Origin of the sequence: Providencia sp. PROV255, from assembly GCF_028478065.1 — a bacterium.
Lineage (GTDB): Bacteria > Pseudomonadota > Gammaproteobacteria > Enterobacterales > Enterobacteriaceae > Providencia > Providencia rettgeri.
In genome coordinates this window covers 1-57671 of the sequence record NZ_JAMPMI010000021.1, presented here as the reverse complement: position 1 = coordinate 57671, position 57671 = coordinate 1, and the positions used below count along the sequence as shown (strand labels likewise).

Annotated in this window: 36 protein-coding genes and 2 pseudogenes (1 of these 38 running past the window's edge); 24 read left to right on the top strand and 14 right to left on the bottom strand. The window is 42.3% G+C overall.

Annotated features, from left to right (window positions below; genetic code table 11):
* Positions 1-815: the 5' portion of an efflux RND transporter periplasmic adaptor subunit gene (locus tag PR725_RS18340; RefSeq protein WP_109912611.1), read on the bottom strand. 295 nt of this gene lie to the left of the window's left edge; 815 of the gene's 1110 nt are visible here — the first part of the coding sequence; the start codon lies at positions 813-815; the stop codon falls past the left edge of the window.
* Between the two features lie 12 nt (positions 816-827).
* Positions 828-1256, bottom strand: coding sequence for a DoxX family protein (locus PR725_RS18335; protein ID WP_109912610.1), 429 nt, complete (start codon positions 1254-1256; stop codon positions 828-830).
* A gap of 99 nt (positions 1257-1355) precedes the next feature.
* Here PR725_RS18335 and soxR point away from each other — a divergent pair, with 99 nt between their 5' ends.
* The 4 genes and pseudogenes from soxR to PR725_RS18315 all read left to right on the top strand — a co-directional run.
* The gene (gene soxR, locus PR725_RS18330; protein WP_226537987.1) at positions 1356-1853 is read left to right on the top strand and encodes a redox-sensitive transcriptional activator SoxR; all 498 of its coding nucleotides are present in this window, start codon (positions 1356-1358) and stop codon (positions 1851-1853) included.
* 342 nt (positions 1854-2195) lie between these two features.
* Complete coding sequence (locus PR725_RS18325) at positions 2196-3842, top strand: Na+/H+ antiporter (protein ID WP_004915075.1); 1647 nt, start codon at positions 2196-2198, stop codon at positions 3840-3842.
* A 312-nt stretch (positions 3843-4154) separates the two neighbouring features.
* Positions 4155-4479 (top strand): annotated as a pseudogene (locus PR725_RS18320) (fimbria/pilus outer membrane usher protein); the annotation flags it as partial.
* Positions 4480-4539: 60 nt separating this feature from the next.
* Positions 4540-4875 (top strand): annotated as a pseudogene (locus tag PR725_RS18315) (adhesin); the annotation flags it as partial.
* A 24-nt stretch (positions 4876-4899) separates the two neighbouring features.
* Here PR725_RS18315 and PR725_RS18310 read toward each other — a convergent pair.
* Entirely contained in the window at positions 4900-5673 is a 774-nt protein-coding gene (locus PR725_RS18310; protein WP_004915063.1) for an AraC family transcriptional regulator, read from the bottom strand.
* Between the two features lie 192 nt (positions 5674-5865).
* On the opposite strand from PR725_RS18310, the gene PR725_RS18305 reads away from it, so the two are divergent.
* From PR725_RS18305 to PR725_RS18285, 5 genes are all read left to right on the top strand, one after another.
* Positions 5866-8283 (top strand): DMSO/selenate family reductase complex A subunit, encoded by a 2418-nt coding sequence (locus tag PR725_RS18305; RefSeq protein WP_110731434.1) that lies wholly within the window; start codon positions 5866-5868, stop codon positions 8281-8283.
* The gene (locus tag PR725_RS18300) at positions 8280-8918 is read left to right on the top strand and encodes a DMSO/selenate family reductase complex B subunit (RefSeq protein ID WP_164528339.1); all 639 of its coding nucleotides are present in this window, start codon (positions 8280-8282) and stop codon (positions 8916-8918) included. The genes PR725_RS18305 and PR725_RS18300 overlap by 4 nt, the downstream gene beginning before the upstream one ends.
* The gene (locus PR725_RS18295; RefSeq protein ID WP_272517837.1) at positions 8915-9814 is read left to right on the top strand and encodes a dimethyl sulfoxide reductase anchor subunit family protein; all 900 of its coding nucleotides are present in this window, start codon (positions 8915-8917) and stop codon (positions 9812-9814) included. The genes PR725_RS18300 and PR725_RS18295 overlap by 4 nt, the downstream gene beginning before the upstream one ends.
* Positions 9815-9848: 34 nt before the next feature.
* Complete coding sequence (locus tag PR725_RS18290; protein WP_117163017.1) at positions 9849-10415, top strand: molecular chaperone TorD family protein; 567 nt, start codon at positions 9849-9851, stop codon at positions 10413-10415.
* A 205-nt stretch (positions 10416-10620) separates the two neighbouring features.
* Complete coding sequence (locus tag PR725_RS18285; protein ID WP_272569941.1) at positions 10621-11043, top strand: DoxX family protein; 423 nt, start codon at positions 10621-10623, stop codon at positions 11041-11043.
* An 86-nt stretch (positions 11044-11129) separates the two neighbouring features.
* On the opposite strand, the gene PR725_RS18280 is transcribed toward PR725_RS18285, so the two are convergent.
* Genes PR725_RS18280 through PR725_RS18270 form a run of 3 tightly spaced genes read right to left on the bottom strand, consistent with a single transcriptional unit; the run spans position 11130 to position 14299 of the window.
* Entirely contained in the window at positions 11130-11924 is a 795-nt protein-coding gene (locus tag PR725_RS18280; RefSeq protein WP_164528341.1) for a nucleotidyltransferase domain-containing protein, read from the bottom strand.
* Between the two features lie 26 nt (positions 11925-11950).
* A complete protein-coding gene (locus PR725_RS18275; protein WP_117163018.1) occupies positions 11951-13177 on the bottom strand; it encodes an RtcB family protein in 1227 nt (408 codons plus the stop codon).
* Between the two features lie 3 nt (positions 13178-13180).
* Positions 13181-14299, bottom strand: coding sequence for a slipin family protein (locus PR725_RS18270; RefSeq protein ID WP_272538071.1), 1119 nt, complete (start codon positions 14297-14299; stop codon positions 13181-13183).
* 486 nt (positions 14300-14785) lie between these two features.
* Between PR725_RS18270 and rtcR the strand changes: the two genes are divergently transcribed.
* Positions 14786-16369 (top strand): RNA repair transcriptional activator RtcR, encoded by a 1584-nt coding sequence (gene rtcR, locus PR725_RS18265; RefSeq protein WP_196724031.1) that lies wholly within the window; start codon positions 14786-14788, stop codon positions 16367-16369.
* Positions 16370-16429: 60 nt separating this feature from the next.
* Here rtcR and PR725_RS18260 read toward each other — a convergent pair whose 3' ends face one another.
* From PR725_RS18260 to PR725_RS18250, 3 genes are all read right to left on the bottom strand, one after another.
* On the bottom strand, positions 16430-29971 hold the full coding sequence (locus PR725_RS18260) for an invasin domain 3-containing protein (protein WP_272569938.1): 13542 nt from the start codon (positions 29969-29971) through the stop codon (positions 16430-16432).
* A gap of 363 nt (positions 29972-30334) precedes the next feature.
* The gene (locus PR725_RS18255; protein ID WP_196724028.1) at positions 30335-32503 is read right to left on the bottom strand and encodes an inverse autotransporter beta domain-containing protein; all 2169 of its coding nucleotides are present in this window, start codon (positions 32501-32503) and stop codon (positions 30335-30337) included.
* 194 nt (positions 32504-32697) lie between these two features.
* Positions 32698-34980 (bottom strand): inverse autotransporter beta domain-containing protein, encoded by a 2283-nt coding sequence (locus PR725_RS18250; protein ID WP_272569935.1) that lies wholly within the window; start codon positions 34978-34980, stop codon positions 32698-32700.
* 235 nt (positions 34981-35215) lie between these two features.
* Between PR725_RS18250 and rnz the strand changes: the two genes are divergently transcribed.
* Complete coding sequence (rnz, locus tag PR725_RS18245) at positions 35216-36130, top strand: ribonuclease Z (RefSeq protein WP_123382769.1); 915 nt, start codon at positions 35216-35218, stop codon at positions 36128-36130.
* Positions 36131-36172: 42 nt separating this feature from the next.
* On the opposite strand, the gene deoR is transcribed toward rnz, so the two are convergent.
* Positions 36173-36952, bottom strand: coding sequence for a DNA-binding transcriptional repressor DeoR (deoR, locus tag PR725_RS18240; RefSeq protein WP_004915016.1), 780 nt, complete (start codon positions 36950-36952; stop codon positions 36173-36175).
* 55 nt (positions 36953-37007) lie between these two features.
* A complete protein-coding gene (gene deoC / locus PR725_RS18235; protein ID WP_109912599.1) occupies positions 37008-37676 on the bottom strand; it encodes a deoxyribose-phosphate aldolase in 669 nt (222 codons plus the stop codon).
* Between the two features lie 168 nt (positions 37677-37844).
* Between deoC and rbsK the strand changes: the two genes are divergently transcribed.
* The 3 genes from rbsK to PR725_RS18220 all read left to right on the top strand — a co-directional run bounded on the left by rbsK (position 37845) and on the right by PR725_RS18220 (position 41271).
* Positions 37845-38774 carry a ribokinase gene (gene rbsK, locus PR725_RS18230; RefSeq protein ID WP_004915011.1) on the top strand — a complete coding sequence of 310 codons (930 nt, stop codon included), beginning with the start codon at positions 37845-37847 and terminating at the stop codon, positions 38772-38774.
* A gap of 108 nt (positions 38775-38882) precedes the next feature.
* Entirely contained in the window at positions 38883-40190 is a 1308-nt protein-coding gene (fucP, locus tag PR725_RS18225; protein ID WP_004915008.1) for an L-fucose:H+ symporter permease, read from the top strand.
* Between the two features lie 64 nt (positions 40191-40254).
* A complete protein-coding gene (locus PR725_RS18220; protein WP_164528349.1) occupies positions 40255-41271 on the top strand; it encodes an aldose 1-epimerase family protein in 1017 nt (338 codons plus the stop codon).
* 35 nt (positions 41272-41306) lie between these two features.
* Here the strand turns inward: PR725_RS18220 and PR725_RS18215 are convergent, their stop codons facing one another.
* On the bottom strand, positions 41307-41714 hold the full coding sequence (locus PR725_RS18215; protein ID WP_117163026.1) for a DUF2750 domain-containing protein: 408 nt from the start codon (positions 41712-41714) through the stop codon (positions 41307-41309).
* A 143-nt stretch (positions 41715-41857) separates the two neighbouring features.
* Between PR725_RS18215 and PR725_RS18210 the strand changes: the two genes are divergently transcribed.
* From PR725_RS18210 to dusA, 7 genes are all read left to right on the top strand, one after another.
* Positions 41858-42877 (top strand): mechanosensitive ion channel family protein, encoded by a 1020-nt coding sequence (locus PR725_RS18210; RefSeq protein WP_109912597.1) that lies wholly within the window; start codon positions 41858-41860, stop codon positions 42875-42877.
* Positions 42878-43149: 272 nt separating this feature from the next.
* A complete protein-coding gene (locus PR725_RS18205) occupies positions 43150-45309 on the top strand; it encodes an ornithine decarboxylase (RefSeq protein ID WP_109912596.1) in 2160 nt (719 codons plus the stop codon).
* A 98-nt stretch (positions 45310-45407) separates the two neighbouring features.
* Positions 45408-46343 (top strand): uridine-preferring nucleoside hydrolase UriH, encoded by a 936-nt coding sequence (gene uriH / locus PR725_RS18200; protein WP_272569934.1) that lies wholly within the window; start codon positions 45408-45410, stop codon positions 46341-46343.
* A gap of 3 nt (positions 46344-46346) precedes the next feature.
* Positions 46347-46820, top strand: a complete 474-nt coding sequence (locus PR725_RS18195) for a DUF6882 domain-containing protein (RefSeq protein WP_004914988.1) — start codon at positions 46347-46349, stop codon at positions 46818-46820.
* A 362-nt stretch (positions 46821-47182) separates the two neighbouring features.
* Entirely contained in the window at positions 47183-47392 is a 210-nt protein-coding gene (locus tag PR725_RS18190; RefSeq protein WP_117163027.1) for a YdgH/BhsA/McbA-like domain containing protein, read from the top strand.
* 137 nt (positions 47393-47529) lie between these two features.
* Positions 47530-48156 (top strand): isochorismate family cysteine hydrolase YcaC, encoded by a 627-nt coding sequence (gene ycaC, locus PR725_RS18185; protein ID WP_004914979.1) that lies wholly within the window; start codon positions 47530-47532, stop codon positions 48154-48156.
* 212 nt (positions 48157-48368) lie between these two features.
* Positions 48369-49370, top strand: a complete 1002-nt coding sequence (gene dusA / locus PR725_RS18180) for a tRNA dihydrouridine(20/20a) synthase DusA (RefSeq protein WP_117163028.1) — start codon at positions 48369-48371, stop codon at positions 49368-49370.
* Between the two features lie 55 nt (positions 49371-49425).
* On the opposite strand, the gene PR725_RS18175 is transcribed toward dusA, so the two are convergent.
* Entirely contained in the window at positions 49426-50409 is a 984-nt protein-coding gene (locus PR725_RS18175) for a quinone oxidoreductase (RefSeq protein ID WP_267751384.1), read from the bottom strand.
* Positions 50410-50620: 211 nt separating this feature from the next.
* On the opposite strand from PR725_RS18175, the gene dnaB reads away from it, so the two are divergent.
* From dnaB to PR725_RS18160, 3 genes are all read left to right on the top strand, one after another.
* A complete protein-coding gene (gene dnaB, locus PR725_RS18170; protein WP_272569933.1) occupies positions 50621-52033 on the top strand; it encodes a replicative DNA helicase in 1413 nt (470 codons plus the stop codon).
* Between the two features lie 252 nt (positions 52034-52285).
* Positions 52286-53368, top strand: a complete 1083-nt coding sequence (alr, locus tag PR725_RS18165; protein ID WP_004914965.1) for an alanine racemase — start codon at positions 52286-52288, stop codon at positions 53366-53368.
* A 104-nt stretch (positions 53369-53472) separates the two neighbouring features.
* A complete protein-coding gene (locus PR725_RS18160; protein WP_115166560.1) occupies positions 53473-54669 on the top strand; it encodes an amino acid aminotransferase in 1197 nt (398 codons plus the stop codon).
* A 79-nt stretch (positions 54670-54748) separates the two neighbouring features.
* Here PR725_RS18160 and uvrA read toward each other — a convergent pair whose 3' ends face one another.
* The gene (uvrA, locus tag PR725_RS18155; RefSeq protein ID WP_109912590.1) at positions 54749-57583 is read right to left on the bottom strand and encodes an excinuclease ABC subunit UvrA; all 2835 of its coding nucleotides are present in this window, start codon (positions 57581-57583) and stop codon (positions 54749-54751) included.
* Between the last annotated feature and the right edge of the window lie 88 nt (positions 57584-57671).

Below are 57671 nucleotides of genomic sequence, written 5' to 3'. Positions count from 1 at the left end.
ACATTCACGTTGGCGTACATTCCTGCTTTTAGGGTGCCATCACTATTTTCCAGTGTGGCTTGCAGGGCGATAGTGCGTGATTTTCCAATGAGTGGGTCAATGGCAGTAATACGGGCTGGAAATGTTTTATTGGGATAAGCATCAACTGTAATATCAACAATTTGGCCTTGATGCAGTTCCGGTGAGGCTTGTTCATCTAAAGAGAAATTGAGCTTTAAGGTTTGGGTATCCACCAAGCTGGCAATGGCTTCGCCGGGGTTTAAATATTGTCCTTCATGGACTTGGCGAATACCTATCGTTCCGTCGAATGGCGCTCGGATCGTTTTTTGTGCAATTAATGCTTGGGTTTGACGGATTAGGCCTTGGGCAATATCACGTTCAGCACGAGTGCTATCTACTTGAGCCTCTGCCACTAAATGTTGCGCAGATAATGAACGGGTTCTTTCGTATAAGCGAGCCGCATTGCGCAACTGTGCTTGGTAACGTGATAAATCCGCTTGTTCAACGGCATCATTGAGCTGCACTAATAATTGGCCTTTTTTGACTTGCTGGCCAGATTCAAATGCAATTTTCGTAATACGACCATTGGTTTCTGCCGCGACCAACACTTGGCTGCCAGCTTCTAACTCACCCACACCGTAAAAGGTACGAGGCGCAGTATCTAAGCTAACAGGAGCCAATGCCACTTTTACTGGTGGATATTGGTAAGCTGCTTGTTCGTCTTCCTCGTTTTGGGCATAGGTCGAATAAATCGCGCTACCCGCCCCAACAGCGATTAAAACGGAACAAAGTGTCATTATTGTTTTTTTATTCATTAAATTTTCCTTCTATTTCTGCGCTTTTAACGCGAAATAAAGACCTCGAAAATGCCCTGCAATGGCGATAGCAATTAAGCCCCCAATAACAGCGATATGCTCAATTGCCCAAAACATTGCAATTTGAGCTTGTTCCCCCGTGTAGCTCCAAAAGGTGTGGACAACCACAATTGTGAGGAACAAAAACACGGCTAGCGCCCCAGTTCCAAGCCATAAAAGACGGTTAAATAGCACAAGAACTGAGCCAATTAACATGACAGCAGCAGAAGCAATGTTGAAAAACCAATCTGGGTGAAGACCCGCGGCACGCATTTCGGCCAGACTATTTTCATAATCAAAAACTTTGGCTAAACCAGATGAAATAAATAAAACCAAGATGAGTAAGCGAGCAATAATCCATAAGCTATTGCTTTCTAACATTTTGGTAATCACCGATGGCATAAACCTATCCCCTTTTAAAAAGTAACCTCAATTGACAAACTAGCAGGGTGGCACTATAAAACCTTAAGTTAAGTTGAGGTCAAGCAAAGGTGAGATAAAATGGCGGACAAAGACACAAAAACGATAAAACCTCATAAAAGCGAGGGAAAAAAAATTGATTTTACGCGGGCACTAACGGTGGGCGAAGTGGCAAAACGCTCGGGAGTACCTGTTTCTACAGTCCATTTTTATGAATCAAAGGGACTCATTCAAAGTACTCGAACTCAAGGGAATCAGCGACGATTTCACTCTGTTGTACTGCGTTATATTGCCATTATTAAAGTCGCACAAAGTACAGGGATCCCATTACATGAAATTCAAGAGGCATTAGGGCGTTTTCCTGCAAATAGTGCGCTAACTTCAGAACAATGGCAGGAGATGTCGACACAATGGCGTAAATCTTTAGATAAGCGTATTCGGCAACTGACGCGTTTACGTAATGAATTGGATAACTGTATTGGTTGCGGCTGCTTATCATTAAGTGATTGCCCACTGCGTAACCCTGATGATGTCCTTGGTCGGAAAGGTCCTGGTGCCCGTATTTTAGAACGTCCATAAGCTCTTTTATTAAAACCCGCACTTTTCATTATTTGGATGGCCACTGTTTAACGTGGCTATTTATCTAGATATATCATTAAGTAATGATGGTTTAATTCTATTTTTAACGGTAAGGCATAACTTATTGTTGAGATGGAGTTTTAATCGTTATTTACCAAATTGATAAATAAATTTTTTATTGACAACTCAAGTAGATAGTATTTTTGTAACTTAATGATAGATAGGCTATTTCTTAAATTTATTGTTTTTGTATCAGATGATTAATTGCCACTTTACATTGATTCAATTTATCTATTTACTGCATAACTGGTAATTAATGATTAGCTAAATATGGAGCAATCAATGTCAGTAGTGACACTTGTACTCGTTTTTTTATTAGCCGTTGTTGTGAGCGTTTTTGTTTCACGACTGCTCAAAGATATTATTCCATTACCCCTAATACAGATAGCACTGGGGGCTGGCTTGTCTTTATACGGTTTTACGGTTGAATTTGAACCTCATTTATTTCTGTTTTTATTTATTCCACCTTTATTGTTTCTTGATGGCTGGCGTATTCCTAAAGAAGCCTTATTTCAAGAAATTAAACCAATCATGTCGTTAGCCATAGGTTTAGTGGTGGTTACGGTTATTGGTATGGGGTTCTTTATACATTGGTTAATTCCGGCCATTTCTTTAGCTGTTGCTTTTGCCTTGGCTGCTATTTTGTCGCCAACAGACCCTGTTTCGGTGTCTGCAATGACCGTCAATTCCCCATTACCATCGCGAATGGCGCATATTCTAGAAGGGGAGTCATTGCTGAATGATGCAACGGGTCTGGTGTGTTTCAGTTTTGCGGTGGTCGCTGCGCTAACAGGCACATTTTCCCTTGCTTCAGCGGCGGGGCAGTTTGTATTAGTGGCTTTTGGCGGAATTTTAATTGGTTTGCTGGTGGCTTGGGCAATTGGCTGGTTAAACCAATTGCTAGTTAAGCGCACTGGGGAAGAACCTGCTATTCAAATTATGATCAGTTTATTGATGCCATTTACGGCTTACTTATTAGCTGAACATTTACATGTTTCCGGTATTTTAGCCGCAGTGGTTGCCGGTATTGCCATGCACTATGAAAAAATTGCAGGGCGTATGCAAGCCGCAACACGTATGCAAAGTAAAGCGGTGTGGGATACTGTACAAACTGCGTTGAACGGGATGATTTTCATCTTGTTAGGCGAGCAGTTACCCGGTATGTGGACAAATATGCCTGCTGTAGCAGAGGCCGCGGGTGCAAGCCATCCTTGGATGCTATTTGTTTATGTGGCAATCATTACTGTGGCCTTGGCGGTTTTACGGTTTAGCTGGGTGTGGATCTCGATGACTCTAACGGTCTTCCATAAACGCCGTCGTGGTAAAGAAGCCGATGTTATGCATATTCGTATGATGGCAGTGATGGCGACAGCGGGAGTGCGTGGAGCGATTACGTTAGCGGGTATTTTAACATTACCTTTATTGATGCCAGATGGTTCATTATTTCCGAATCGTGACGTGGCTATTTTCTTAGCAATGGGGGTGATTTTATGTTCATTACTGATTGCCAGTATTGCACTGCCTATTTTAACTAAAGGACTGGTACAAGACTTACCTTATGATAATGACGAAATTCGAGCGCGTTTAGCCTTAAATGAAGCCGCAATGGCACATTTACGTGAATTGATGAACCACCCATCGGATGATATGGATGAAATTGCCATGCGTACTGAGGTTGGGGCACAATTGTTAGAAATTTATGGTAGACGACTCGATAACTCAGATGAAACTGAGTCAGATGTGTATGATTTACATAAGATGATTGATATGGAACGCGAGATGTCCAAATCAGCATTAAAAGCAAAACGGGACGCGTTATATCAAATGCGTAAAAGTAAAAATATCAATGAAAGGGTGTATCACCGTTTACGTGATGAGCTTGATTTAAAAGAAGAAACACTTAATCATCATAAAAATGGTAAACATTAATTAGTGAAATAAAAGGCCTGAATTTTATTCATGCCTTTTATTTATGCCCATAATTCAACTAAGTTTGACAATTTGTATTGACCACTGATAGGTTGGTTATAATTCCATTTGGGAAATTTATATGTCACAGGGTGTCGTTAGCTTAAACATTATTATTACCATCACTTAGTGGTGGGGATATGCGACATCCTAAACCCGCCAGATAAGGCGGGTTTTTTGTTCTTATCTGGTTAACACTTCAGTAAGGAAAAATCTATACGATTAACCAAATTAAATATTGCACCTCAATTATCAAAATCAACTCGGTTATTTATTTTTACCGTGGGAGAAAATTATTTTTATTCGGATATTTTTGAATCTTGGCAATATATTGGTTTTTCTTTAGAAAGTGATGACCGCATGCTACCGCCTAAATTAGCGGGGGTATGCACCTGAAATTATTGGTATGGCAAACACTAATGCAATTGTGATTGTTCGCAGTCAAGAATGTATTATTTCTGAAACAGCCGTTCCTCCAGAGCCATTTCGCATTCAAACACTCGATAGCGGCATCCGTGGTGTATTGGATGTGACGGTACGCGAAGAAAATGGCGAAGAGAGTAAATTTAGTATTAGTACCGCCTCGTTACCTCAGTTAAATGTAAAAGCGATGTGTTCCACGCAAACGAGCTCTGGATAGGCTAGCACGGTCAATTTACGGCATGGCCAATTAAGTCGTATTCATTATGATAGCTTGGTGAGTGAAAGCATCAGGTATACATGCAAATTTGCAACCTTAACGAAGGTAAGATTGCGGTTAGACTATGCCACCGATAGCGACCCGCAAAAGCGGTTGCCGATGAAAGATGCTTCAAATAAAACGATTTACAGTCAGTTAGAAATTGTGGATGAGCAAACTGGGGCGGCAGGCACAGACATTCGTGTGGGAATTCAGTCAGAGCATACGATTCAGATACGTAGTCGTATTCAAGGAGCTAATGCAGACGCAGGAAGCTATCAAGGGTCTGCATGGTTAATCGCCACATTTGATTAAATTGGGTTTTTGAATGGTTAGATATCATCCACCAATTTTCTGAATAAAACTGGATGGACTTTGCCCTAACCATTTTTTAAACATAGTCGAAAAAGACCCAACACTGCTGTAGCCTAAATCAAATGCAACCTCGGTAATGGATTTACCCGCAGAAATGTGGGTAATAGCACTTAATAAGCAAGCTTGCTGCCGCCAGTCTGAGAAAGATAGCCCCGTTTGAGCGCCAAAAAAACGGCTAAATGAACGCTCACTTTTATGTAATTTAGCGGCCCATTCCTGTGGTAATGAGGTGATTTGTGGGGCTTTTAGGAATTCCCGGCACAACTGGGCTAAATGTTCATCCCGTGGGATGGGCGCGTAGAAAGGCAGGGGTTCTGCTTGTGCAATTTCATGCAAAATCAATTGGTACATTACCCCATCACGGCCATTTAAATCATATTCAATCGGGGTATCAACCGCTTCAAGCAATAATTGACGAAGTAAGGGAGAAACCCTGAGTACTTCGCACTTATTTCCTCTACGAGGAGCCGCTTTGGGCTCAATGTATAAACTACGTGTACTGACATTCAACATGCGGGTTTCATGAGGGGTATTACAGGGGATCCAAACCCCGCTATCAGGCGGGATGACCCATTCACCATCTGCAGTACTGACTTCAATCAATCCTGTTGCGCCATATAAAAACTGGGCACGGCGGTGGACGTGAGAATCGAGTAACACGTTTGGTAGGTAATCAGTACCGATAGCTAACACATCACGTGGAGTGGCATCGACAGTTTTTAGAGGAATATTTCGCATAGGAATTTATCTTGGCTGAGATTCAAAAATTATTATCTATCTTCTGAATATAGGCAATTTTTATTGACATAACCACATGTTTTATATGGTTGGCTGAAATTCCAATGTGTTTGGCGGCTTTTCGAAAGTTGGCAAACCGGGAAATGATTACTCTAGCGCGGCAACCTAATGTATGCCAGAGGTAGAGTTATCATGGAAAATTATCACGATCGGGCAGATAGCAAGAGTCTGATTAAACCCTTAACCCGTCGTCGGTTTATTCAAGGCAGCTCTGCGCTCATGGCTGTCCCCTTTATTGCCACAAACACGGTCGCATCGACACCAGAAAACCCGAATATCATCCCAACGACAACGCTGCAAGATGAAGGTGAGAGAGTGGTCTCCACCTGTAGTAGTTTTGATTGTGGTGGCAAATGTGATATTCGAGCACACGTTAAAGAAGGGGTAGTAACACGAATAAGCACTCGTCCAGATGCTGATTTAGATGAAGAAATGCCCATCATGCGTGCTTGCGTGCGCGGCCGCAGCTATCGGAAATTTGTTTATCACCCAAATCGACTGAAATACCCAATGAAACGAGTGGGCAAACGTGGAGAAGGGCGCTTCGAGCGAATTAGCTGGGAAGAAGCGACGACATTGATTGCCGACAATATGCAGCGTATCAACGAGCAATATGGCCCTGCATCACGCTTTGTTAGCCTCAGTACTGGAGTGACTGGAGGCATTTTCTCTGGTGCGAATATGCTACGCCGTCTATTTAATATCACGGGGGGCTTTCTGGAGAATTACCATTCAGTGAGTAACGGCAATACCATGGCGGTCACACCTTATACCTATGGCACATCAGCCAGTGGTAGCACCTTAGACACGCTCGAAGATACGCCATTGGTGATTCTGTGGGGGCATAATCCTAACGAAACCATTTTTGGTCATACGAATCATTATTTTCAAAAAATGAAGAAAAATGGCACTAAATTCATTGTTGTCGATCCGCGTTATTCAGATACCGCATCGTCATTAGCGGATCAGTGGATCCCTATTTTACCGACTACAGACAATGCGATGATGGATGCCATGATGTATGTGATCATCAGTGAGGGCCTGCATGATCAAACCTTTATCGATAAATTCACTGTTGGTTTTGATGAGCACCAGATGCCCGAAGGCATACCCGAAAATGAGTCATTGATGGCGTATTTGATGGGGAAAAAAGATGGAATAGTGAAAACTCCTGAATGGGCGGAACCCATTACCAAAGTACCCGCCGATACCATACGTCAATTGGCACGTGAATATGCCAACACCAAACCAGCGGTATTAATGCAAGGCTGGGGGCCTCAGCGTCATATCTGTGGTGAACGTTCCGCCCGAGGCGCGACCTTGTTGGCAACAATCACAGGTAATGTGGGCGTAAAAGGGGGATGGGCAGCAGGTTATGGCATGGCAGTCACGCCGGATCTCCGTAAAACTCTCGCGGGTCCTAGCTTATTTGACAACCCTGTGAAAGCGAAAATTAATATCACCAATTGGGTGCAGGCCTGTGAAAATAAAGATTTGGTAACGCCCAATAACGGTTTAAAAAACGCAGAAAAACTCGATACGGAAATCAAAATGATTTTTTCGTTAGCGGGTAACTATATGACCAACCAGAACCCCGATATTTTGCATGCCGCTAAAGTTCTGGAAGATGAAAGTAAAGTTGAGTTTATTGTTTACAGTGACTTATATATGACTCCCAGTGCCAAGTATGCCGATATTTTACTGCCTGAAACCAGTTTCTTAGAGCGTTGGAATGTGGGTGGCACATGGGGAACGGGTAATTATATTATTTTATCTGAAAAAGTCGTCGAGCCTGAATTTGAGCGCCGTAGTGACTATGAATGGTTACGCGACGTGGCTGAAAAACTCGGTGTTGGCGAAAAATTCAGTGAAGGCCGTACAGAAAAACAGTGGATTGAGTATTTAGTCAATGACGCTCATCAAAAACGCCCAGAAGATGGCATTCCAACTTTTGATGAGCTGCTGGTTAAGCGCCGCCATTTGTTAAAACACAAACCGCATGTGGGCCATGTCGCCTTCGAAAAAAATATTAACGATATCGAGAATAACCCGTTTGAAACACCATCCGGAAAAATTGAAATTTTTTCTCAGCGCCTTTATGAGCGTAATGACGTGGACATCCCTGCTTTATCTCATTATGTGCCTGCCATTGAGGGGCCGGAAGATGAACTAGCTTCCCGCTATCCATTGCAATTAATCACTTGGAAAGGTCGTAATCGTGCCAATTCAACGCAATTTGCTAACCCGTGGTTACAAGAAGTACAGCGCCAAGAGTTATGGATCAATCCTATCGATGCCAAAAGACGAAATATCACGGATGGGGAGCGGGTCAAAGTGAATAATGACCGCGGTATCACCATGGTACCGGTCAAAATCACCCAGCGCATTATGCCTGGTGTTGTTGCTTTACAGGCAGGAGCGTGGTGGCAACCTGATGAAAATGGCATTGACCAAGGCGGTTGTGCGAACGTTTTAACATCTTCCCGCAGTACAGCAATGGCACATGGAAATGCCCATCAAACCTTATTGGTGGAGGTAAGCAAAGCATGAGTAAATTTCAGGTTTATCCCGCGATTAGTGACAAACAGCTTGGCTTTTATATTGACTCTGCCCGTTGTTCCGGTTGTAAAGCCTGCCAAGTGGCGTGCAAAGATAAAAATAACCTCGACGTGGGTCGCAAATATCGTCGTGTATACGAAGTCGCTGGTGGTGAGTTTATTGAAAATGGCACAGGGGGGCTGATGAATAACGTCTTTGCCTATACGTTGTCCATTTCATGCAACCACTGTGCCGACCCAATGTGCGTGAAAAATTGCCCGACGACAGCCATGCACAAGCGTGAAGGGGATGGCATTGTGATGGTCAATACAGATAAGTGTGTGGGCTGTGGAACCTGTGCGTGGTCTTGCCCGTATGGTGCACCGCAAATGAACCCTGAAACCAAGCAAATGTCGAAATGTGATTTTTGTATTGATTTACAACTAAAAGGGGAGCAGCCCGTCTGCGTCGCCACTTGCCCACTAGGAGCCATTCAATTTGGCCCAATTGATGAATTACGACAACGTTATGGGGAGCTAGCGGATGTCCGAGGATTACCAGACTCATCGATTACCCACCCAAATTTAGTGATCCATCCACATCTTGGGGCGGGTCGTACACAAGACTCACAAGGAGAAGCCAAATGAATGAATGGCCACTGTTATTATTCACATTTTTAATGCAAACATCCATTGGGTTGAGTGTGATGTTAGCGCTTTTTGCAAACAAATTATCGGCGAATTTAACGGGCAAAACGCACGCACAGTTTTTGCTGTGGTATGTATTTGTCGCCTGCGTATTTGCGGGTATCGGTTTATTGTCCTCAATCACCCACTTAGGGGTTCCTTTAAATGCGCCTAACTCACTGCTGAATATTTTTTCATCGTGGTTAAGCCGTGAAGTGGTATTCACCGCTACCTATTTTGCTTTTCTCTGGCTGACTTTCCTATGGTTATGGCTCAAAAAGGAATTGTCATATTTGCTACTTGGCTTGGCCATTATTGCAGGGCTATGCGATGTGTATGCCATGGCTTCAATCTATCGTTATACATCAATGTTAACGTGGATGAATGATAATACGTATTTGATGTTCTACGGCACGATGTTTACTGCGGGAGCTGCTGGGTATTATTTATTAATCAATTTGTTATTGCGTTTTAACATCGGAGCCGTAGAGACTCAGATATCAACTCGTGGGTTATGGATGTTATGGGCGGTGATTGGGGTTAGCTTACTGGTTCGTTTAGCTTATCAGCCTGCCTATGAAAGTTACTTGGTTCACACTAGCTATAATAATGAATCCATTACATTTCCTATCGACTCTATCCATGCTTACCAAGGGATTTGGTCACTGCGTATCACGAGTTGGGTAGTTGGAATATTGGCGGTGATGGTATTGGGATATGGGTTGTTTCGTCATATACGACAAACGGCGAATGGGGTTATGACTTCGAGCAGTAAAGGATATTTAGTGGTTGGTTGTACAGCGGCGATGGTTGCTGAGTTTATGCTGCGTTACTGTTTTTACACGATCCACATATAGATAACAGTGTATTGCTTAGGAAATTATCTTTTTTATGATCCATTTTTCACACTATGCAGCCGCGTTTAATATTTTAGGCACGTGCTATTTATTTTCACCGAATGACGATGCAAGTCATTATGCAATAAGCTTTTTCAAGTTAGATGACTTCGCATCTCAGTGGCCTTGTAAGGTCAGCATCTCGCTTAGCGAACGGATCTCGGCATCGCTAAATATTGAGATTGCGGCACTGCATACTCAGTGGACGGATTTGTTTATTGGACCTGAAGCATTACCCGCCCCGCCATGGGGCTCGGTATATCTTGACCCAGAGGGTGTTTTGCAAGGTTCTTCCACGGTGGCATTGAGTGAGTTTTTAAAACGGGAGCGTTTAAAAATACAGACTCGTTATCCAGAGCCCTCTGACCATGTTGGTTTAATGTTATTTCAAGCGGCAGTTTTGGCTTCACAAGTCAGGGAAGCCGCATTAAAAGAATTGTTGAATGACCATTTGGGAAGTTGGCTACCACAATTTTCTCAGCAATTAAATCGAACAAGCTATAGCCCATTCTATAATGCATTAACTGAATTAGCTCTGGTGACTGTCAGGTCGTGCTTGTAATATTATTCAATATTTTTGATTTTTAAATGGTTAATTAAACGTAATATTTGAATAGGTGAAAGGTTAACAAATTTTAATTAAATGAAAATTGATTTAGTTATAAGAAATGCAAATTAAAATGATTCTTACTTTATCTTTCTAAGCCATAATGCATTTTTAAGCCATACTACTTAATGATGTTTTGGATATCCATAGGGGGTATAAAGTGGTCAATTTATTTAATCGTTTGTTGTCCCATGAAGATGCTGGCAGGTTGTTATTGCGTCTTTCTGTTGGTGGGCTCATGTTGTTTCATGGTATGAGCAAATTAATGACTGGTGCGAGTGGTATTAAAGCGCTGCTGGCTTCTTATGGTTTACCTGAATTTATTGCTTATGGAACAATTCTAGGTGAAGTGGTTGCGCCTATTTTCATTATTTTAGGGATTTTAACTCGTCCATCAGCTTTATTAGTGGCTTTCACCATGGTGGTTGCATGGTTAATGATTGGGCTAGATAAAACATTTGTATTGGATAAAACCGGTGCATGGGCCATCGAAAGCCTAGTGTATTTCTTCTTGAGTGGTATTGCATTGGCATTTTTAGGTGCGGGTAAATATTCCATTATTAAAAACCCGAACTGGCGATAAACCTGTTTTTCTTTTGTGTTTGACATTGCCTTTGAAAAAAGACCATCAAAAAATTTCTGATGGTCTATTTTTTTGAAAAATACCTGTTAATGATTCTCTAACACGGTTTTACGAAAAAATTCATCTAATAAACGGCTGTCACGACAAGCAGGCTCAGGAAATTGCATGCGTTCTGCATTGGCTATGACTTCCAGAACGAGCTTATCAATAGCTGGGCGCCTAGCACCATAATCACTTTCAACCGCTTGGTGCTTTATAACCAGCAATTCATCTATCTCTGCGAGCACCTTGCTATCGGTGACTGTGGCCGTGACTAATTCAGAAAATGCCATTGGTGGCATGCTCTTGCTTGTTTCTATCCAACGCAAAGCTAATACTGCGCGTAGTAAATAAAAATATTTTTTTAATTTAATACGCTCGCCTTTAAAGTCAGTATGTAAATTACGCTTACTGATTGATAAGTAATGATAACGTGATTTTAACGGTGAATAAAATTGCGCCGCCAATTGCTCCAGTTGAGCAAAAAATATCTCATCTTTAAAATACACACTCGGTGAGTGCAGCCACTCTATTAATGCAGGGTTGGAATTACGCATTAGTTTCAGAGCTTTAGATAATTCCCAACCCGATATATCCAGCTCATCATCAATTGGCTTTTCTATCACATCGCGTTTCTTATCCAGCGTTAGATACCAGTCAAGTTTATGAACATAGATAAATCGAACATCATAGTCGCTATCGCGGGAGGCAAAGCCCCAACCGCGACTACCGGATTCACATGCAAACAGTATTTTAACGTGATGAGTTTCTTCTATTTCTTTGAGTGTTTTCTCTATCCGTTCTCTCATTAGCACGGATACACTTTCATGGTCAGTTTCCATGCTTTTTCTCCTGTAACGTTTTATCGTTAACCCTTAACACATACCACTTGGCGTAGGGTATGAACAATTTCTACCAGTGATGATTGTGCTGCCATTACCGCGTCGATGTCTTTGTAGGCCATCGGTATTTCGTCAATCACATCACTGTCTTTTCGGCACTCAACATGGGCAGTCGCCATTTTTTGGTCGCTAACTGAGAAACGCTTTTTGGCTTCAGTTCGGCTCATTACACGGCCTGCACCGTGGCTACAGGAACAGAAACTTTCTTCGTCTCCTAACCCGCGCACGATAAAGCTTTTCGCCCCCATAGACCCTGGAATGATCCCCATTTGGCCTTTTCGAGCGGATACCGCACCTTTTCGTGTCACTAAAACGTCTTCACCAAAGTGCTGCTCTTTTTGCACATAGTTATGATGGCAATTTACAGCTTCTTGCTCTGTAATAAACGGTTTTGGAATTTCACGCGATAGTGCTTCTAACACGCGGTGCATCATCACTTCACGGTTATGGCGGGCAAAGTCTTGCGCCCAACCCACTGCTTCCATATAGTCATTAAAATGTACGCTTCCTTCTTCGAAATACGCGAGGTCTCTATCAGGTAAATTAGCAATATGCTGTTGCATATCTTTTTGCGCGAGTGTGATAAACAAGTTACCAATCGCATTTCCCACTCCGCGTGACCCGCTATGTAGCATCACCCATACACGGTCTTGTTCGTCTAAACACAGCTCAATAAAGTGGTTTCCCGTTCCCAACGTCCCTAAATGGTTATAATGGTTAGTTTGGCGCAGTTTTGGGTACTTATCGCAGATACGCTTAAACTCTGCATCTAAATGTGCCCAGTGGCTATCGACAATATCCGGTGTACGATGCCAAGCCCCTTTATCACGCCCATGTCGATGGGTGGTTCGACCGTGTGGCACTGCCGCTTCAATGGCAAAACGGATATTTTGCAGGCTATCCGGCAAATCCGATGCCGTTAAGGACGTTTTTACGGCAATCATTCCACAACCAATATCCACTCCAACCGCCGCAGGAATAATGGCCCCTTTAGTTGGAATCACGCTTCCAATGGTTGAACCTTTCCCCACGTGTACATCAGGCATCACAGCAAGGTGCTTGAAAATAAACGGCATTTTGGCGGTATTTTGTAGTTGTGTAACTGCTTTCGGGTCAACAGGAACCCCATTGGTCCACATTTTTACCGGTACGCCATTTTCTTGAGTTAATTCGTTGAATTTATTATTTATCATTATTTATTCCTTAATTTTTACTAATCCGTTTAATACTTGGTCTAATCCACCGTAAACAGAAATTTGGTCGATGCGATGCGCAATATTTTCTAAGGTTTCGAGCTCTTTCAAACGCAAGGCAATGGGGTTGTTTTCCATCACTTTAGCGGTGTTTAGCAGTGAGCGAGTCGCCGCGGTTTCTTCACGTCGGCGGATCACGTTTGCTTGTGCCGATTTCTCGGCTTCGACTACTTGGGATAAAATCGTGCGCATATCTCCCGGTAAAATAATATCTTTAACACCAATGCTATCGATTTCTAGGCCAAACTCAGTGACGCATTGCGCCACTTGAGCCAACATCAGCTCATCAATTAGTTGCTTGTTTTCTAACAGTTCATCTAAGGTTCGAGTCCCCACGATTTCTCTTATTGAGAATTGTAATTCACGATATAAATGTTCTACAGGCTGACTCAATTTTGAAAATGTCAGCAAAACATCCTGATAGCGCCAATTAGCACACAGATTGACGCGCAATGTGACTTTATCTTTGGTTAAAATTTCTTGCCCGCTGACTTCAAGTGATTGCAAACGCGTATCAATGATTTCAACCTCAGGTTTGTGGTTGATTTTCCAATAGCCGTAAGTTCCTGGTTGTAATAAATCTTGTATCTCACCATCAATTTTTAGCATACCGACATGCCATGCAGGTACTTGGCTAATCAAGGCCAACTCATTGCCTTTAATGCGTTTTTTACCCATTAAGCGGGCAACTAAGGCGGAGTCAATAACACTATTTTCTAGTGATTGCAGTTCCACTTTTAAGCTATTGCAATTTTTCCAATACAACCGACGGGTTGCTGGTGGCAAGATTTCTGCCAAGCTATTGTGCAAGTAAATAAAACCAATCTCATCATCAGCTAAAATGATGTCAATACAGTGCTCATCAACCCAATCAGAGTGAAATTGGCGTAAGTGGTCGGCCAATTTTTCATCAATGGCCTCATTGTCGAGGGTGAACAATGACACTGTCAATCGATTGAACCAGTCGTTTAAATGGTGCTCACCCGCTGTTAGTAATTGTTTAAAATTCCCATTTTTAGCGGTCAATGCGATTTGTCCTTGAGCGATATTGATTTTTTTCATTATTTTTCCTTTTTTATGGTTTATCCACCACTGAAGAAAAAAGTGAAGTGGTGAGGGGAAAAGTAGAGTGCCCAGTACGGCTGTCTAAATTTCTGCTCATCACTCGGCAAGGTTCTCGAGTGGTGGTTTTAAGCTTAACTTCAACTTAGTTTTATACAGTTGGATTTGTATTTTTTTCAGGAGTCGAACCTGATAGCTAGGCTATTACCAAGGTATCTTACTGACGGCGGCATACAGACCATGTAGTGACTAACGCCACCATGTCTGCACCGGTTGAACGCGAAGTTCAGACAATTTTCGGCAGTGGATAAATAGATAATTGCCAGAAGCGTGCCAACTTTGATGAAAATATAATAAATATTTTTATGTAATTGAAAAATAACAAATAAATATTTTAATGAAATTTTACTAACATTGAATGATGAAATGAATTAGGCTATTTATTATATTTTTATCTCGTCTTTTATAAATTTATATAAACTCATTATGAATAAAAAACGCAAAGTTGTTATTGGCGTACTGGGCACGGTACTCGATAGGCGAGGTAAAAAAGCCAATCGCTGGACAAAATGGCGCCCAACGGTAGGCTTGTGCCAACAACCTGATTTGGATATCGGTCGCTTTGAACTGCTACATCAGGTCAATGACTATGGCATGGCGCATCGGGTGAAGGAGGATATTGAGCAAGCCTCTCCCAATACCGAAGTGGTGCTGCATGAGGTGGATATTGCCGACCCGTGGGATTTCGAAGAGGTGTATACCTCGTTATTGGATTTTTCTTCAAGTTATCAATTTGATACTGACGACGAAGAGTATCTGGTGCATATCACGACGGGCACCCATGTGGTACAAATCTGTTGGTTTTTATTAACCGAAGCTCATTATTTACCTGCCAAATTAATCCAAACCTCTCCCAGCCAAAAGGGGAGAGAAAAAGACCCAATCGGCATTCATACGGTGATTGACCTTGATTTAAGCCGTTATACCCACATCACCAGTCGCTTCCAAACAGAGCAGCAACAGCAGGTATCCTTCTTAAAATCCGGGATTGCCACGCGTAATGCTGCGTTTAACACCATGATTGAGCAAATCGAGCGGGTGGCTTTGCGCTCAAAAGCGCCGATTTTACTCAATGGCCCAACGGGGGCTGGGAAGTCGTTTTTGGCGCGACGCATTTACCAATTGCGGGAAAGCCGCCACCAAGTCAAGGGGCGTTTTGTGGAAGTGAACTGCGCCACTTTGCGCGGTGATAATGCCATGTCGACGCTATTTGGCCATGTCAAAGGGGCGTTTACTGGGGCACTAAATGCACGAGGCGGTTTGTTAAAAGAAGCCGATGGCGGCATTTTATTTTTAGATGAAATTGCAGAACTTGGCCTTGATGAACAAGCTATGTTACTCAAAGCCATTGAAGAAAAACGTTTTTTTCCTTTTGGCTCCGACAATGAAATCCACAGTGATTTCCAGCTGATAGCGGGAACCCACCGTAATCTTGCAAAGCAAGTGGAATCGGGTAAGTTTCGTGAAGACTTATACGCCCGTATCAATATGTGGACCTTTGCCCTACCGGGCTTGCGTGACCGTCGTGAAGATATTGAACCCAACATCGATTATGAGCTGGCGAAGTTTAGCCATGACCAACAAAACCAAATTCGCTTTGATAGTGAGGCTCGCAGCCTGTATGTGAAGTTTGCCTGTTCCCCTCAAGCCCAGTGGCGCGGCAATTTCCGTGAATTGGGTGCCTCCATTAGCCGAATGGCGACCTTTGCCGAGCGCGGGCGCATTACTAAAGTGGTTGCCGAGGAGGAAATTAGCCGTTTGCAGTCTCAATGGCAGCCAAAATCAACCAATACATTTCCAAAGCAAATTGGTGAGATTGATTTATTCGATAAGCAGCAACTGGCAACAGTACTTGAAGTTTGCCGCCGTTCATCTTCCCTTTCCGAGGCGGGGCGTGAGCTGTTTGCAGTATCACGGCAACACAAAAAACAGCCCAATGATGCGGACAGGCTGCGAAAATATCTCGCCAAATTTGAATTGGATTGGGATGGGGTGAAGGCGGGGTATTGAGGGACGCTATATTGCTAAATCGTAGAAAGAAAAATCCCCGCCGAAGCGGGGATGAGGGGGTTAATATTCGATAATACAAAGTGTTTTTAGACTATGGTCATACCATGAGGCCTGCATGGAAATAACCTTGTCGGCAGTAAGACTCGCAGAATCATTTCCTGTCCAGTACAATCCTAGAACATTATGATAAGTATCTATTTTTTTCTGAGGGTTTTGAAATAACATTGCTATTTCTGAGTTATAGGCAGGACGGCCTCCATCAATGCTGCACCCAGAATCATCCATATGACGCTCTCTCGTGTCCGTAGGGTAGAAATATGTATTTATTGTTATCGTTGCGCGTATAGCTTCAAGTTTATGGCTGTTTTTATTCGGCCTAGCGGTTAATTTGATGACATTTTTTTGACGACTTGGTTTATTCTCTATATAAGGGACCAACTTGGTACCAAAGCCTATCACACCGGGATGGCTATTCTCCCATGTATAATCAGTATAATCCTTTGTTATTGAATAGAAATGAAAATACTGTTTGTAAATCATTGCGGTGGCAGGGTAGTCAATATGTTGGAAAGAATAGAAATAGATATCAATTTCCTGTTCGGTACCCACATGACCAATTGAATTAGAGTCAAGGGTTACCATTACTTTCTCTGCTTTTAAGTTCGAGATAGATGCAGTATACACACCTGATGCTGCGGTTTCTTTCATAACAGCGTTACTTAGGACTCCACTACTTGAAGTGATCTTTGGTTTTTTACCTGAGATAAGTACTCCATTTTTATTGATAAGCTTTAAGGTTATTATCGCCTTGTCTTTGCCATTACCTTCAACTGAATCGGTATCAACAGAGAATTCACTTTTCCCGCTGTCAAAAATAGGGGCGTCTGTTTGGATATTAATCTCTTTTTTTCCTGTTATTTTGGCTGGATTATTGATAATAACCGTTAATGTATGCTTTCCTTCAGTGTCAAACTTAACATTGGTTGAATAGTTTCCAAGTTTATCATCACTCCATACTAATGAAGATAAAGGTTGCTTATTACTCGATAAAGTAATGTCACTTGGACTGATATCAATAACACCGTTACCATTTTTATCTCGTAATTGGAGTGTCACTTTAACGGTATCTCCAGTTTCTGCGGTGTCTAAAGTGTTTATGTGAATAACTTCAACACTGTTTGCGCCTTGCGGAGCCATAAATTCGATCTCGATAGGTTTTATCAAACGGTTAGTATTAACTACCACATCTAATTGATGTTTACCGACTTTCGTCGATTGCCAATTTGTGGTGTATTGCCCATTAGAGTCTTCGGTCCAAGTGATACTTTTTTCTTTGCCATTATGTGTTAATTGAATATCTTGATTAGCAACATTAATAACACCATTACCGAACCTATCTTTGAGTTGTAATGTCAGTGGAGTATCCACACCTAATTTGGCCGTTGCTGGCGTAGTTAATTCAACTTTCGCGATATTTTTAGCGCCTTTCAGTGGTTTCACATCAATGTTGATTTTTTTTATCTTACCATTTACCTCAACCGATAAAGTGTGTTGTTTAACTTTCTCTAAGGTTATCTGAGCGGTATAGACACTATCGTGTAATGGTGTTTTCACCCACGATGCTTTCGTGATAATAGTATTATCGCTATTTTCGAGCTTCATGTCTTTCGGGGCAACATCTGCCACTTCATTGCCATATTTATCAAGCATGGTGAGGGTTAATTTAGTGCTCTCACCTGCACTCATTGAAGTTACTGCAGGAGTTGATTTAATCTCATTAACATTGCTAGCCCCTTTCAAGGCTTTCACCGTGACTTCCTTAGTATTGGCATCTTGTTTATTCACCGTCGCGGTTAATGTGTGTTTACCGACTTTGGTTAATGGTAAGGTGGCTTTATACACGCCTGTCGATACCTCATGCCAAGCAATACTGCGGCTATCAATAATTTCTGCGCTATTATTATCGGTTAACACAATATCAGCCCCTGTGACGTCAGTCACCAAATTGCCATATTGGTCTTGTAGTTTTAACGTTAAGTCAACTTTTTTACCGGCATCAAGCGTGTTGGTGTTGGTGGAAAGTGCTGCGGTTTTCACCACATCTTTGCCACTTGGGTCAGTTGCTTCTACGGTTTGAATGCGGCTTGGTTGCTTATTGACAGTGGCTTTAAACTGGTAATTATCGACAGTTTTTAACTGTTGTTTAGTGGTATAGACGCCATCTTGTAGGCTATCCCATTTTACGTTAACTGGATTATCATTTTTGGTGAGCTGAATATCACTTGCATTGATACCAATAACACCATTATCAACACTGTCTGTTAGCGCTAATATTAAGGTCACCTCTTTCCCAGCTTCAAGAGTACCTACATCGGTTTCAAGAGTGGTTTTATGGACGTTATTTACACCTTTGGCTGGGGCAACGGTTAGCTCAAGTTTATCGCTGAGCATGTTATCTACGGCAACTTGAATAGGCTGCGAGTGTAACTTGTTCATAGTGAGTTCTTGAGAGTAAAAACCATCTTTAAGTTCTTTCCATATGGAGGTCGATTGCAAGTCAGTTAATAACTTCAATTTCGATGATGCCCCAGTCAGCTTGTTACCAAACTTATCTTTTAGTCCGACTTTTAGGGTGATTTTATCGCCTGAATTTACTGTATTATTTTTTGCGTTGTGGGTGATAGACATGGTGTCTAATGAGCCACGCAAACCATCTTTATCATAAGAGTTAATCAAAATTTCTTTTGGTGCTTTGACGTTCCAATACACCGTTTTTGACTTGCCGTTGACGCCGATACTGATTTTATAGTTACTCGCTTTAGCCGCAGGGAGCTGAGCGATATATCTATCTATGTTGTTTTTTTCCATAAATATAATATTTTGCTCTTTATCATCAATTTTCATTTTGATATCGCTACTGCTAATATTTTTAACTGGGTTGCCATATTGGTCAGTTAAACTAATGGATAATGATGATGGTTGTCCTGCGTCACTGTCGGATATCGGTGAGATAGTGATTGTTTTTACAGCATCTTTACCAGTTGGTGAATTGACCGTGACAGTGGTTGTATCTGTAAATTTACCAATACCCGCACTGAGAGTATGCATTTTAACGTCACTGAGCATGATGGTGGTGGTATAGATACCTAAGCCATGGTTATCTTCATCCCAGACAGCGGATATTTTATTATTACTGTCAGTGAGTGTGATCGTATTATTATTGAGGTGAATAACTGGGTTGTTATCTCTATCAGTGACTTTTAAAGATAACGTAACGTTATCGCCTGCCGTTATGGTGCTCAAGTTTGTTGTTAGCTGAACCTTATTGATCTGGCTTTGGTTAGTCGATGGCTGGGCGTTAATCAATACCTTTTTACTTTGTATTAGGTTAACAGTTGCTTTTAGGGGGTGAATTCCTGCAATTGCGACCGTTGTTGACGCAGTATAGGTTCCATTCCCTTTTGATAGCCAATTTAAACCTGTGAGGTTTTTCTTAATATGCGCATCATTTATGGTGATATCTTTCGCCGTGACCCCTTCAACACCATTACCCCATTGGTCGGTTAATTGAAGTGTCAGTTCCGTTTGGCTTCCTACGGTCAGTTGATTGGTGCTGGCTTTGAGCTCAACAGTTTTCACTTGTGTTGGGTCAGTTAATGCGCTGACATTAATCACCAGTGGGGCATTTGCTTGGTGGTTAACGCGACTGACAAAGGTGTTTTTCCCTTGCTGATGTAATGGGAGTGTGGTGGTGTAAATACCGGACCCTTTCTCTAACCAAGCCAGTTTAGGAACAAGCGTATGGTTATGTTCTAATTGAATATCGTTGGCTTGTACTTTTTCAACACCATTACCATGGATATCAGTTAATGTTAATTGCAGTTCAACTAACTCTCCCACCATAAGAGTTTTGTTCGTTGCCTTTAATTCCACATTGCTAACAGCAGATTGCCCCTGTGGCGCCTCAACATTAATAACCTGTGATTGGATAGTGTTATTGACAGTAACCTTTAACGTATCAGAGCCTAATTTACGCAATAATAAGTCGGCGGTATAAGTGCCATCCGCATGGTCTTTCCATATGACAGGTCCTGATTGCTGGTGAGCAGTCACAATACTGTTGCTAGAAACCTCTTTTAGCCCATTACCAAAGGCATCTTTCAACGTGACGATGAGTGTAACTTTCTCGCCAGCTTTATGTTTACTGGTTGGCGCTACATTCAGCAATACTTCATTAACGACTTTGTATTGGCCTTTCTTACCACTCCCATCCCTAGCAACAGCAGCAATTGGCACTGGTTTGCTAACATCAAATAATTTTTCGATTGAAGTGACATTTTGAGTTGGGATAGATGCAACCATATTGTGTGAGCCACTTTGCTGTCCGGGTAATGTCCCAACGTATTTGCCCGTAGGGACTTGAGCAACTTGCATGGAAATTGGTTGTTGCTGATCGACGGTAACGGACAGGCTGGTAATATTGGATACCGGGTGCCCATTTGAGTCAGTCAGGGAAAAGACAATCGTACTGTCAGAACCTGCAGCTACGGGTAAAACATGGACAATTTCAACATTATTGACCTTGCTTTTCCCTTCATTGTTATGAACCGTAATCTCAACAGGGAGGCTTTTCTGTTTATTGACGATGGCCGTTAAGCTGTCTTTACCTAGTTTATTTAACACTAAATCCGCGGTATAAGTGCCATCGTTGCCATCAACCCAAGCCACCGGACTTGTTTGACCATGAGTGAGTGCAATTTTGGTGCTTTCAACGCCTGTGAGTTTATTATCAAACGCATCTGTTAAGGTCAGTGTCAGTTTAACGGTTTCTCCTGATTTGTAACCTTGAGTTGTAATCGCCTGTAATTCGACGGTTTTCACCACGCCTTGCGTCTCAGCTTTACCTGAACCATCAGTTTGAGTTGCTTTAATGGTTGTGGCAGCCTTAACGACCCAACTTTGTTGGTTTTTCTGTTTATTAGCCGTGACTTTAACGGTGTAACTGCCTGCTTTACTTGCCGGTAGTGTCGCGTTGTAAGTGCCTTTGGTGCTAGTTTCAGTGAACTTAATGTCTGCTAATTTATCGTTGATAGTGACTTTAATGTCATTAGCTATCTGAGTCACACCTTGTTGATGGGTATCTTGAATTTTCACGGTAAGATTGCCCGCTTTCCCAGCTTCTGACGGGGCGATAGGGTCAATGATAACCTTATCTACTTGATTGACTTGGTTGGTATTTTCCACCGTAATGTTTACGGTTGAACTCTCTTTCTGGTTAACGATGGCTTTTAGCGTGCCACTTCCCAACACTTTTACTGGTAATGTTGTGGTATAGTTGCCGTTATTGTTATCACTCCATGTCACTGTACTACCTTGATTTTGTAGCAGAGTGATGCTGGTAACGCCTTTAAGTGGGTTACTAAACTTATCCTTTAAGGTCACGGTCAGTTGTAAGTTATCGCCTGATTTGATGTTAGTGTCTGGTGTTACAGCCAGTGTGACATCATTGACGACACCACGTGCTCCTGCTGTTCCCCCACCATTTGATGCTGCGGTGACGGTATCAGGTTGCTCCACAGTGAGAGGTTTTGGCGTGGATGGGATTTTATTGGCGGTGATAACCACATCATAAGGCCCCGTTTGTTGCCCTGGTAATTTCCCTGTATAGCTGCCATCCACTTGTGGAGTCAACGCGATGTTTGTTGGTTTTTGATTACCGATGGTGACATCTACGTTTTGAATACCTTCAACCAAGTTGCCTTGAGCATCGGTCAATACAACCGTAAAGGTACTTTCTGCACCTGCTGTTGCATTGGTGATATCAGTGATATCGACTTTATGGATAGCCGTGCTGGCTGATTGCTTGGTGACATTGATTGGAACCGCTTTGCTTTCCAGTTTATTAACGGTGGCCACTAAGCTATCTTTGCCCAGTGTTTTCAACACTAAATCCGCGGTATAAGTGCCATCTTTGCCGGTTACCCAAGCCACCGGACTTGTTTGACCATGAGTGAGTGCAATTTTGGTGCTTTCAATGCCTGTGAGTCTATTATCAAACGCATCTGTTAAGGTCAGTGTCAGTTGAACGGTTTCTCCTGATTTGTAACCTTGAGCTGCAACCGCCTGTAATTCGACGGTTTTCACCACGCCCGTTTTACCTTCGGTACCCGAACCATCAGCCTTAGCGGCATTGATGGTTGTTGGCGCCTTGACTTCCCATGGTTGTGTTGCTGTTTTTTGACCAATCGCGACGTTAACGTCGTAACGGCCCGTTTTTTGTGCGGGTAATTTGGCGGTATAAGTGCCCTTTATTTTGCTATCTTCAGTCAATGTGAGGGGGAGTAGTGCTCCGTTGAGGGTGAGTTTTATCTCATCTTTAAGTAAGACCACACCATGGTCATAGATATTCACGGCTTTTAGGGTGATGGTTTGCTCTGAACCTGCTGCTGATGGGGCAATCGGTTCGAGCGTCAGTTGGTGAACTTGAGCCGCTTGATTCGGGCTGACCACATCAATACTAACCATGTTGCTCTCTTGGCTGTTCACTGTGGCTTTCAAGTCATTGTTGCCTAATTGGCTTGATGGCAATGTGGCGGTATAGCTGCCGTTATTGTGGTCAGTCCATGTCAGGGTAGCATTTTTGTTGTTGTGCTGTAGCGCAATGCTGGCACTGCCGACGCCTTTTAGTGGGTTGTTAAAGCTATCTTTTAATGTGACCGTCAGCTGCAAACTGTCACCCGATGTGAAATTGCTGTTTTGGGTTGCACTGAGTGCCACACGGCTGACCACACCGCGCTGGCCGTTTGTGCCACCGCCGTTTGCGCTTGCGGTGACGGTGTCCGATTGTGCCACGGTGAGTATTTTTGGCGTGGATGGGATTTTATTGGCGGTGATAACTATGTCATGATCCCCCGTTTGTTGCCCTGGTAGAGTGCCGATATAACTGCCATCGGTTTGTTGCGTCACAGCGATATTTGGCAGTTTTTGATTATTAATGGTGACATCCACGTGTTGGACGCCTTCGACCGAGTTGCCTTGCGCATCGGTTAATGCAACCGTAAAGGTACTTTCCGCACCAGCGGCAATAGGGACAATAGTGAGGATCTCAACCTTGTGGATCGCTGTACTGTCTGATTGCTTAGTGATATTGATCAGAAGCGTGTTGCTATCCTTTTTATTGACGATGGCCGTTAAGCTGTCTTTACCCAGTGTTGTTAACAGTAAATTAGAGGTATAAGTGCCATCTTGTTGAGGCACCCAAGCTACAGGACTTGTTTGACCATGAATGAGTGTAATGTTACTTCCGTCAACGCCTGTGAGCGGGTTATCAAACGTATCTTTTAAGACCAGAGTCAGTTTAATCGAGTCACCTGACTTGAAGTCTTTGGTTGGTGAAACAGTCAGTGTTGCGCGCTCAATGACACCGCGAGAACCTGATTTACCACTATGGTTAACTGCAATAGGCATTGGAGCATTCACGGATAAGGTTGATTCTGTGGACTTAACGCCACCAACAGTGACGTTGACTTTCTGAACTCCTGATTTTTGGCCTGAAAGGATACCGGTATAAATCCCTTTGGTGGTGGTTTCAGTGATCTTAAGTAACGCTTCAGCGCCATTGATAGAGACAACTGCGTTACTATCTATCCCTGTAATAGGTTGGTTGTTGGCATCAGTGAGTGCCAGTGTGATGGTACTTGTTTCACCAGCCGCAGGTTTAGTGATGCTTTTTATTTCAACTTGTTTGATTTGTGTCGCGGCAGTGGCATTCCCAACATTAATGTTAAGTGGGGAAGTGGTTATTTGGTTCACTTTCACTGTTAACGAGTCTTGGTCAATTTTTGTCAGTGGCAACAGAGCGGTGTATTCACCGTTCCGTAGGTCTGTCCAAATAACAGAACTCTGCTTAGATTGTTTATGTGTTAATTGAATACTAGCGCTACTGATCCCTTCAAGGGCGTTACCAAAGGCATCCTTAATTGACACGATTAATTGTAATGATTGGCCTGACTTTAGGTCATTGGGTGATGACGAGTCCAATGCAACGGTTTTAACCACACCACGTTGATTTTCTGTACCACTGCCATCTTTTTGGTTAGCGCTGATCGTCCTTGCCGTTTTAACGGTCCAAGGTTTTGATACGGTTTTTTTATTAGTTGTCACATTAACGGTGTATTTGCCCGTATTTTGTGCAAGTAATATTCCTGTGTAAGTCCCTTCTTGAGTAAGTGATTCCGTTATAGCAATGGGTGTCGGCAGGCCATTGATATTTGCCATTATCATACTGTTAATCGCGGTGACAGGGTGGTGGTAGCTATCAGTAACTTTCACTGTGATAGTTTGTTTTTCACCCGCTTCACTTGGCGTAATTGGTTCAAGTTCGACATTAGCCACCTTGTTGATATCAGTCGAATTACTCACGGTAATGGGGATGACTTGTGATTTATAACCGTTAATCGATGCCGCTAAATGATTAGAACCTGTTTGTGTTAATAGCAACGAAGTCGTGTAAGTACCATTACGATTATCTAACCATTTTAGCGAACTTGCTTTATATCCATCCAAGATGATATTACTAGGGTCGATAGCGGTTAATAGATTATTAAATGCATCAGTTATGGTCACGGTGATATTCAGCTTATCACCCGATTGCAGATGAGTGATATCACTGGTCGTCATGGTAATGTTATTGATAACGCCTTGTTCGCCACTATTACCTGTTCCGCTTGTATTATTCGAGTTTACTGAAGCTGGTTTTTTCACTTCTAAAGTATCTTTAGCGGAGCCTTGGCTATTCACCGCGGCAGTAATTTGATAGTTACCTGTTTGCATGGCTGGCAGTGTGACGTCATATATCCCCGGTTTCCTTTCTTTCGCAGGCAATGTGTGCTGTTTGTTATCAATATTAACGATAATTTCAGTTTCGCTGACCACTGGGTTGCCGTTTTTGTCTGTTAATGCGACAGTCAAGGTGCTATGAGAGCCCGCATCCACTTTTTCTATTTTAGTTATTTCAACTTTGCTGACTTTATCTTTCCCTGCGGCGTTGCTAATTTGAATTTGTTTTACGGAGGTTTTATGGCTGTTAATTGACGCAATTAAATCTTTCGAACCAAGTTCAGTTAACGTGATGGTCGCGCTGTAAGAACCATCGCTGTTATCTTTCCAGACTGGCTTGCCGTTAAATCCGCCAAGGGTAATTGTATTCGTATTGAGCCCAGTTAAACCGTTATTAAAGGCATCGGTGACGGTGACGGTGATCTCAAGTTGATCGCCAGACTGTAAGTTGTTGGTATTGCCCGTTGTCATGGTAATACTATTAACCACGCCTTTTTCTCCCGGCTTACCTGTGTTATTGGGTTTAATTGGCGTTGGTGGGGTAACCACTAAAGTTGTATCAGTTGAGCCCTTACCATTCACACTCGCGCTAATGTTGTGATTTCCTGCTTGTAGTGCGGGTAGTGTCACTTCGTAAATACCGGGGTTACCTTCTTTGGCAGGACGTTTATGGGTTTGCCCATCAATATTGAGGGTAATTTCTGTTGCGCCAACCACGGGGTTGCCATGTTTATCGGTTAACGCGATAGTGACTGTACTGTTTGTGCCTGCTGCCGGTTTTTCTGTTTTGATGATGTTGACTTTATCAACATGGGATGCCCCTGTGGCATTATTGACCTGAACTTCGGTGTGTGGGCTGTGGCTACCATTGACGGAGGCAGTTAAATCATTGCTACCAACGTCGGTTAAGGTCAACGTGGTGGTGTAAGAGCCATCGCCATTATCTACCCAGTTTAAGGTATTCCCTTTGTGTTTACCGATATCGATATTATCGGTATTTAAACCCGCCAAACCGTTACCAAAGGCATCCGTTACTGTTACCGTGATTTCAAGAGGATTATCGGATTCAAAACGGTGAGTGTGATCAAGTGCGATCGTCACCTTATCAATAACACCTTTCTCACCTTGCTGGCCTGTGCCGTTTGAGTTATTCGGGGAAATCGGTTTTGGCTGCTCAACTAGTAAGCTTTCTTTGATTGATACAGTATTATTTACACTCGTATGGATATCATGTTTGCCCGCTTGCAGTGCTGGCAGCGTGATTTCATAGATACCCGGTTTCCCTTCTTTCGCGGGTAAAGTGTGTGGGTTGTTATCAATATTAACGATAATTTCAGTTTCACCGACTACTGGGTTGCCGTTGCTATCGGTTAATTGCACAGTCAGAGTGCTGTTTGAGCCTGCAGCAGGTTGCTCTGTTTTGATAATGGTAACTTTGCTGACTTTATCTTTCCCTGCGGCATTGCTAACTTGAATTTGTTTTTGTGGACTTGCAGTGCCATTGATGGAAACAGTGAGGTCATTATTACCGACTTCGGGGAGTGGCAAGGTGGTAGTGTAAGAGCCATCACCGTTGTCAACCCATGTCAATGTATCGCCTTTATGTTTACCAATATCGATATTATTGGTGTTCAAGCCTGGTAAGCCGTTATTAAAGGCATCGGTGACTGTGACGGTGATCTCGAGCTTATCGCCAGATTGCAGGCCGACTGTGTTACCTGTTTTGATCTCGATTTTATCGACAACGCCTTGTTCACCTTTTTGCCCTGTACCGTTTGGATTTTGGGGGTTAACAGGTTGTGGCTGCTCAACAATTAGCAACTCATTTGGTGATTCTTTCCCGTTAACAATAGCGGAAATATCATGGTTGCCCGTGAGTTGCCCAGCAATAATAGCTTCATAAATACCCGGAGAGATTTCTGTTACTGGCAAAGTGTGTGGCTGATCATTTATATTGACAGTAACTTCAGTTTCACCAACCACTGGGTTGCCATGTTTGTCGGTTAATTCGAGGGTAATGGTGCTATCTATACCTGCCGCTGGTTTTTCTGTTTTGATGATTTTGACTTTATCAATATGAACAGTTCCGCTGGCATTATTGACGAGAACGTCAGTTTTTGAACTCGTAGTACCATTGATGGTGGCGGTCAGGTCATTGTTGCCGACTTCAGTTAATGGCAAGGTGGTGGTGTACGAGCCGTCACCATTGTCCGTCCATGTCAGCGTATCGCCTTTATGTTTACCGATATCGATATTATCGGTATTTAAGCCTGATAGCCCATTACCAAAGGTATCGGTGATGGTAACGGTAACCTCAAGAGTATCCCCTGATTGTAAACCATGGGTTTTGTTTGGGGTGGTGACGATATTATCAATAACGCCTTTTTCCCCTTTTTGGCCTGTACCGTCCGTATTGTTTGGTGAAATGGTTTTTGGTTGCTCAACAATCAGCGTCTCAGGGGGAGAGGTTTGCCCATCAACAGTGACGGTGATATTTGGTGTACCGCTATGCTGTCCTGGTAATTTCCCTGTGTAAACTCCGCTACCCGGAAAGGTTTCACTAATTATTATTGGGGTAGGTTTACCATCGATATTGACCGTGACAGTACCATCAGCCCCCGAGACGGCATTGCCATGTGTATCAGTTAATGAAATTTTGATGTTGCTGTCTGTACCAGCCTCGGCTTGTGAGAGATCTAAAATGGTGACATGGGCTAGTTGGCCAAACACGAAATGCGTTTCTACCGTTACATTTTGTTCATTCAGTGTTGCTGTTACTTTAACAGGCCCTGCGACTTGGCTTGTTACCTCAACGTCAGTATTGCCTTGTTCATCGGTCGGGCTCAATTGTGTGGCATTGGCATTTATCGCATCAAGTTGCAGCATGGCACCTTGAATTGGGTGTGAGTGATTGTCGGTGATATGGAATTGAATTTTATTTTTAGATTTTCCATCGGCAACCGCATTATCACTAAGAACATTGAAATGATTAATATGTGCTTGTTGCGTATCGGCAATAAAGAAAAAAGCGGTTTCAATTGGTACGCCGCCATTTGCAACGGCTTGAACTCGGTGTTCACCCATGGTCAAAGAGGTGAATTGAACCGAAGCTTCTCCTTTTATATTGGTGATAACTTTATATTTTTGTTTATCCGTTGATTTAGCGGCCTGCATTTTTTTATACAGGTTCTTGAAAGCCATACTTGAAGATGTGGCTTTTTGTGTGACCAGCTTTAGTTCAGTCGGTAAGGTAAAGGTTACGGTTGAATCCGGTGCTATATTGCCTAAAACATCTCTGGCAGTAACTGTTAATACATTGATATCTTGTCCATTGGCGAGAGAGTTTCCTTTTTTAATGACCTCGTTATGCTTAATCGATAGTACCCCTGAGTTGGTTACTTCAACGAAGGTTGAGGCTTGTGGTGTAATGCTTCCCTTGCTATCAGATGCCGTTACCGTGAATCGGTAAAGGTTGTTTTTTTTCCTTTCCTGCTCAGTCATAGCGACTTTGTAGGAAGGGAGTTTGATTTTTGTCAGAGCACCATCAAGGATGATTTCTCCTCCCGCCATTAAAAATTCGGGGGCATGAATGGTCAGTTTGTCTAACGGATATTTGGTATTGAGGGCATTGATTAAAGGTATCTCATCCCCAGTTTTCCCTTGGATAATCGCAGGTAGTGATAGAGTTATCAGCGTTTTCTTTTGGTATTCCAGTATGATGTTATTATTACGATTAACAAAATCATAGCGGCTACCTAATAGGCGACGAGAGTCACCAACCTTAGTAGGGTCAAGTTGCTCTGCGAGGCTCTTACCTAGTGCCCAAGTGAACTCTAATTTGGCATTAGTTTCACTTAATCCACCACTGATTTTTTGTTCTGCGCTTAAAGTTACCAGTGAGAACGGGGTCCAGTTCACCCCAATTGTGGTGGCGAGCGGGTCTTTTTGGCGCTTATCTTTACCGAATAGAGCAACATCGTCGCCAAAATACTGCTCAAATTTAAGATTTCCGCCAATATTGGGGTAAGAAGGCAACCAGCCCTCAGCCTGTAAATCCCATCCATTAGCAGGGCGGGCATTGTAGTCATTATTTAATTCAGAAGCACTACGCCATTCTGATGCACGTAAATAGGTATTGGCGCTTAGTTTTAAGAAATCTTGTGCGTACTCGGCTCCGAAACCTAGGCGAGAGTGGTAGCGAGATAAGTCATGATCAAAAAAGGCATTGACGCCCATCATGCTCTTAGGTGTAAAGCGACGAACCCCAATACCATTATTGGTCTGTAGCCTGCCATCAGTGCGATGAATATTATGTTGGGTAAACAATAATAAATCGGTACTGTCATACCAAGGCACTAACCAATCTAATTGGGTATTTTTAATGGATAATTTTTTATCTACGTCAACACTGAATTTGGCATTACCGGTTTTAGATAACCAACGATTTATTTCATCTGTTGCTGCGTTTGTGACCTTACTGCGAGCGAAGTCCTGCGCCATATCTGCAAGATCCGCTGCTTTTTTCTTATCAGAGATAAAACGCGCGGCGCTTTGGCTATATTCAGCAATAAGCTTCTCTGTTTTATCATCATTGGTTAGTACTGGGTCACTCCCCAGAGTCGGTAGGTCATCAGGTGTTAGCATTTTTGCATAACTTGGCATAACCGGCATGATGGCCGAAGACCATATTGCAGTTAAGAGGACAAAGCCATTTGAGATTTTATGTCTCAGTGTTTGCTTTATAGTTGACGTAGCGGAGTTCATTCAATTTATTCCTAGTTTTATTAACTTGGCTATTGTTGAATGCTTATACAGGTAAGAGCTTGTGAATTAGTTTGACTTAAACAGAAGCGAAAATTACAAGGTGGAAAATCGTAGTATGGGCGGCTTTTATTGATAACGCTGAAAAATAACCTCCTTGCCTATATAAAGGTGTTTTTTATCGGCTGAGAATAAATCTTACTTGAATAAAAACAATTAATTAGATTATAAAAATACAAAATACTAACATTAGAATATGGCTTTTAAAGGTTTGTTAAAGTACAACATTTGGTGGGTATGATAGTAAATTTAGTCGCGATTCAATAAAGCAATAAGCTAGATTCAGTCTATTTTATACGGAAAGTATTATCCTATTTTTTGAAATAACTGCCTTAGCAAACTTAACGGCGTGCGTGTAGGACTGTTTTGCTCATTTATTGGGGATTTGAAAAGAGTTCCTGTGCTTGGCTGAATATTTATCGCAGATCCATTCCTTTGAAAGTTAACTTGTATTGTTCTACTATCGCCATTTAGGGTTGCAATGATATCTATAGAACCTTCAACTAAGCTACTAACTTCTAATTCCGTATTGCCATGTTCATCAGTCAGCTTAGCTGGTGAGATAATGCCATTTGGCGCTTCAAAATGAACAAGCGCGCCAGCAATGCTTTGTCGGCTGTTATTCACAATATGCAGTTTAATTTTGTTTTTACTGATCCCGTCTGCCATTACATTGTTTTGAATGATATCAATGCTACCAATAAATGATTGGTTAATATCGGGTTTAAAGCTATACATCTCATTTATTTCTGTACCATGCTCAGTCTTTGCTTTTATTGCATAACTTCCTGATATAAAAGAGGTGAACTGAATAGAAGCTTCACCTTTACTATTGGTAACGATGCTATACGGCTGTTCAGAAACGGATTTCGCCGCTTGGGCTTTCCACATAAAGTGATTTAGTAGGGAATCGTATCCTGTATTTTTTTGATCAATAGATTTAAGACCTGCAGGTAATATAAAGTTTACTTTCGCATTGGGTACAGGGTGGCCAAGAGCATCTTTAATTACTACGGCGAATGTATTTGCATCTTTACCATCAGCAACGGCATTGTTTCTTTTGGCGGTATTTGCATGGCTGATGGTGAGAGTGCCTGTGTTAGTCACTTCAATTAACGTTTCCGCTTGCGGGGAAATATTTCCGTTGGTGTCATAAGCCGTCACGGTTAAACGGTAAAGGTTGAGTTGTTGATTTTTAATGGTGTCGTTGGCAATTTTATATGACGGTAGTTTGACTGAACTTTCTATGCCATTAAGGTGGATTTCTCCTCCTGCTGCAACCAATTCAGGCGCTTCTATAACAACTTTGTCTAAAGGGTATTTAGTGGTTAAGTTGCGGATAATAGAGAGCTCTTCTCCTGTTATTCCTTGAATAACTTTCGGTAATGATAATGAAATTAAGGTTTTCTTTTGGTACTCCAACACAATATTGTTATTACGATTAACGAAATCATAGCGGTTGCTAGGAATATGGCGGGTAGCTTCTATCGCTGAAGCATCAAGATGTTGCGCTAAGCTTTTCCCTAACAACCAATTGAATGCAATTTTTGCACTTGTTTCATTTGCGCCACTACTGCCCATTTTATGTTCTGCATTTAGCGCGAGGAGGGGGAATGGAGACCAATTGATGCCGACAGTCGCCGCCATAGGGTCTTTCTGGCGCTCATTTTTACCAAATAAAGCCACGTCATCGCCATAATATTGCTCCAATTTTAGGCTCGCCCCTAAATTAGAATAAGTGGGCAACCAGCCTTCAAATTGAATATCCCAGCCGTTAGCAGGGCGCGCGTTATAATCATAAGCTAATTCGGATGCACTTCGCCAAGTCGATAGCCCCAAATAGCTGTTCACACTCATTCTGGCGTAATCTTGTGCATATTCTACACCAAACCCTAATCGTGAATGGTAATGGGATAAATCATGATCAAAAAAAGCATTCACCCCGACCATGCTATTTTGCTGGAAATGACGTAATCCAATACCTGTATTGGTTTGTAACCGACCATCAGTGCGATGAATGCTGTGCTGAGAAAATAGCAATAAATCTGGTTGGTCATACCAAGGTATTAACCAATCTAATTGGGTATTTTTAATTGATAATTTTTTATCAAGGTTAAGATTGAATCTAGCATTACCTGCTTTCGATAACCAATGTGTTATTTCATCAGTCGCGATATTTGCGGCTTTATGGCGTGCATAGTCTTGCGCCATCTCTGCCAAATTTTTGCTGTTTTTTTCTGTAGCAGCAAAATTTGCGGCATTTTGCCCATATTCTGCTAAAAAACGTTCAGTAGTATCTTCTGGTTGGCTTTCTTCAAATTGAATGGCATGACTACCGAGTGTCGGCAAATCGTCCAAATGAGGGATTTGGGCATAACTTGGTGCGACAGGCACAATAGCTATTGAGCACATAGCCGTAGAGAGTACCAAACGGTTCGGTAGCTTGGGTTTCAATTTTGACGAAGGGGCATTCATCGGACATATTCCTGATATCAATATTAACGTTACAATTGTCAGGGCTGATAGCAAGATGTGCTTGTGAATTTATTGGACTTAAAAGGAAGCGAAATTTTTACTGTGGACATTTTTGGAATGGTAGGTTTATTGCTTGATGAATCCTATTTTTTTAGACTCCCTCCGAGCCGGAGGGAGTACGCTAAAGGACGTGTTTAAGGCGTGACTAAAATAGTTATTGTCTGGCTTGGATACCCATTGATTGAAGCTATAATGTCAAGGTTACCAGTGGCCGGTAATGTTAAGTAGGTAGAATAATCTCCATCACTGTCTTCATACCAGCCAAGGATATTAGTGTTATAGCGACCAAGGTCGATATTTTTAGGGTTTATCCCCTCAAGTGTGTTACCAAAGGCATCGCTGAGTGTGACTGTGATAAGTACGTCATCGCCTATTTTCACGTTATTCGTGGTACTTGTTGTGATTTCGACTTTATCAATAACGCCAAGTTGGCCATGAGGGCCGCTGCCATCAGAGTTAATCGCATTAATTGTCAGTGGTGGATTCACCGTGAACGTATGCTGAGGTGACGTTTTTCCATGTAAAGAAGCGCTAATGGTGTAATCCCCGGACATTTGGCCTGCAAGTAACCCGCTATACTCACCTAAATTAACCGAACTCTCTTCAATCTCGACAGGAACTTGTTTATTGCCAATATTGACCATGATGATCCCATCAGCGCCAGAAACTGGATTGTTATTTTCATCGATTAGCTTGAGTACAATAGCTGTCTCTTTACCTGCATAGGTCGATTGAGTATTTAAGATCTCAATTTTTTTCAAGCTTCCACTAATAAAATAGACAGCAACGGTTTCACTGTGGCCATTTACGGTAGCGGTAATCTCACTGATACCACTTGTCATACTGGTGAGTGGCATCTCAATAATTCCTTTTTGATTTGTCACCCCTTGAGCGCTAATTTTTCCACGAGTCGCACTAAAATTGACTGTTTCTCCTGATATGGGGTTACCCTTTGAGTCAGTGATATAGGCTGAAACCATATTGGCTGTTTTACCATCAGCCAATGCTGCTGTTTGAACGACTCTCAAACTTTGTATTTTTGCTTGGCTAGTCGTTGCAGTATTCGTGCTGGTCACATCAATCAGTGTTTCACTTGTCGGTGATGCATTACCGTGAATATCATAGGCAATACCACTTAAGCGATAACGATTCAATTTCTCACGTTCTGAAGGTGTTGATGCCGTTTTATAAGTGGGTAATTTTACGGTAGCATTTTGACCCGATGAGCTAATAACACCACCGGCAGCGAGTAATTCAGGTGCATTCCAGACAATTTTTTTCAGTGGGTGTGGGGTTATCATCGATTGTACGAGCGGTAGCTCTTGTCCAGCTTTACCTTGAATTTTTGCCACGAGCTTCAATTGAATTTCAGTTTTCTTTTGATAATCAAGAACAATATTGTTATTGCGATTGACGAAATCAAGGCGGTTACCCGAAACACGTCGTGATTCACCGACTTTAGCAGGGTCAATTTGCTCAATAAAATTCTTATCAAATACCCAGTTAAATTGCACTTTGGCACTGGTATCTTGTAATCCGCTACTTATTTTGTGATCGGCGCTAAAGGTGACAAGAGTGAAAGGGGTCCAATTCATACCGATAGTCGCGGCAGCAGGGTCTTCTTGAAGTTTATTTTTCCCCATTAAAGCTACATTATGGCCGACATACTGTTCAAACTTAAGGCTACCTCCCAGTTGCGGGTAATCCGGTAGCCATCCTTGTGCTTGTACATCCCACCCACGAGCAGGACGCGCATCATAAGCGCGAGTTAGCTCAGATGAGCTGCGCCATGACGAAACGGGAAAATAGGTATTCGCGCTGAGTTTTAAGTAATCTTGCCAGTATTCAGCCCCAACGCCTAACCGGGAATGATAATGTGAAAGGTCATGATCAAAGAATGCATTGACACCCACGGTGCTCTGCTCGTTGAAATGACGCAAACCAATCCCATTATTGCTTTGCAACCGGCCATCTGTATTGTGAATACTGTGCTGGGTAAATAACAACATATTAGCTTGTTGATACCAAGGGATGAGCCAATCAAAATGACTGTTTTTAAGCGATAGTTGCTTATCAAAATTCAGGCTGACTTTCACATTACCCGCTTTTGAGAGCCAATGAGTAATTTCCTCTATTGCGGCGTTAGCTGCTTGATTACTGAGATAACTTTGTGCCATTTGTGAGATTTCATGGCTATTTTTTTGTTCTACAAGCCATGTTGCGGCTGTTTTACTGTATTGCGCTAAGTTACGTTCACCATCGTTACTTTCTAGTTTTGGGATAGGACTCCCTAAAAGCGGGAGTTCATCCGGTGTTAGCATTTTTGCATCGCTGGGCAATGTTGACATAATAGCTAATGAGCCGGTCGCCACCAATAAGGCCAAAGGTGCCGGAAATTTCTTTTTAGAGCAAAGCATTAAATATATTCCTAGATTAGATATTCACTTTTAGTATTGTGGAATATGCGGTGTAAAAAACACTTGGGAATTAATTGGACTAATACAGAAAAGGGATTTGTATATTGGAAGAAATTAGGAATAGCCGATTTTTATTTATAATTGGAACATATTGAATAATAGACGAATAAAATAAAGAAATTTTCAATTGGAAAAAATCTTACCATAATAAAAACAAAAGATTAGATGAGGTATTATGGAATTAACATTTCTAGGAACTAGTGCTGGCGTGCCGACAAAAGAGCGTAATGTCACCAGTATGATATTAAATTTAGTCGGTATCCGTAAAAGCTACTTGTTATTTGATTGTGGTGAAGGGACACAGCATCGCATTTTAAATAGCCCATTTAAAACACCAAAAATTGAAAAAATTTTTATTACTCATTTGCATGGAGACCATATTTTTGGTTTACCCGGGTTGTTATGCAGCCGCTCAATGGGGGGAGCAACAGACCCATTGATTGTTTATGGGCCGAAAGGGTTAAAACAATATATTGAAACGGTACTCACCGTGAGCGTGTCTTATATGACATATCCACTGGAGATAGTGGAAATCGAAGCTGGCCAATTATTTGACGATGGAGAACTGATTGTGACGGCCTATGCCCTTGACCATCGTGTTGAGTGTTATGGTTATCGTATTGAAGAACATCCGAAACGTGGCGCATTAGATGCAGTGAAATTAGCTAATGACAATATTCCTCGTGGCCCTTGGATGCAAGCGCTTAAAGCGGGGGAAACGATAGTTCTTGATGATGGACGAACAGTGAATGGAGCTGATTACCTCGGTGAACCGATCCCCGGAAAGATTATTGCGATTTTTGGCGATACGCAACCGACAGAGCGAGCGCTGGAACTTGCGAGAAATGCCGATGTGATGATCCATGAAACGACCCTAGAAGCGGAGTTTGCACAAAAAGCCAATGAAAGAGGGCACTCGACTACGGTACAGGCGGCTGAGCTAGCTCGTGCGGCAGGGGTTAAACGGTTTATTGCCACTCACTTGAGTGGTCGTTATACGAGTGAGGATATCCCAAAGTTACTCGCGGAATGCCAAGCTGTGTTCCCCGCGAGCGAAATCGCAGAAGACTATTTGACAGTGAAGATCTAATGTAAGCGGGCAAGATATTGTCCGCTTAATCTATTGATGATTTTAATAAATTACTTTCACAAAGCCATTACGACAATATGTCTCATATTCATCAGAAAGTTGCCTATTTGTGACTATCACATCAAATTGTGATAATTCCCCCATATTGGCGGTCGCGACTTCATCAAACAGGTTATAAGGGGCGAGTAAAATCTTACGGATAGATTTTTCCATCGCTTTTTTCTTCATGGGTAAATCATCGAGATTATAGCAAGTTACGCCAAAATTCCCATGCACACCAGCTGCTGAAATAAAGGCTTTTTTCGGGTTGATTGAATCAAGTAATGAGGGGAGTGATGGGTTGTAAAAAGAATCACTTTTAGGGCGATATTCCCCGCCACATAATAGCGCAGTGGCATTTTTTTTCTGGCTAAGGGCGAGGAAAACGTTATGTGAGTAACAAATACCGGTGAAATTAATTTCTTCTGGGATGAGTGAAATCAAGGTGGCCATTTCAATGCCATTATCAAAGAAGATCACATCATCTTCGGTCACCATGCTAGCGGCAAGGTTCGGGATATATAATTCTTCCGTTTGATCGGGGGTGAAAATGTCGGCTTGTGCTTCTTGGGTCAGTAAATTAGCAGGTTGGGTAACAGAAACTATGTAGCCACCAAGCAGTGACATCGGAATTGGGCCTTCTGTATCTGCGCTCAGGTCTCGACGAATAGTCATCTCTGAAACTTCGAGTATTCTAGCAGCTTCTTTAAGATGAATGCGTCCTGAGCGTTTTAAACATTCACTTAAACGGCGAAGGCGTTCTTTTTGTTTAGTTTCTATCACCCTACAATCCTTTTTCAATACACAAAATTGGCGCGGTTAGACCGCGCCCCATCACTTAATAGTCACTTGGTTTGGTGTTATTGCCTGTGACAATGGCAACGCTTGCACTTGCACCGACACGGTTTGCACCCGCTTCAATCATTTTAATTGCGGTTTCACGGTCACGCACACCACCGGAGGCTTTTACACCGACTTCATCGCCAACCACTTTACGCATCAGTGCCACGTGGTGTTCTGTTGCGCCCATTGTACTGAAACCTGTTGAAGTTTTCACAAAACCGACTTTAATTGTGCGGCAAATTTCACAAACTTGAGTAATTTCTTCATCAGTTAACAGGCAATTTTCTAAAATAACTTTTAATGTTGCTTTACCACAGGCAGCAAATACCGCTTCAATGTCTTTGCGAACAAAGTCTAAGTCGCCACTTTTGAGCATGCCAATGTTGATAACCATATCCACTTCATCAGCACCACGACGCACGGCTTCTGCTGCTTCAAACGCTTTCGCTTCCGTTAAGCAAGCGCCTAATGGAAAGCCTACCACACAGCAAACTTTAACGTCGCTGTTTTTTAAAAGCTCGCTGGCTAAAGGAACATAACCTGTGTTTACGCACACCGATGCAAAATGGTGTTCTGCCGCTTCGGCACATAATGTTTTAATATCACTAACAGTGGCATTAGCAGCAAGTAAAGTGTGATCAATATATTTTGCTAAGTCTTGCATTTTCAACTTTCCTATATAAATGTGGGATAGACAACAAAGAATGAGGAAATGTGGTAGATATAACACTTGATCATTCGTTATTCGAGATCTTAATCACAAATGATATTTTTGCAACATGATAATGTTACTATCATATCATTATGTGATTTATTTAACACGAGGGACATTATGGATATAGCAGTTATTGGTTCAAACATGGTTGATTTGATCACTTACATCGATCAAATGCCAAAAGAAGGCGAAACTTTAGAAGCGCCAGCTTTCAAAATTGGTTGCGGTGGTAAAGGTGCGAACCAAGCGGTTGCTGCTGCTAAGTTGAATTCAAAAGTGATCATGTTAACCAAAGTGGGGGATGACATTTTTGCGGATAATACGATCCGTAACTTGGAGTCTTACGGTATTAACACTCGTTATGTGGAAAAAGTGCCTTGTACCTCAAGTGGCGTCGCACCTATTTTTGTTAATCAAAATTCATCAAACAGTATTTTGATCGTCAAAGGGGCGAATAAATTTTTATCACCTGAAGATATCGATCGTGCAGCGGAAGATCTGAAAAAATGTAAGTTGATCGTTCTGCAATTAGAAGTCCAGCTTGAAACGGTTTATCACGCGATTTCATTTGGCAATAAACATGGGATCCCAGTGTTACTGAACCCAGCCCCTGCACAACGTACGCTCGATCTCGATTTTGCCTGCCGATGTGATTTCTTTGTCCCTAATGAAACGGAACTTGAAATTTTAACCAATATGCCAGTCGACACGATGGATAACATTCGTCGTGCTGCGCAGTCTTTATTGGATAAAGGGTTAAAAAACGTCATCGTAACATTAGGGGAAAAAGGGGCGTTATGGATGACTCGCGACAGCGAGTTACATATACCCGCAATTAAAGTGAATGCGATTGACACCAGTGGTGCAGGGGATGCCTTTATCGGCTGCTTCTCGCATTACTATGTCCATACGGGGAATATTGAAGAAGCACTGAAAAAAGCCGTTCTGTTTTCGGCTTTCAGTGTGACAGGGAAAGGAACTCAATCTTCTTATCCAAGTGTTGAACAATTTAATGAATTTGTGCAAATCAACACCGCTAATGAATAGCTAAATAATAATAGTCCAACGTAGCTATATACCCTTTGAATAATTAAGTGGTCATCAGAGCCACATAGCCACTCATCGGGTATAAATTATAAAAATATAAGGGTTACTATGAACATTAAGAACATCACTCAGTTACCGGATGGCTACCTGAGTAAGACACCTCTATTCCAATTTATCCTACTATCGTGCCTGTTCCCATTATGGGGATGTGCCGCAGCATTAAATGATATTTTAATCACACAGTTTAAAAGTGTCTTTGAACTCAGTAACTTCGCCTCGGCTTTAGTACAAAGCGCATTCTATGGTGGTTATTTCTTAATCGCCATTCCGGCGTCGTTAGTGATCAAAAAAACCAGTTATAAATATGCCATTATGGTGGGGCTGATCCTGTATATCGCGGGTTGCAGTATGTTCTTCCCTGCATCTCATATGGCGACCTATACCATGTTCTTGGCGGCTATTTTCGCCATTGCGATAGGTTTAAGCTTTCTCGAAACCGCCGCGAATACCTATAGTTCAATGATAGGTCCTAAACAATACGCCACATTGCGTTTAAATATTAGCCAAACCTTCTACCCAATTGGTGCCGCAGGCGGGATCTTACTGGGCAAGTATCTGGTATTTTCCGAAGGGGATAGCTTACAAAACCAAATGGCGGGAATGAATGCGGAGCAAATCCATGAATTCCGTTTAGCCATGTTGGAAAATACCCTAGAACCTTATCGTTATATGATTATGGTATTGGTTGTGGTAATGATCTTATTCCTTATTACTAAGTTTCCTAAATGTAAAGTGGCAGAAACGCAAGATCATAAGCGTCCTACTGCATTAGAAACCTTAAAATATTTAGCGAAAAATAGTCGCTTTAGAAAAGGAATTATTGCCCAGTTTTTATATGTCGGAATGCAAGTGGCAGTATGGTCATTTACTATTCGTCTCGCATTAGAAATGGGGGATATTAACGAACGTGATGCCTCGAATTTCATGGTGTATAGCTTCGCTTGTTTCTTTATTGGTAAGTTTGTTGCCAATATTTTAATGACCCGCTTTAATGCAGAAAAAGTCTTAATTATCTACTCGGTGATTGGTGCGCTGTTCCTAATTTATGTTGCATTTATTCCGAGTTTTACAGCGGTCTATGCAGCGGTGATGGTCAGTATTCTGTTTGGACCTTGCTGGGCAACTATTTATGCAGGCACTTTGGATACCGTTGATAATGAACATACTGAAATGGCCGGGGCGGTTATTGTGATGGCGATTGTCGGTGCTGCAGTTGTCCCTGCGGTTCAAGGCTATGTCGCAGACATGTTGCACTCATTACAACTTTCATTCCTTGTTTCCATGCTGTGCTTCGTGTATGTCGGTATTTACTTTGTGGGTGAACGCCGCTTTAAAGCGAAACAAGCCACGAAATAGTTCCTCAAATTGGGTAGTGTAAGCTGCCCAATTCCATTTATCTCATTAAACCGTGAGTATGAAAATGAATACATTGATACCTCTTCACAAAAGCTTATTTACGGAAAACCCGACGCTTATTTTAAAAAATGACCAATTTACTGCCACGGCATTTCGTTACCAAACAGGCGTGGAAGGGTTACGAATTGAAAATCAGCAAGGGTATTTAACGATTTTACCTTTTTTAGGGCAAATGATTTGGGATGCGGAATTTTGTGGCCAAAATCTGAAAATGGAAAATATGTTTTCAGCGCCAAAATCAGTTCCAACAGTAGTTGAAACCTACGGTTGCTTTGCATTCCATTCAGGTTTAATCAGCAATGGTTGCCCTTCTCCAGAAGATTCTCACCCATTACATGGGGAAATGCCTTGTGCATCAATGGATAGCGCTTGGCTGGAACTGACAGGCGAAAGTTTGAAAGTTGTCGGCGAATATGAGTATGTGATGGGTTTTGGTCACCATTATCGTGCGACACCGTCAGTGCAATTAAATGCGGGCAGTGCATTATTTGATATTCATATGTCAGTCACCAATTTAGCATCGGTTCCTATGCCTCTCCAATATATGTGCCATATGAATTATGCTTACGTGGAGAATGCAACGCTAACACAAAATATTCCTGAAAAAGCGATTAAATTGCGTGAATCAATACCAGGGCATGTACAGCCAACTGAAAAATGGCTGGCATTTAATGAAGCGTTGAAATCTGGCAAAGTCTCATTAAATCAGCTTAATCAGCCACAAATGTGTGACCCTGAAATTGTGTTTTTTATGGATGATCTTAGCCAATATACCGCAACGCCTGAGTTTAGGATGATTTCACCCGCAGGAGATACGTTTGTAACGCGTTTTAAATCTAACCAGCTAAATTATGCAACTCGTTGGATTTTGTACAATGGTGACCAAAAAGTTGGCGCATTTGTACTCCCTGCAACTTGTCGTCCAGAAGGCTTTTTAGCCGCGAAAAATAACCAAACACTGATTTGGTTAGAGGCGGGGCAAACTCGTGAATTTACTGTGACTACTGGTGTTGAAAAGTAGTTTTTTGCCTCAGAAAGGCAGCACATTGCTGCCTTTTACTCGTATTGTTGGCATTCTTCTGCTAAATCGGCGAGAAGCACCGCCGCATCATAAACTAATGTTTTTTTTCCATCAGGTTGCATCATCAAAGCAACCTTAATATTTGCTTCATGCATATCAGGCAAAATTTCTGTCATCAGGTGTTCAAGGGTAAATAGCATTGGCGTAAAATTCGCCCATTCACCCGTTAAACACAATTCAACATACGCTTTGGCAGGCCATAGGGGCAGAAAAAGACATTTTTCATCATTCCATGCGGTAACGAGGTTTTCCCCATCACCGAGGCTCCACACTTGCTCCCAGTCAGCAATTTTACCGACAAAGTAGCTATACTGTTGGTATGGCCTAAGCGCATGGACATTATTTATTTCTTTCTCATTTGGGGAAAATAGGTTGTTATTCATTATTGGATAATCTAAAAAGTAACTGATAATTATTGGGAAAATTATCTTTATAATTGTTATCTTAATAACAAGATAATGAGAAATAGTACACAGTAAAACAAATAAAAATAAGATCTATCAGGTAAATTTTAGGGCGGTTAGAAATGATAGAAGCATTACTTGAAAAATATGCGATTGGCATGACTTTAATTGCGGTTTTTCTCGCAATCTATTTAGCTTTTGAGATTGTACATAAACGACGTAAACATAAACATAAGCGCAAAAGTATTTTGATCCATGTGGTTCAAACTCTTGTGCTGTGTGGCGTGGTGATTGTTATTGCCCAATATGTAGACATGGCAGCAACGGATTTTGATTTAACCTTTATTTCAACTTCTCTGGTTAATTTTATTACCATCTCATTGATTGCATTGATTTTAATGCGAAAACTGTTCCAGCTAGCGAACCGACTAGAAAAAACACAGATTAAAAAAGGCAGTGATCCCACTTCGGCACGTATTGTCGCCCGCGTATTTAAAACCACGATATTTGTCATTATGGTGCTACTGTTTGGTGAACATTTTGGGATGAGCCTTTCTGGTTTGATGGCATTTGGTGGGATTGGCGGTATTGCTATTGGTATGGCCGGTAAAGATATCTTGAGTAACTTTTTCTCTGGGTTAATGCTCTATTTTGATCGGCCCTTCAACATTGGTGATTGGGTCAGTTCACCGGATCGAAATATCGAAGGGACGGTAGTTGAAATCGGCTGGCGGATCACCAAAATTATTACGTTTGACCACCGTCCACTCTATATTCCCAACTCGGTTTTTTCTTCTATTAGTGTGGAAAACCCAGGGCGCATGACTAACCGGCGCATCAAAACTGAAATTGGTTTACGTTACGAAGATTCAGACAAAATTGGGGCGATTGTCGACGATATCCGCACAATGTTGCAACAAGATGCGAATATCGATACCAGTCAAACCTTATTAGTTTATTTCGATGCTTTTGCCGACTCTTCGTTAAACATTATGGTGTATTGTTTTACCAAAACAACAGTTTGGGCTGAATGGTTAGCGGCGCAGCAAGCGGTGTATTTGAAGATCATTGAGATAGTTAAACGCCACGATGCGGACTTTGCATTCCCATCACAGACTTTGTATGTGGAAAAAAACAACTAACGTCCCATTACGGATAAATTGACCGATTAATTGGTGGTGATCATCGGGTTAATTGGTTAATTTATCTTTTTATTATCTTTATGATGGCCTGAAGTATGGGGGCGTGGGTTGTGATGAGATAGAATTTTTATGCTATTAACCAGTGGCTTATAAAATATATTCGACTTTCTAAATCTGGTTATTTTTTCCGACCATGCTAATCATTTCAATTCCCTGATCTATCAAGTATATTGTCCGCCTCTTTTCCTCAGCTAACTAAGAGCCAGACTGCTATGAACAAAATCAATGTGGCATGTAGCCAGGGGGTCGCAATCTATTTCACTAATCAATTTCAGTGGATAGATATTCGCGATGCACAGTTAAACAATATTGCCGCTGTCGTGTTATCTGAACAAGATGCCAACCAAGGGCTGTGGGAAAGAGTCGTTGAGAGCCAGTTGAGTATTCCGCTGTTTATCATCAGTGATAAACAGCTGCCAACCGATGAAAATTTACCGCCTTATTTGACGGCGCTATTAGCACCCGCCCCCGCTGCTCGTGAAGAAAATAGTCGTCAATTACTCGATGCTGCGAATCAATATCTTGAGCAGTTATTACCGCCATTTTTTGCTCGAATGATGGATTATGCTGCGGGTCATAATGTCACTTTTGCTTGCCCAGGGCACCAAGGCGGCCAATTTTTCCGTCGTCACCCGACAGGGGAGCAATTTTATCAATTTTATGGTGAAAACCTGTTCCGTACCGATTTATGTAATGCTGATGTCGCAATGGGCGACTTATTGATTCACGAAGGCGCAGCGAAAGAGGCGCAAAAATTCGCCGCGAAAGTGTTTAATGCGGACAAAACTTATTTTGTACTAAATGGCACTTCATCATCCAATAAAGTAGTGTTAAACGCGTTGTTAACACCGGGTGATTTAGTTTTGTTCGATCGTAATAATCATAAATCAAACCACCATGGGGCGCTGATACAGGCGGGGGCAACACCGGTCTACCTCGAAACCGCGCGTAATCCTTTTGGTTTTATTGGTGGTATTGATGCGCACTGTTTTGGCGAAAGTTATTTACGTGAACTTATCCAAGAAGTGATGCCAGAAAAAGCGCAAGCCAAACGGCCATTTCGCTTAGCGGTGATCCAACTTGGAACTTATGACGGTACGGTGTATAACGCAAGGCAAGTCGTTGATAAAATAGGTCATTTATGTGATTACATTTTATTTGATTCAGCATGGGTGGGGTATGAGCAATTTATTCCCATGATGCGCCAGTGCTCGCCATTGCTACTTGAATTAAATGAGAACGACCCCGGGATCATGGTCACTCAGTCAGTTCATAAACAACTGGCTGGTTTTTCTCAAGCGTCACAAATCCATAAAAAAGATAATCATATCAAGGGGCAAAAGCGTTTTGTTTCACACAAAAAACTCAATAATGCTTTTATGATGCATGCCTCTACCAGCCCATTTTATCCTCTATTTGCTTCTTTGGATGTCAATGCACGTATTCACCAAGGTGATGCAGGCAAAATGATGTGGATGGACTGTGTGAAAGTGGGGATTGAGGTAAGAAAATCGATATTTCAACACTGCCGCTATTTTAAGCCTTTTGTCCCTGAAATTGTCGATGGCAAGTTATGGCACGAATACCCAACAGAGCAGATCGCCGCTGAGCAACGTTTCTTTAACTTCATACCGCAAGAACGCTGGCATGCATTTGAGGGTTATGAGCAGGATCAGTACTTTGTTGACCCTTGTAAACTGATGTTAACGACACCGGGGATTGATGTTGAAAGTGGAGAATATGAATCTTTCGGTGTTCCTGCAACGATTCTGGCTCACTTTTTACGTGAACATGGTGTGATCCCTGAAAAATGTGACTTAAATTCAATTCTGTTTTTATTAACCCCAGCAGAAACACATGAAAAACTGGAACTGCTAGTATCTCATTTAGTCCGCTTCGAACAGTTATTGGATGAAGATGCGTTATTAGAGGATGTATTGCCTTCTGTTTATCTGCGTTATCAAGATCATTATCAAGGTTATACATTACGCCGTTTATGCCAAGAAATGCACCAGCTCAGCGTTAATGACAATATTAAACAGCTGCAAAAAGAGATGTTCCGTAAAGCTCACTTCCCTGAAGTGAAAATGGCACCTCAGCAGGCACATTTAGAATTTATTCGTGGTAACTGTGAATTATTGCCATTGGATGAATTAGAAGGCCGTATTGCTGTTGAAGGGGCATTACCGTACCCTCCAGGCGTATTGTGCGTTGTGCCTGGGGAAGTATGGTCAGGGCCAGTACTGCGCTATTTCAAGGCACTAGAAACTGGTATTAATGCATTACCGGGTTTTGCGCCGGAGTTACAAGGTGTTTATATTTCAAAAAATGAAGGTGAGAAAAAACGAGTCTATGCGCATGTTTTAAAATAAATTTCTGAATATTCAGATATTAAGCATAGATTTTACCTTGCTAGCTCGTTAAATTGGGGTCAGTGCCATTTCTGACTCCAATTTTAATAAGGTAAGGTATGAGCAAAAAAATAATCCTCGATTGTGATCCCGGCCATGATGACGCTATCGCGTTATTACTGGCTTACGGTAACCCTGACATTGAATTATTGGCGGTAACAACCGTTGCCGGCAATCAAACCCTCGAAAAAGTGACTCATAATGCACTGGCTATCGCTGAAATGGCGAAAATTACGGGTATTCCCTTTGCTGCTGGCTCGGTACGTCCTTTAGTTCGGGAAATTGAAGTTGCGCCTGACATTCATGGGGATTCAGGGCTTGATGGGCCTGTACTACCGACACCAACATTACAGCTTGATGAGCGACATGCCGTTTCACTGATTATCAAAACCATTATGTCTCACCCGCCTAAAACAGTAACTTTAGTGCCTACTGGCGCATTAACCAATATTGCGCTTGCTGCTCGTCTTGAACCGCGCATTGTCGAGCGAGTTAAAGAAGTGGTGCTGATGGGTGGGGGCTATCATGTTGGGAATTGGAGTGCGGTAGCTGAATTTAATATCAAAATTGACCCAGAAGCGGCTCATATTGTTTTCAATGAGAAATGGCCGTTAACCATGGTGGGCTTAGACCTTACCCATCAAGCGTTAGCAACTCCTGATGTAGTGAATGAAATTGCTGCGATTGGCAGTGATTGTTCGCAGTTTGTCGTCGAACTACTGGATTTCTTTGGGAAAATGTACAAGCAGGCCCAAGGCTTCGATGCGCCGCCAGTACATGACCCTTGTGCGGTTGCTTATGTTATTGACCCTAGCGTAATGACCACACAAAAAGTCCCAGTGAATATTGAACTGACCGGAACGCACACGTTAGGCATGACAGTGGCTGATTTCCGCCATCCGGCTCCTGAAAATTGCCATACTCAAGTTGCCGTTAAATTAGACCATCATAAATTCTGGCAGTTAATTATCAAGGCATTAAAAAATATTGGGTAATCAATGGATAATGAAATAGAACAAATGCCTTATGAGGCATTAATTGAACGTAGCATGAATGCGTTACAGGCCAAAAACCAATTTCATTGTGATACATGGAAATTAGATGAAGCAGATTGGTCAGTAAACCAAGACGAAGGAACCATTATATTTCATGCACCTGATAATCTTATGGCAACAGCGCCGGTGCAAATTGTTGGTACATATGACCAAAGCCAAGGTAGTTGGATGTGGAGTTGGGCAAACAGTTCTATCGACAACGCTTTAACGCAAGATGCAATCGCGGTGAAAGCTTATGGCGAGCGGAAAGACAACACATTATTAACCGCCCGTATTAGCCAAATTGAAGAATATGACGCATGGCAATTAACGGCATTAGCCTGCGAACTCAATAGCCAACAAGGGGTATACCGTGGAATTGCAGGGCATACTTTAATCTTTATGACATTTGGCGAGGTTTCTCTTCAACAAATTTAGGTTGTATCGGTGCCTTATCTCTGGTCGATAAGGCATTTTAGCACCGTTATTCCATTAGCCTGTCCGTTATGCTCAGTTTCTTTTTCTATATAGAACTTGCTATCAGCTGCAACTCCAGAATTGGCTGAGCAAATGATTGAATTAATAAATAGCTAACTAAGCATCGATGGTTGGATCGATGTATTTAGCCACTTAGCCATCAATGAATCTCTTTCTTATTTCTCTTCTTTTTATCTTATTCAATTTAACTGAATAAGATGAGCGATATTATTAGCTTTAACCTAAATGTCATTACCCGTAAGATACCTTCATCGCAGACAACAAGGGTTGTCTCATCGAATACTAAGTGAAGGAATTAGACTATGAACATGTTAAAAACTTTGATGGCAGCTTCTGTATTATCTTTCGTTGCATTTGGTGCATCAGCAGTAACAATCACTGCAACAGGTGATACGCTGGCTTCAACAGAAGCAAAAATTGCAGCTAAAGCTAAAGCAGCCGGTGCAGACAGCTATACAATTACCAGCGCTCGTATGGGGAATTTTGTCACAATGAGCGCAGAAACTAAATAACGAATTGTATGAATTCATCTTGTTGAAATATTTTTGATAAAAAGTGGTGTTTTAGGCGCGATAAGCAGATTAAATACCACTTTTGTTTTATCTGAACCCACATAGAGTACTTTTCTAATCATTGAGGAGTCGTTGATATGAGTTTCAAATATAACCGCCTAGATAAAGATAATGCAGCTGTATTACTTGTTGACCATCAAACGGGTTTGTTATCGCTAGTTCGTGACCAAGATCCGGACAAATTCAAAAATAGCGTGTTAGCGCTAGCCGATCTGGCAAAGTATTTTAACTTACCAACTATTTTGACGACATCTTTTGAAGATGGTCCTAATGGCCCATTAGTTCCTGAATTAAAAGAAACCTTTCCAGATGCGCCTTACATTGCCCGTCCAGGTCAAATCAACGCGTGGGATAACGAAGAGTTCGTCAAAGCGGTTAAAGCCACAGGTAAAAAACAGCTAATCATTGCCGGTGTTGTGACAGAAGTGTGTGTGGCATTTCCTGCACTATCTGCACTGGAAGAAGGCTATGAAGTTTTTGTTATTACTGATGCCTCAGGTACATTTAACCCAATAACACGTGATGCCGCATGGGATAGAATGTCAAAAGCAGGGGCTCAACTGATGAGCTGGTTTGGTGCTGCTTGTGAATTACACCGTGATTGGCGTAATGATGTGGAAGGTTTAGGAACGTTGTTCTCAAACCATATCCCTGATTACCGTAACTTAATGACTAGCTATGCACTGCTTTCTGCGAAAAAATAGTGCGTGACTGAGTATTAAAATGACATAATTGGTTTATAAATCCCCGATATGACATTGCTCATATCGGGGGTTATTTCGTTAAATTAACCAAGTCCAGCCACTCGTTTTCGTCATCATCGCACTTAGTTCGCTCTATGTTATAATAGCCTATTGTTTTTGCTTGGCTCCTTGCTTTTGGAGCTATCCATTTGATTTTAATACACAAGACCACCATGCATCAAAATACCTCAAAACAAGGCTATACCAACCTAAACCGATTTTCCGTTGCCCCTATGCTCGATTGGACAGATCGCCATTGCCGTTATTTCCATCGCCTATTAAGCAAAAATACCCTGTTGTATACCGAAATGGTCACAACGGGAGCGATTATTTACGGAAAAGGGGATTACCTTGCTTTTAGTGAAGAAGAGCATCCAATCGCATTACAACTTGGTGGCAGCGATCCTGCGGCATTAGCGCAATGTGCGAAGCTGGCTCAAGAGCGTGGTTATGATGAAATTAACTTAAATGTGGGATGCCCATCAGATCGCGTACAAAATGGGCGTTTTGGCGCTTGTTTAATGGGCGATGCCCAATTGGTAGCCGATTGCGTGAAAGCCATGCAAGACGTGGTTTCTATCCCGGTAACCGTAAAAACGCGTATTGGAATTGATGAGCAAGACAGTTACGCGTTTCTATGTGATTTTATTGAAACCGTTTCTGATAAAGGCGGCTGTGAAATGTTTATTATCCATGCACGTAAAGCATGGTTGTCCGGCCTTAGCCCAAAAGAAAATCGCGAAATCCCACCACTTGATTACCCGCGAGTTTATCAATTAAAACGTGATTTTCCTCATTTGACCATGGCGATTAATGGTGGAGTCAAAACGCTGGAAGAAGCAAAAGAGCATCTTCAACACCTAGATGGCGTCATGGTGGGGCGCGAAGCCTATCAAAACCCGTCTATTTTAACGGCGGTTGATAACCAATTGTTTGGTGAGCACTTTCCTGTCACTAATGGTGTTGACGCTGTTAGAGCGATGTACCCTTACATCGAAAAAGAGTTATCGAAAGGCGCTTATTTAGGCCATATGACCCGCCATATGTTAGGGATTTTCCAAGGTATCCCCGGCGCACGTCAGTGGCGTCGTCATTTAAGTGAAAATGCGCATAAAAAAGGGGCTGACTTAGTCGTTGTTGAGCAAGCTCTCGAGTTTGTGACGCGTGGCGAATAGCTATCATGTGGGGAAAAAAGCGCCATTTGGCGCTTTTTGCATATTGAGTCGCTTATTATGGAACCAATAAACTCGAACCTTGGGTTTTTCTTGATTCGATAGTGAGGTGAGCTTTTTGTGCATCTTTTAAAGCAAAAATTTGTGATTGCGGCACATCTACATTCACTTTTCCGCTTAAAATCATATCAAATAAGGCATTACTAGCTTGGTCTAGCTCAGCACGGTTAGTCACATAGACACCCAGTGATGGGCGCGTCACGTATAACCCGCCTTTTTGGTTTAAAATCCCTAAATTTACACCGGTGACAGGGCCTGATGCATTACCAAAACTCACCATTAATCCGCGACGTTTGAGTGAGTCTAAAGAAGCAAGCCATGTAGATTGACCCACAGAGTCATAAACAACATTCACTTTTTCGCCATGAGTGATTTCTTTAACGCGAGCTGCGATATCTTCGGTCTGGTAGTTGATGACTTCCCATGCTCCTGCCTCTTTTGCTCTTAATGCTTTATCTGCAGAACCCACAGTACCTATCATCTTAGCGCCCAGGGCGTTTGCCCATTGGCAAGCAATTAAGCCAACGCCACCGGCTGCCGCATGGAATAGAAATACTTCATCGCGTTTTAATTGATAGGTTTGATGGAATAAGTAATAAACCGTCATGCCTTTTAATGAGCTGGCAGCTGCTTGTTCAAAGGTGATGCCATCAGGGAGATGGGCAACCGCACTCTCAGGCACGTTATGGACTTCGCTATAAGCGCCCAGAGGACCTTGCGCATAAACGACACGGTCACCCGGTTTGAAACCTGTAACATGAGCACCTGTTTTCACAACAACACCCGCAGCTTCTGTACCTAGACCACAAGGGAGTTGAGCAACAGGATATAAACCGCTGCGAACGTAGGTATCGATAAAGTTAATCCCGATAGCCCGGTTTTCAATTTGAATTTCGTTATCTGCTGGATTTGCTGGGGAATAATCTACTAAGTTAAGTACGTCAGCGCCGCCATGTTGCGCGAACTCAATACGTTTTGCCATGACAATCTCCAATAAGGACTATTCATTTTAATTACAATAACAATCGTTTTATCATAACGCCATGTTTCAATCAGAAGAATTACAGGTTTGTGCTTTCAGTGATGTATTTATCCTGTGATTACTTTGCGTAAAGACGCAAAGAAAACCACAAAAAAATAAGATTGGCGTATACTAAGCGCAGATCGTTAATTATAGACTTGGATATTAATGTATGGCTAAAAAACCCTCATCAAATTTCAAAACGGATGCCCCACGAGACCACCAAATGGAAGGGTTAAAACTTCCACCACATTCTCTCGAAGCGGAGCAGTCTGTTTTAGGGGGGTTAATGTTAGATAACGAGCGCTGGGATACCGTTTCTGAACGTGTGACTCAAGCTGATTTCTTTAGCCGACCCCATCGCACCATTTTCTCACAAATGCAATTTTTGCTTGAGCAAGGCAAACCCATTGACCTTATAACGTTATCGGAATCACTAGAACAACAGGGTGAATTGGATAGCGTGGGTGGCTTTGCTTATTTGGCTGAGCTATCTAAAAATACGCCAAGTGCAGCGAATATTAATGCTTATGCTGACATCGTCCGCGAACGTGCGATTGTTCGCGATATGATATCTGTCGCCAATGAAATTGCGGATGCAGGTTATGACCCACAAGGGCGTAGCAGTGAAGATCTCCTCGATTTAGCCGAAACCAAAGTGTTCCAAATAGCCGAGTCAAGAGCGAATAAAGATGAAGGGCCAAAGGGTATCGAAGCCATTTTGTCGGAAACTGTTGAAAAAATTGAGCAACTTTACCAACAACCGCACGACGGCGTTACTGGGGTTTCAACAGGTTATCAAGATCTCGATAAAAAAACAGCAGGTTTACAAGGCTCTGATTTAATTATTGTTGCTGCACGTCCGTCAATGGGGAAAACCACCTTTGCGATGAACTTGTGCGAAAATGCGGCGATGACAGAAGAAAAACCGGTACTTATCTTCAGCTTAGAGATGCCCGGCAACCAAATTATGATGCGTATGTTGGCGTCACTATCTCGTGTCGACCAAACTCGCATTCGTACTGGGCAACTTGATGATGAGGATTGGGCGCGAATTTCAAGTACGATGGGCATTTTGATGGAAAAACGCAACATGTACATCGATGATTCGTCAGGTTTGACTCCCACAGAGGTACGTTCACGTGCGCGTCGTATTTATCGTGAACATGGTGGGTTAAGTTTGATCATGATTGACTACCTTCAATTGATGCGAGTTCCTGCTCTTTCTGATAACCGAACGTTAGAAATTGCTGAAATTTCACGCTCACTCAAAGCGTTAGCAAAAGAGCTTAATGTTCCCGTAGTGGCGTTGTCACAGTTAAACCGTAGTCTTGAGCAGCGTGCAGATAAACGCCCTGTTAACTCGGATTTGCGTGAATCAGGGTCTATCGAGCAGGATGCAGACTTAATCATGTTTATCTATCGTGATGAAGTTTATCACGATAACAGCGAACTCAAAGGCGTTGCGGAAATCATTCTCGGTAAGCAACGTAACGGGCCGATTGGTACAGTACGGTTGACGTTTAATGGGCAGTGGTCGCGGTTTGATAATTACGCGGGGCCTGCGTATAACGACGAAGACTAAATACTCGTCATATTTTACACGGTCGCGGTGTTGGCTGCACTCAGCTACGCGAGTCACATACTTATGTATGCTCCCCGCGATATCTTCGCTTGCCGCCTAGCGATATTGCAAACTATTTAGAGTATTAAAGCTAAACGACCAAGATCGAATGGAAATTGGTTTTTTTTAGCGTATAACAAATAGAGAACATATTGAGCTGCCAATGTGCAGCTTAATTTTTAGCGGCTTTATAGAAAAAAGAACGAGGAAACAATGAAAGCGGCAACCGCATTGATAAACCGCCGCGCTCTGCGACACAACTTGCAACGGGTGAAAGAAATTGCACCAAATAGCCGAATGATTGCAGTTGTTAAAGCAAACGCTTATGGTCATGGATTAGTAGGGGTTGGTCAGGCAGTAGAAGAGCTGGTGGATGGCTTTGGTGTGGCAAGACTCAATGAGGCGCTACTTTTACGACAGCACGGCGTGATAAAACCGATTGTTTTACTGGAAGGTTTTTTTGAGCAGTCTGACTTGCTGTTGATGGCAGAGCACCAGATTGACACCGTGATCCATTGTATTGAACAGCTTGAAATGTTAGAAGCCACCAAATTACCTTATCCTCTTAAAGTTTGGATGAAACTGGATACAGGCATGCACCGCCTTGGTGTACTGCCGAAAGATGCCGAAGACTTTTATCAACGTTTACAACGCTGCCAACAAGTTCAGCTTCCTATTAATATTGTTAGCCATTTTTGCCAAGCAGATGCCCCTCATTTACCGACAACTGAAAAACAAATTACTTGTTTTAAACAGTTTATTGCTGGTAAAGAGGGGGAAAAATCCATTGCCGCCTCCGCCGGAATTTTGCTGTGGCCAGAAGCTCACTATGACTGGGTTCGCCCAGGGATCATGATGTATGGTGCATCCCCACAAGAAGGGAAAAGCGCAAAAGATTTCGGTTTATTTCCTGTGATGACATTAAAATCAACATTAATTGCGGTTAGGGAGCATTCGGCAGGGCAATGTGTGGGTTACGGTGAAACATGGTGCAGTGATAAAGATACGCTGCTTGGTGTTGTTGCCATCGGCTATGGAGATGGTTATCCACGTAACGTTCCTTCAGGCACACCGGTGTTAATTAATGGGCGAAAAGTGCCTATTGTTGGGCGAATTTCCATGGATATGACCGTGGTGGATTTGGGACTAAATGCGGAAGATAAAGTGGGTGACGATGTTATTTTATGGGGAAATCAACTGCCAGTTGAAGAAATTGCCGCACAAACAGGCATTATAAACTATGAGTTACTGACGAAGTTAACCTCTAGAGTTGCAATGGAATATGTAGACGAATAGTCAGCAAAGGGTTATTTTCAGATAACAACGTAAAAAAATGGCGCTAAATATGGCAAATCATCGCTTGGTTTATTTAGCGTAAAACAATGATTAGGAGATGTCCTGTGTTCGAACATGTTGATGCTTATCCGGGCGACCCAATTCTGTCGTTAATGGATGAATTTAATAAAGACACTCGTGAAAATAAAATTAATTTGAGTATCGGTCTTTACTATGATGGTGAAGGAAAAACCCCTGAACTGGCAACAGTCGGTACGGCAAAAGCGGCGTTAAATAAACTGCCAGCAAGCGCATCACTGTATTTGCCTATGGAAGGTTTGAAAGATTACCGTACTGAATTACAAAAATTAGTCTTTGGTGAGGATTGCCCGCTAATTGCACAGGAACGTATCGCTACTGTCCAAACTATTGGTGGTTCTGGTGCGTTAAAAATTGGTGCCGATTTTTTACATCAATATTATCCCGATTCCGAAGTGTGGTGCAGTGACCCAACTTGGGAAAACCATGCCTCTATTTTTTCAGGCGCGGGGACAAAAGTGCATTACTACCCGTATTTTGATGAAAAAACCAAAGGCGTTAAATTTGATGAAATGCTAGCAACATTCAAAAAATTACCAGCAAATAGCATCATCCTAATGCACCCGTGTTGCCATAACCCAACAGGCTCCGACCTTACTCCTGCACAATGGGATGAAGTCACTAAGGTGGCATTAGAACACAAACTGATCCCATTCTTAGACATTGCTTATCAAGGTTTTGCCGAAGGCATTAATGAAGATGCTTATGCTATCCGAGCGATGGTTAAAGCCGGTTTACCCGTGTTTGTCAGTAATTCATTTTCTAAAATTTTTGGTATCTACGGTGAACGTGCGGGTGGCCTGTCGGTGATCTGTGAAAACCAAGATGAACGTGACCGTGTGTTAGGTCAGCTAAAAGCGGGTGTTCGCCGTTTATATTCTAGCCCACCATCTAATGGTGCAAAAATTGTTGCTGCGGTATTAACCAATAGCGCTGAAAAAGCTAAATGGTTAGCGGAAGTGGAAGAGATGCGTTTACGTATTTTAGACATGCGTACGGTACTGGTTAATGAGCTGAAAAAGGCACTACCAAACCAAAATTTCGACCACTTATTAAAGCAACGCGGTATGTTCAGCTACACGGGTTTTTCTAAAGAGCAAGTGGCTCGCCTGAAAGACGAGTTTGCGGTTTACTTGGTTGGAACTGGCCGCGTTTGTATGGCAGGTGTTAATCGTCATAATGTTAAACGTATTGTGGAAGCATTTGCCGCCGTTAGCCAATAATTTTTAGCTATCGTAATAATTATCAGGGAGCAAAATGCTCCCTGATGGTCTTTCTACTTATTTTTAATGGCCTTTCGACTTAATAGCCGCGTTCTAAAATCGTTTTCAAGAACCTTGCAGTGTGCGATTTTTCACACTCAGCCACTTCTTCTGGTGTACCAGCAATTAAAATTTCACCGCCACCACTACCACCTTCTGGGCCTAAATCGACAATCCAGTCCGCTGTCTTAATGACATCAAGGTTGTGTTCAATCACCACAATGGTATTTCCTTGGTCACGAAGTTGATGTAAAACGACTAAAAGTTGTTGGATATCAGCGAAATGCAGGCCTGTTGTTGGCTCATCCAAAATATAGATAGTTTGCCCTGTTCCGCGTTTAGACAGCTCTTTGGCTAATTTCACACGCTGTGCTTCACCACCTGAGAGTGTTGTCGCTGATTGGCCGAGACGTATGTAGGATAAACCAACGTCCATCAAAGTTTGTAGCTTGCGGGCAAGTGCAGGTACGGCATCAAAGAATTCACGAGACTCTTCGATAGTCATATCCAAAACTTCATGGATATTTTTACCTTTATATTTAATCTCTAATGTTTCTCGGTTATAGCGTTTACCTTTACATTGGTCACAAGGGACATACACATCAGGTAAGAAGTGCATTTCAACCTTGATGACCCCATCACCTTGGCAAGCCTCACAACGGCCACCTTTTACGTTAAAGCTAAAACGTCCTGGGTTATAACCTCGAGTCCGAGATTCAGGTACACCAGCAAATAGCTCACGCACAGGTGTAAATACACCAGTATAGGTGGCAGGGTTCGAGCGTGGTGTCCGGCCTATTGGGCTCTGGTCAATATCAATCACTTTGTCAAAGTGCTCTAAGCCCTCTACATCCAAATAAGGGGCTGGAGTGATGGTGGTTGCGCCATTTAATTGACGTTGAGCAATAGGGAATAGGGTATCGTTTATCAGTGTTGATTTACCCGAGCCAGATACACCAGTAATACAGGTAAATAACCCGACTGGGATTTTTAATGTCACATTTTTCAGGTTGTTGCCTTTTGCCCCGAACACAGTCAGCATTTTATCTTTATTAATTGGAACGCGTTTTTGCGGGATGTCAATTCTGCGCTCACCACTTAAAAATTTACCTGTGAGTGAATCTGGGTTTGCGACAATATCTTCCAATGTTCCTTGGGCAACAATTTGCCCGCCATGCACCCCAGCACCAGGGCCGATATCAATCACATGGTCTGCGGCGCGGATCGCGTCTTCGTCATGTTCAACCACGATCACGGTATTTCCTAGATCGCGTAGGTGGATCAAGGTTTCAAGTAAGCGGTCATTATCACGTTGGTGTAAGCCAATTGAAGGTTCATCAAGGACATACATCACACCCACTAAACCTGCACCAATTTGGCTTGCTAAACGAATGCGTTGTGCTTCACCACCGGACAAGGTGTCGGCAGAACGTGAAAGAGTCAGATAATTAAGCCCAACATTGACGAGAAACTTCAGGCGATCGCCAATTTCTTTTAAGACTTTTTCTGCGATTTGAGCACGCTGACCAGTGAGTTTTAGGTTTTGAAAAAATTCCATTGCGTGGCCAATGCTGTAATCTGCGATTTCCGGCAACGTTGTATTTTCAACAAAGACAAAGCGCGCTTCTTTACGTAAGCGCGTTCCATGGCAAGAGACACATGGACGGTTACTGATATATTTCGCTAACTCTTCACGGACAGCTGTTGATTCCGTTTCTTTATAGCGGCGCTCCATATTATTGAGTACGCCTTCAAAAGGGTGTCGGCGTACAGTGATATCGCCACGGTCATTACGGTATTTAAACTCAATCGTTTCTTTGCCTGAACCATATAAAATAATTTTTTGGATAGCTGGGCTCAGGGTGTCGTAAGGCGCTTCCACATCAAATTTATAATGCTCAGCTAATGACATTAGCATTTGGAAATAGTAAAAGTTACGGCGATCCCAACCGCGAATTGCGCCACCGGCAAGTGAGATTTCGGTATTTTGGATGACTCTTTCGGGATCAAAAAACTGCTGAACACCTAAGCCATCACAGCTTGGGCAGGCCCCAGCAGGGTTGTTAAAAGAAAATAGGCGAGGTTCAAGTTCTACCATACTGTAGCCGCAAACGGAGCAGGCAAAATTCGCAGAAAAAACCAGTTCTTCTGCGTTTGCGTCATCCATATCAGCGACAATTGCAGTACCACCAGATAGTTCTAGCGCGGTTTCAAAAGATTCGGCTAAACGCTGAGCAATATCATCACGAATTTTGAAACGGTCAACAATGACTTCAATCGTATGTTTTTTCTGTAATTCGAGCTTTGGTGGATCGGAGAGATCGCAAACTTCCCCATCAATTCGGGCGCGGATATAGCCTTGGCTGGCCAAGTTATCGAGTAGCTTAACATGCTCCCCTTTACGTTCTTTAACGACAGGAGCAAGTAGCATCATTCGGCGATCGGTGGGTTGAGCCAAAACATTATCGACCATCTGGCTAACAGTTTGAGCTGCAAGCGGTATGTCGTGATCAGGGCAGCGAGGTTCACCAACACGGGCAAATAATAATCGCAGATAGTCATGAATTTCTGTGATGGTTCCGACCGTCGAACGAGGGTTATGTGAAGTGGATTTTTGTTCAATCGAAATAGCAGGGGATAACCCTTCAATATGATCGACATCCGGTTTTTCCATTAAAGAAAGAAACTGGCGGGCATAAGCAGATAAAGATTCAACATAACGGCGCTGACCCTCTGCATACAGGGTATCAAAAGCTAAAGATGATTTCCCTGAACCAGATAACCCAGTAATAACAATGAGTTTGTCGCGAGGGATGACGAGATTGATGTTTTTCAGATTATGCGTACGTGCGCCGCGGACTTCGATATTATCCATTTACCACTTCCCGGATGATTTGATATTGAACAATCGCAAGAGACTATTATCACATATTTATGGCTGAATGGATATACAGTATTTCCTA

What these genes read in the sequence shown, in the direction of transcription:
- PR725_RS18335 (WP_109912610.1), bottom strand. Translation starts at nt 1,256, where the DNA reads ATGCCATCGGTGATTACCAAAATGTTAGAAAGCAATAGCTTATGGATT.
- soxR (WP_226537987.1), top strand. Translation starts at nt 1,356, where the DNA reads ATGGCGGACAAAGACACAAAAACGATAAAACCTCATAAAAGCGAGGGA.
- PR725_RS18325 (WP_004915075.1), top strand. Translation starts at nt 2,196, where the DNA reads ATGTCAGTAGTGACACTTGTACTCGTTTTTTTATTAGCCGTTGTTGTG.
- PR725_RS18310 (WP_004915063.1), bottom strand. Translation starts at nt 5,673, where the DNA reads ATGCGAAATATTCCTCTAAAAACTGTCGATGCCACTCCACGTGATGTG.
- PR725_RS18305 (WP_110731434.1), top strand. Translation starts at nt 5,866, where the DNA reads ATGGAAAATTATCACGATCGGGCAGATAGCAAGAGTCTGATTAAACCC.
- PR725_RS18300 (WP_164528339.1), top strand. Translation starts at nt 8,280, where the DNA reads ATGAGTAAATTTCAGGTTTATCCCGCGATTAGTGACAAACAGCTTGGC.
- PR725_RS18295 (WP_272517837.1), top strand. Translation starts at nt 8,915, where the DNA reads ATGAATGAATGGCCACTGTTATTATTCACATTTTTAATGCAAACATCC.
- PR725_RS18290 (WP_117163017.1), top strand. Translation starts at nt 9,849, where the DNA reads ATGATCCATTTTTCACACTATGCAGCCGCGTTTAATATTTTAGGCACG.
- PR725_RS18280 (WP_164528341.1), bottom strand. Translation starts at nt 11,924, where the DNA reads ATGGAAACTGACCATGAAAGTGTATCCGTGCTAATGAGAGAACGGATA.
- PR725_RS18275 (WP_117163018.1), bottom strand. Translation starts at nt 13,177, where the DNA reads ATGATAAATAATAAATTCAACGAATTAACTCAAGAAAATGGCGTACCG.
- PR725_RS18270 (WP_272538071.1), bottom strand. Translation starts at nt 14,299, where the DNA reads ATGAAAAAAATCAATATCGCTCAAGGACAAATCGCATTGACCGCTAAA.
- rtcR (WP_196724031.1), top strand. Translation starts at nt 14,786, where the DNA reads ATGAATAAAAAACGCAAAGTTGTTATTGGCGTACTGGGCACGGTACTC.
- PR725_RS18260 (WP_272569938.1), bottom strand. Translation starts at nt 29,971, where the DNA reads ATGAACTCCGCTACGTCAACTATAAAGCAAACACTGAGACATAAAATC.
- PR725_RS18255 (WP_196724028.1), bottom strand. Translation starts at nt 32,503, where the DNA reads ATGAATGCCCCTTCGTCAAAATTGAAACCCAAGCTACCGAACCGTTTG.
- PR725_RS18250 (WP_272569935.1), bottom strand. Translation starts at nt 34,980, where the DNA reads ATGCTTTGCTCTAAAAAGAAATTTCCGGCACCTTTGGCCTTATTGGTG.
- rnz (WP_123382769.1), top strand. Translation starts at nt 35,216, where the DNA reads ATGGAATTAACATTTCTAGGAACTAGTGCTGGCGTGCCGACAAAAGAG.
- deoC (WP_109912599.1), bottom strand. Translation starts at nt 37,676, where the DNA reads ATGCAAGACTTAGCAAAATATATTGATCACACTTTACTTGCTGCTAAT.
- rbsK (WP_004915011.1), top strand. Translation starts at nt 37,845, where the DNA reads ATGGATATAGCAGTTATTGGTTCAAACATGGTTGATTTGATCACTTAC.
- fucP (WP_004915008.1), top strand. Translation starts at nt 38,883, where the DNA reads ATGAACATTAAGAACATCACTCAGTTACCGGATGGCTACCTGAGTAAG.
- PR725_RS18220 (WP_164528349.1), top strand. Translation starts at nt 40,255, where the DNA reads ATGAATACATTGATACCTCTTCACAAAAGCTTATTTACGGAAAACCCG.
- PR725_RS18215 (WP_117163026.1), bottom strand. Translation starts at nt 41,714, where the DNA reads ATGAATAACAACCTATTTTCCCCAAATGAGAAAGAAATAAATAATGTC.
- PR725_RS18210 (WP_109912597.1), top strand. Translation starts at nt 41,858, where the DNA reads ATGATAGAAGCATTACTTGAAAAATATGCGATTGGCATGACTTTAATT.
- PR725_RS18205 (WP_109912596.1), top strand. Translation starts at nt 43,150, where the DNA reads ATGAACAAAATCAATGTGGCATGTAGCCAGGGGGTCGCAATCTATTTC.
- uriH (WP_272569934.1), top strand. Translation starts at nt 45,408, where the DNA reads ATGAGCAAAAAAATAATCCTCGATTGTGATCCCGGCCATGATGACGCT.
- PR725_RS18195 (WP_004914988.1), top strand. Translation starts at nt 46,347, where the DNA reads ATGGATAATGAAATAGAACAAATGCCTTATGAGGCATTAATTGAACGT.
- PR725_RS18190 (WP_117163027.1), top strand. Translation starts at nt 47,183, where the DNA reads ATGAACATGTTAAAAACTTTGATGGCAGCTTCTGTATTATCTTTCGTT.
- ycaC (WP_004914979.1), top strand. Translation starts at nt 47,530, where the DNA reads ATGAGTTTCAAATATAACCGCCTAGATAAAGATAATGCAGCTGTATTA.
- dusA (WP_117163028.1), top strand. Translation starts at nt 48,369, where the DNA reads ATGCATCAAAATACCTCAAAACAAGGCTATACCAACCTAAACCGATTT.
- PR725_RS18175 (WP_267751384.1), bottom strand. Translation starts at nt 50,409, where the DNA reads ATGGCAAAACGTATTGAGTTCGCGCAACATGGCGGCGCTGACGTACTT.
- dnaB (WP_272569933.1), top strand. Translation starts at nt 50,621, where the DNA reads ATGGCTAAAAAACCCTCATCAAATTTCAAAACGGATGCCCCACGAGAC.
- alr (WP_004914965.1), top strand. Translation starts at nt 52,286, where the DNA reads ATGAAAGCGGCAACCGCATTGATAAACCGCCGCGCTCTGCGACACAAC.
- uvrA (WP_109912590.1), bottom strand. Translation starts at nt 57,583, where the DNA reads ATGGATAATATCGAAGTCCGCGGCGCACGTACGCATAATCTGAAAAAC.